The following is a 52198-nucleotide window of genomic DNA, read 5'->3' as shown; positions in this document are numbered from 1 at the left end:
AATCGGCTGCACGTGATTCTTTGAATCATGGCTGATTCTAGCGAGGGGAGCCATGGTTGAGCGCAATGTCGGTCAGATGAGCTTGGCGGATGGCCTGGTTCGGGCACCGCGAAGCAGCATCCTGGATGAGGTGGAGGCTGTTGTGGATTGGGCGCCGCTGCGCTCGCTGCTTGGCAAGCGGGGCGGCGATGGTGCCGGCAACAGCAGCTATCCGGCGGAAGTCTTGCTTCGCTGCTTGCTCGCCGGGATCTGGCACAATCTGTCTGATCCCGCGCTGGAAGCGGCCATTGCAGACCGGTTGTCGTTCCGCCGCTTTGTTGGTCTGAGCCTGCACGATCAGACCCCGGATCACACGACATTGTGGCGGTTTCGGCAGGAACTCGCCAAGGACGGTCTGATCGAGAAGATCTTCACTGAGATCAATCGGCAGTTGGAGGCCAAGAAGCTGATCCTCAAGCAGGGAACGCTGGTCGACGCCTCGTTAATCGCGGCACGAGCCACTCCGCCCCGCAAGGCACGCAAGGATGGCGAGGATACGCCACCCAAACCATCTGCGGATCGCGATGCTCGCTGGGGCCGGAAAGGCAAAAAGAGCGTGTTCGGCTATAAAATCCACACGGGCGTGGATGCAGGTCACACCCTCATTCGTCGCGTCCATGTGACGGACGCCTCAATCACCGATACCGAGCCAGCGGATCGTCTGTTCTGCGGCGATGAGGCCGCGGTCTATGGCGATCAGGCCTACTACACGCATGCCCGGCACGCGCGTCTTAAAGAAGCTGGCATCAAGGACCGCCTGATGCATCGGCCCAACAAGCATCATCCCGAACTGCCGCCGCGGCAGAAGCTGCGCAACAAACTAATCGCCAAGGTGCGCGCCGCCGTCGAGCGTCCGTACGCCGTGTTCAAGGAGCATTATGGTCTCCGGCGGATGCGCTTCTTCAACTTCGAGCGCAATCAGGTGCACATCGTGCTGGCCTGCTGCGCCTACAACCTACGGCGTGCGGCCGGCGCATTGGCCGCACAACGCCAGGAGTCCGTCTCCGCATGAAAAAACAGAGGACAACAGGGGATGAAATGAGCAAAATGCCGCTCACTGTAGCGGGCTGACATCAAAAAAGCCCGCGACGCACCTCAAGCGCCCGCTCGCCCCTCTGTGCAAAGCCCTCACAAGGGGAGAAGGAAAGAGGAGACCACCATGGACTTTCAATACTCCGCGCGTTCGCTGGAGCTCCAGGCGCGCGTCCGCCAGTTCATGCGGACGCATGTCGAGCCGGTCGAGGAGCTCTATTACGAGCAGGTGAAGCCTGAAGCGGTGCGTTACAAGACACCGCAGGTTCTTCAGGACCTCAAGCGGCTAGCGCGGGAGCAAGGGGTCTGGAACCTGTTCCTGTCAGGCGAGCACGGCCCGGGTTTAACCAACCTTGAATACGCCCCGGTAAAGGAGATCATGGGCCGCATCCTCTGGGCGCCCGAGGTGTTCAATTGCTCGGCGCCCGATGTCGGCAATATGGAGGTGCTCGCCAACTACGGCACGCCAGCGCAGCAGGAGCGCTGGCTGAAGCCGCTATTGGACGGACGCATCCGCTCCGGCTTCTCGATGACCGAGCCGCAGGTTGCCTCCAGCGATGCCACCAACATCCAGTGCGAGATCAAACGCGACGGCAGCGACTACGTCATCAATGGGCGGAAGTGGTTCACGTCAGGTGCGATGAACGAAGATTGCGAGATTTTGATCGTGATGGGCAAGACCGCGCCCGACGATCCCGACCGCCATCGCCAGCAATCCATGATCCTGGTGCCGAAGAATACGCCGGGCGTGCGCATCGTCCGCGACATGCTCACCTACGGCTATGACGACGCGCCGGTCGGCCATCCCGAGATCGTCTATGAGAACGCCCGCGTGCCCGCGGAAAACATTTTGCTCGGCGAAGGCCGTGGCTTCGAGATCGCGCAAGGCAGGCTCGGCCCCGGCCGTATCCATCACTGCATGCGGCTGATCGGCTGCGCCCAGCGCGCGCTGGAATTGATGTGCCAGCGTTCGGTGTCGCGTGTGGCGTTCGGCAAGCCGCTCGCCGAGCAGGGTTCGGTGAAGGAAGACATCGCGCACTCCTTCTGCGAGATCGCGCAGGCGCGCCTTCTCACGCTGCAAGCCGCCGACAAGATGGACCGCGAAGGCAACAAGGCCGCGCGCGACCTGATCGCGGCGGCCAAGATCGTGGTGCCCAGCATGGCCGCTCGCGTCATCGACCGCGCCATCCAGATCCACGGCGCCGCCGGCGTCTCGCAGGACACGTTCCTGGCGCGTGCCTATGTCTACGCCCGCTTTATCCGCATCGGCGATGGTCCCGATCAGGTGCACCTCGCCGCGGTCGGCAAGGAGCTGATCAAGCGTGGCGGGGTGATGGCGGGGTAGGGGTGTTGCCGCGGCGGCCCGTCAGCGGGGACGCACTAGTCTCAAGCTCGGGCTTTCGGCGGTGAGGCTGACCTGGTTCCGTCCGTTCTGCTTGGATACGTACAGCGCCGTGTCGGCCGCTGCGAGGACGACCGCAGGGCTGCTGGCTGTGTCGCATCGTGATCCCGCAACGCCGATGCTGATGGTCACCCGGCCGTGGCTATTTCCCTGGTGTGGGACGGCCATATTACACACGGCAAGGCGCAGCGTCTCGGCGACCATTCCGGCATTCTGAGCGTCTGTCTCCGGAAGGAGCACAGCGAACTCCTCGCCGCCATAACGTGCAACGAGGTCGCCAGGCCGTTTCAGATTTGATTTGAGCGCGTTCGCGACGCGCTGGATACATTCATCGCCGGCCGTATGGCCGTAGGTGTCGTTGAACGCCTTGAACTTGTCGATGTCGATGAAGAGCAGGGACAGCTCCGCTTGCGCGCGGTGGCAGCGCTTGAACTCGCGTTCGTGCATCTCGTCGAAACGTCGTCGGTTGGCGATTCCGGTCAACGTATCCGTTTCGGACAGGTCCTTGAGCCGGGCGTTTGCGGCGACGAGTTGCTCTTCCGCTGCCTTGCGTTTGGCGATGTCGCGGACGACGACGAGGACTTCCGGCGACGAACTGTCGGTCCCCTCAATGAAGCTGAATTGCGATTCGACCCACACGTAGTCCCCGGATTTCGAGCGCATGAGATACTCGCACATGGCGGTCCGTTCCGTCGGGCCCAGTCGGTCGACGGTGTGCTTGACGAGCTCCCGATGGGCGGGATGGAGAATCTCGTAACCCTCCTGTTGAAGAGCTTCAGCGGGCGTCCAGCCGAGCATTTTCTCGATCGACGGAGACATGTAGAGACGTTTTCCGCTGAGGTCGAGCCGGGCAACCACATCCTCGACGTTCTCGGCGAGCAGCCGGTATCCGCGCTCACGTTCGCGCAATAGTCGGGCCATCGTCGAACGTTCGCGGAATTGATGCATCAACAGAGCCGCCAGCCCGACGAGGATCGCCGAAATAACCGCGCCCAGCAGAAAGTCGAAATTCCGGCTCGCCCGCCATTCGGCCAGGATGCTGTCTTCAGCAACGGCAACGCTGATGACGACCGGAAACTCGGCGACGATCTCGAAGGTGAACTGCTTCAGTCGACCGTCAAACGGCGAGATGATCGAATAAAGACCAGTGGAGGCTTCCTTGAGCCGGCTGACGAACAGCGAGCTGCCGCCCATATTCTTGCCCACTTGGTCATCCTGACGATGAACGAGCACCTTGCCATTCTTCATCATCAAGGTGACCGTGCGCCCTTGGTCGGCTTCGAAGCCCTGATAGAACGACCGGAAGTAGGCCAGATCGATGGCGGCGAACACCACGCCCCCGAACGAACCGTCGGCGTTCGGCAGACGCTGCGTCATCAGCAACGTCGGCCGCCCGGTCACGCGCGATATCACAGGCTCACTGATGCGGGGGCCTGCTTCCTCGGGATGGGTCTGATGAAACCTGAAATACTCACGATCCGCATTGTTCACCGCCGGAACGGTTTCAAACGACGAATACATCCAGTCACCATTTTCCGAGAGGACGCCGATCTCGCGCACCTGCGGAATGTTCTTGGCGTACTGCGCCAACAGGTCATTGATTTCGGCTGAGGCTCGGGCGGACTTGTCAGAGTGCTCGATGTACTGGCTTGCGCCGAACAGCGCGAGCGCGACCGCACCAAAGCTCTTGGATGCGTGCTGTGCCAGCGAATGCGTCAGAGCCTGCGTTTGCTGACCGGCCTGGGTCAGCGCCGCTGCTTTCTCCTCCGCCGATTTCCACACCACAAGCGCCCAGAAGCTGCTGAGCGTAAAGCCAAGCAGCACGGCGATGATGGTTAAGGGAGACTTGATGAGCCAGCGCACGCGGATCGTTCCTTTCGCAGGAACATCATCTGCACAACGGCTGAAACCCAGGTTTCCGTCAGGCCGGCGACAGCGCCTTTCTGGGACGATCGTTAATTTGGCAAAAATCTCTCCGCCTCCTCATCGACCCTGCCATCCAGCGATGGCAACACGGTGCAAGCGTAGAGGGAATTACCGCAATCGCTCTCCGATTTCGACTTGATCGACCGATGGCAGCGTGGCGCCCGTCGATGGCCGCGCGGCCTCGTCGAAGAACTTCGCCGGAGCAAGCCGCGTCCGGTCGATGGACAGGTCGAAAATATCGAACCGGTTGTAGTAGCCGACGACGTCGTGGAATTGCTTCGGCTCGACGCATTTGTTGAGATCAATGTCCGCGTAAGCGATGCCTTCTTCGTCCTGAAGCAGGTCGCCCAGGACTTCACCGGTCGGATCGACGAAGAAGCTCGCCGCGCGCGGCGTCTGGTCGATCACCTCGGCGACAGTGGGATCCCGCGCGATCAGGAACGCGCGCATCGGCGCATCCATGTATCCGGCGGTCACGATCCCGAACGCCTTGGCCTCGAACGAATGCGCGCTGGCGCGGATGCGGTTGGCGGCGACGTTGTTGAAATTGCCGCCGTTGCTTGGCCTGCGCGTCGGCCACATCGGCGGCCAGCTCGAGATATGCACCTGCTCGCCCTGGGCCATCAGTGAAAAACGAGCCAGCGGATTGGTATTCTCGCCGCAGATCAGGCATCCGATCCGGCCGAGCCGCACGTCCGCCACCTTGAGGCCAGCGCCGTCGCCCGACGCCCAGACCAGCTTTTCGTAGAACGTCGGCACCAGCTTGCGATGATGGACCAGGATCTCGCCGTCGTCGCCGATCAGGAGGTTCGAATTCCACAAGCCCCCCGCACTGACCGGAGAGCGCTCGCTGATGCCGATCGAGACCGTGACCCCCAATGCCCGCGCTTCGGCACGCAGCCGCGTGACCTCCGGACCGTCGATCAGCACCGATTGCTCGACCATGCGCACGAACAAATCATGGTTGTCGATCGGCGCCCATAGCGCAGCCCAGACCGGGAAGGCCGGGATATAGGTCTCCGGAAAGGCGATCAGCTCCGCGCCCGCCCTGGCGGCCTCGCGGAGTATCGAAATGGCCTTCTCCGTGGTCGCAGTGCGGTCAAGAAAGACGGGCGCGGCGTGGACGGCGGCAGCCTTGAAACGGGGGAGCATGGGATCTTCCTGGCGTCCTGGTCGACCGGTCCGGTAGCATTGTCCGTTCCGTCCTGCGCATAGGGATTATCGCAAGCCCGGTTGCAGAGGACCGAACGCTCCGACTGGAACAGGACTTGCAAATCCCTGCCGTAAATTCACGAGATGCTGGAGCCCACAATGTTCGACACGCTCAACTGGGATGATTTGCGGGTCTTCCTGCACGCCGCCCGCGCCGGCAATCTCAGCCAGACCGCCAAACGGATGCGGCTCGACCATTCCACGGTGAGCCGGCGCATCGCCCAGATGGAAGCGTCGCTCGGCGTTGCCGTGTTCGAGCGCCACCGCACCGGCCTGAGGCTGAACGATATCGGCGAGCGGCTGCTGCGCCATGCCGAGAAGGTCGAAAGCGCCATCATTGCCATTCATGAAGAAGCCAGCATCGGCGACACCGAAGGGCTTGCCGGGACGGTCCGGCTTGCGACGATGGAGGGGATCGCCTCGCTCTATCTGGCGCAACGCTTCAGCAATTTGCGCAAGACCATGCCGCAACTGACGGTGGAGCTCGTGACCTCGGCGCAGACGGTCTATGTCCACAAGCGCGAGGCGGACCTGTTCGTGTCCTTCTTCCAGCCTCCGGGGCCGGGCCTGATATCGGAACGGATCGGCAAGTTCGGGCTGGGGCTGTATGCCAGCCGCTCTTATCTCGACGGCCACGGCACGCCTGAAAGCTTGCGTGACCTCCAGCAGCACTGGTTCGTGTCCTATATCGAGGACCTGATCCAGGTGGATTCGGTGCGCTGGCTTGCTGATGTCATCGAGGAGCCCCGCATCGCCTTCCACTCCAACAGCATGATCGCGCAGATGAACGCTGCCGCCGGCGGTCTCGGCATCGTCTTGTTGCCGAGCTTCGCCATCGCCGAGCGGCCGGATCTCATTCCTGTGCTGCCCGGTCTTGCCTCGACCAGCCGCGAGGTCTGGCTCAATGTGCACAGCGATCTCCAGTTCGCTCCCCGCATTCGCGCCGTCCGCGCCTTTCTCCGCAACACGCTGAAGAACGACCCGGACATGCAGGTCGGGCTATCAGCCATGCCGCAGATGCGCACGGCAGATTGCAAAAATCCGTAGTTCCCTTTGCCGCGGGCACACCGGAAGCTGCCTGCAACGGCCAGCGGCAACATCGAGACCACAATGGATGCAAGGACTGACGCGGCGACCGAGGCGAGGGCGCAAGCCGGAGCGCTGGTGAGGCAAAGACTTCGGGTCTCGCTCGGCCTGAGTGCTGCGATGATGATCATCTACTTCACGTTCATGGCGTTGTTTGCGTTCGACAAGCCGCTGTTGGGCCAGATGCTGGCGCCGGGATTGTCGCTCTGCATCGTTCTCGGCCCGCTCGTCATCGTCAGCTCGTTCCTGCTGTGCCTTGTCTACGTGCTGTGGGCAAACCGGGTGTTCGACCCGGCCTTGCGCGATCTTGATCGATAGGGGAACGACATGGGCAGCAATGCGATCTCGATCGGCTTCTTCTTCGCCTTCATGGCGCTCACTCTGCTGATCACCTACTGGGCCGCGCGACGCACGCGCACCACGGAACATTTTTTTGCCGCCGGCGGCGAGGTGACGCCGTGGCAGAACGGCTGGGCGCTGGCGGGCGACTTCCTCAGTGCCGGCGCGCTGCTTGGCATCGCGGGCATCGTCACGTCGAACGGTTTCGACGGCATGATCTACTCGATCGGATGGTTGGTCGGCTGGCCGATCATCCTGTTTCTGATCGTCGAGCCGCTGCGCAATGTCGGCCGCTTTACCTTCGCCGACGTGGTGGCCTACCGCTTGCGCCAGAAACCGGTGCGGGTTGCGGCTGCGGTCGGAACGCTGGCGGTGATCCTGTTCTATCTGATCGCGCAGATGGTCGCGACGGGATCGCTGATCAAGCTGCTGTTCGGCCTGTCCTATGCATGGTCGGTGGTGCTCGTGGGCAGCGTCATGCTGGTCTATGTGCTGTTCGGCGGAATGCTCGCCACCACCTGGGTGCAGGTCGTCAAGGCCGCGCTGCTGATGGCGGGCGGCGTGGTGCTGGCCTTTCTCGTGCTCACTCATTTCGACATGAACCCGCTCAAACTGTTTGCCGCGGCGTCGGAGAAATACGGAGCAAGGGTGCTTCAGCCCGGCTCGCGGGTGGTCTCGGGACAATGGGACGCCATTTCGCTCGGCCTCGGCCTGATGTTCGGGACGGCGGCCATGCCGCATGTGTTGATGCGGGCCTACACGGTGCGGGACGCCAAGGCGGCGCGCCTGTCGATCCTTTATGCGACGGGCCTGATCGGCTTCTTCCATCTCATGGTGTTCATCATCGGCTTCGGCGCGATGGTGCTGGTTGGCCCCGAAGCGGTGACCAAGGCGGGCGGTGGCGGCAATATGGCGGCACCGCTGCTCGCGCTCGCCGTCGGCGGCAACGCCTTCTTCGGCTTCATTTGTGCGGTGGCATTTGCGACCATGCTCGCGGTTGTCGCTGGGCTCACCCTGTCCGGCGTTGCTACCTTGTGCCACGACATCTGGACCAACGTGGTCCGTAATGGCACTGCCTCGGAGGCCGAACAGCTCAAGGTCGCACGGATCGCAACCGTGGTGATCTCCGTGTTCGCCGTCGCCCTCGGTGTCGCCTTCGAAGGTCAGAACGTCGCCTTCATGGCGGGGTTGGCTTTCTCGGTGGCTTGCGCGGCCAACTTCCCGTCGCTCGTTCTCGCCATCACCTGGCGCCGCTTCACGACCTCAGCGGCAGTGGCCAGCATTTTGGTGGGAACGATGAGTTCGCTGCTGCTGATCGTGCTGTCGCCGACCATTCAGGTCGACGTCCTCGGCAAGGCGCTGACGCAGGTCGAAGGCGCCTGGTGGTTCGTGTCCCTGCGCAATCCGGCGATCATCTGCATGCCGCTGTCGTTCCTTGTCGCGATCGTGGTCTCGCTGATGACGACCGAGACAAATGTGGATGCGACCTTCGCGGAGATGCAGGAGCGCATCCTGTTTGGACGCGCGCAGCCGGTTACGGTGCAGGAGTAGGTCGGCGGGCCAAGCTCAGGGTTTACGGCCGATCCCCGCTCGCTTAGGCTCGTTGAGATGTCTCAACGAACAGACCTGCTCACTGCGGTTGCCCGCATGGCGACTGAGCTCGCACCGGACAGGATCGTGCGGTTCGCAATCGATGGCGTTGACGGTGCGGGCAAGACGTCCTTCGCAAACGAACTTGCCGACATCCTGGGTGGTCTCGGCCGTCCCGTGATCAGAGCATCCGTCGATGGCTTCCACAATTCAAGGGCGGTTCGCTATGCACGGGGCAGGCAATCGCCAATCGGCTTCTACGAGGATTCCTACAACTACACTTTGCTGAAGCAATATCTCCTGGATCCGCTCAGTCCGGGCGGCAGCGGCCGATACTGCGCCGCGGCTTTCGATCACGTCACCGACAAGGCTGTCCCATTTGTCGAGCGGACCGCGCCCCCGAATTCAATCCTGCTGCTGGACGGCATCTTTCTGCATCGTCCTGAATTGCGCGCCTATTGGAACGCATCCATTTTCCTGCGCGTCGATTTTTCTAGGTCTGCGGCACGCAGTGCCAGCAGGGACGGTACGTCCCCCGACCCGTCGGCCGAGTCCAATCGCCGTTACGTCGAGGGTCAGCGGATCTATCTGAGCGAGTGTGCGCCGGAGAAACATGCCACAATGGTCATCGACAACAATGATCTCGCGGCACCTGTTGTCGTGGCACAGGCTTTAGGTGATCTAAAATGATATTTCGCGTCTTGATCATCGGTGGCACGGGGCAGGTTGGAGATGCGGTGGTGCGCGCACTCGCGGCAGAGCCTTCTTGCGCCGAAATCGTGATGGTCAATCGCAGGGAGGCGTCTCTCAACGCCAATGCCCGCGTGCGACAGGTGATCCTGGATACGGCATCTCCTCAGTTTACGGCGGAAGTGACCAGGCTTGCGCAGGGCATGATCGCGCAAGGTGATCCCGTCTACGGGGCATCCTGTGTCGGCGTCGGCAAAGGCAGCACGAAGTGGAGCGAGGAGGAGCTGACGGCCCTCGAGATTGGCGTCGTCGGTGGCTTTGCCCGCGGGTGCCATGCCGGCGGTATCACGCGATTTTCTCTGCTCTCGGCAGTGGGGAGCACCGCGAAGAGCAGGATCCGTTATGTGCGGATCATGGGCCTGAAGGAAGAGGAGGTCCAAAAGACCGGCTTCCAGCGCCTCGCGATTTTTCGTCCGGGAATTATTGGCGGCAATGTTCACACCCCCGGTTATGTCGCCTGGCTAGGGCATCTCATTCCGGGATCGTTTGGCACGATCGAGCAGGACGATATCGGGCGCGCCTTTGTCGCCGAGTTCATCGACAGCTCGGCCCCGAACGGAGTGGTCTATCTCGAAAACGGAGCGATGAGGCAGAGGTCCCGCGCTTTGAATGGTCCGCCAACTTAGCGCTCTTAGGGCAGGTTCCGCTTCGCTCGGCCCATCCAATGAGCTTCGCCTTTTGACCGCATTGATGGCTTGCCATTTAAAGACCAATTGGTCTATATATCAGGAATGGACCAGCCCGCCCCAGCGCAGCCGCCCCGTGGCCGCCCCCGAAGTTTCGACACCGAAGCTGCCGTCGAACGCGCGATGAATGTGTTCTGGTCGCGCGGCTATCACGCCACGGCGCTCCCGGATCTTCTTCGTGCGACGAAGCTCTCGCGCGGCAGCCTTTACGCCGCGTTCGGTGACAAGCACTCGCTCTTCCTGCTTGCGCTTGATCGCTACATTGCCGATGCAATGACGCGGATGGATATCGAATTCGACTCGCACAGAGACCCTGTCGACGGCCTGCGGGCCTACCTTGCCGGCTACGTTGACCGCAACAGCGGTGCCAATGGTCGGCGCGGATGCCTGCTGGTCGCCACAGCCATGGAACTGGCTGGCCGTGACGCCGATGTTGATCGTCGCATCGGGAGCTTTTTCAAAGCCATGGAGGCTCGGGTGGCTGGTGCACTTTCCCGTGCGAAGGCAGCGGGCAAGTTGGCCGATGGTGTCGAGCCTTCGAGCGCCGCCCGAGTTCTCGTCTGTTTCGTCGAGGGCCTGCGGGTGGTCGGTAAAACCGCACCGACACGGATCATTTCGCAAGCCACCGTTGACGCTTTTCTCGACCGCTTCATCAGGTAGACAAATCATGGACGTGTCCGCTGTTCGCACGCCTATATCTAGACCGAACGGTCTTGAAAAGAACGATGCCATGTCCGCCATTCAGATCGTCTGCGCGGTGGTCGTTCCCTTGCTCTGGGGTTATCAGTTCGTGGCCATCAAAGTGGGCGTTACGGAGTTTCCGCCTCTCTTCTTCCTCGCACTGCGCTTCCTCGCCATCGCGCTGCTGCTTGTTCCCTTTGTCAAAAGGCCCACGCGTCAACAGTTCGGCCCGATCGCTGCCATTTCGCTTTTCCTGGGCGGGTTGAATTTCGGGCTGTTCTATGTCGGCTTCGGCCTCGGCTCGGGAAGCATGTCGGCCGTCGCAATTCAACTCGCCACGCCCTTCACCGTCCTGTTAGGTTGGCCGCTGCTCGGCGAGCGGCCGTCTCTCACCACGTCCGCCGGGGTGGTGCTTGCATTCGTCGGCGTGGTGGTGTTGGCAGCGGGGCCTGGCCTGTCGGCCAACGCGCTTCCGCTGCTGCTTGTAGTCGGAGCAGCCTTCGCATTCGCGGTGTCCAACGTCCTGACGAAACGCTACGGCCCTTTCGATCCCCTGATGTTGATGGGGTGGTCGTCGCTGCTCACGGTGCCGCAGGTCATGGTGATGTCGTTGCTCCTTGAACATGGACAATTGGCGAGCCTTGTCACGGCGGACGGACATGGCTGGCTCGCACTCGCCTACACCATCTTCATCGGAGGAATTGTCGGGTTCGGCCTCTGGTTCTGGCTGATCGCCCGCTGCTCGATGGGCCGCGTCGCTCCCTTCGGCCTGCTGCTTCCGGTGTTCGCCTTGATGTCGAGCGTGTTGGTCCTTGGCGACCGCATGACCCCGAAGTTGATTGCCGGTGGGCTGCTCGCGATCTCCGGCGTCGCCCTGACGCAGGTCAGACCGAACGCGCGATACACCCCTCGCGCCTAAAGCGCTATGCGATTAGGATGAATCGTCAGTGCGCTTTAGATCATTGTTTGAGCATGATCTTTTCGGAAAACCGCTGCGCACTTTTCTGGATCATGCTCTAGGCGACCGAGAGTTCGAGGCGCACCATCGCCATGATGAGATCATGCCGGCAACTTTAGCGCCTCGCATTTCGCCCCTGAACGGAGACGACCCCACTCCGGTCGCCAGTTGCTCTGCAATCTTCGGAACGAAGCGATGGCAAGTCCTACGCTTTGGCCTGAAACAGTATTGTTTCAGATCATTGTAGTACAATAGTAACGTCTACTGATTGAGAGTGGCGCTGCCTACACTTTTGCAAGTTCACGCAAGGTGAAGGAGAACAGGCCGCTTCCGCTCGAGGAGAGGACTTTTGCCGACGTCAGAAGAGGCCGTCCCGCCCAAGAGTATGCCTGGAAGCAGTTACGGCATGAATCAGCGTTGGATTATCGTGGCCGCGATCCTCCTGACGGCCTTGCTTGTTCAAATACCATCCGTTCTTAACCCCGATTTGAGCTGCCTGCTTTCTGAAGCAGAGGAAATTCTGGATGGCCGAAAGCTGGGGGTCGACCTCTTCGAACTGAATCCGCCGCTATCGATCTACCTATACATGCCGGCAGCACTGCTTGCGCGATTAACCGGCATTGCGCCTGAGATCATCGTGATCATCTTGGTGATGATCGAGATCATCGGCTCGCTTTTCATGATCGATCGCGCCGCTGCGGCGGCAAAGTTGGGAGCTGGAGAGCGATGTCTTTCAACATGTGTGCTGGCTTTTCTGTTCGCAGTCCTTCCGAGCGCCGTATTCGGGCAACGCGAACACATAGCCGTAATTGCACTGACTCCCTTTGTAGCCATCACTGCGATTCGCTGGCGCAGCCTTTCCCCCGGAGCGGTTGCGATCCTGGCAGGACTGAGTGCCGGGCTGGCTATAAGCATCAAGCCCCAGCTCGCGCTCGTGGTGGGCCTCCCGATCATCCTTGCCGCCATCCACCAACGTTCTCTCAGGCCATTGTTCACCCCTGAAGCGTGTGCAGCCGCCGCTATCGTCATCGGCTACGGGGCGCTGGTCGTTATCATCTTTCCCGGTTGGCTATTTACCTATGCCCCGATGGTCGCTGCCACCTATCTACCAATGAGGAAGAATTTAGCTGGTCTGCTTCCTTTTCCGATCGTTGTGATAATAGCTTCTATAGCGTTTCTGCGCCAAGTGTCTCCGCAAGGCCTCAAAATGGGAGACGACGCAACCCCGTGGCTGGCAGCAGCCATTGGCGGAGCCGCGAGTTTCGTTCTTCAAGGCAAGGGCTGGACATACACACTGTACGCGCTTTGCATGTTTGCGATTGCTGCGCCGTTGCTACATGTTCGCACAAAGACGTTGCCGGTGTCGGTCAGGATCGGCGGCTTTGTTGGCGTTGTGCTCATCGGGTTCTGTTTGTCCTTGTCGCTCCGTGAGTTTCCGTCGCTGGAGCAGCGTATCCAGGCACTTGCAAAGCATCCGCGGTTGCTCGCGATTACCGATCATGTCGCTCTGGGGCATCCGCTCGTCCGTCAAATCGATGGGACTTGGGTGGGAAGTTCTTGCGCCCAAGCTCTAACGGCCGGCGCAATTCTGGCCCAGAACAGCTCGCAGCCAACCCAGGAAGAGCGGGCAAAGCTGGACGGCATCATCAATTTCGAGCGGCGGCAGTTGTTAGCGGACCTGCGAAACGGTCGACCAGACGTGATTCTCGTCGATACCTTGCTGCAGAGTTCAGTCCCGTTCGATTGGTTGGCTTGGGCCAGTTCAGATCCCGAACTCCAAATGGAGTTGCGTCGTTATCGTGAAGTTGAGGATGTTGGCCGCGTTCGAATATTTGCCGACCCATCAAGATCGGAGCGATAGTCGTTTTCCCAAGGGAGGAGCGAGCGCCCTGTGTTCCTCCAGCGCGGAATCATGCAAACCGGTCACGCATCTCGCTCGGATTTACGCCGAACTGTCGGGTCATCGCCCGTCTCAGCCGGGACTCGGAGCCTAGCCCCGTGCGACCTGCAATCTGTCCAAGACTGAGATCCGTCGTGTGAAGAAGCGACCGTGCGAGATCGCAGCGGATCTTCTCGACCGCCTTCGCAGGAGACAGGCCCGTGGCTGCCTCGAACCGGCGATGAAAAGTTCGCGGTGACTGGCCGGCGGCCTGGGCCATCTGCTCCACGGTCCATGGCAAGCAAGGATCGCCTGCAATCCTGCAACTCAAGACGTCGAAGGGGGCCGCGCTCGCCGCCTGTAGCGCGAGAGGCTCACTATACTGCTTCTGACCGCCAGCCCGCCGCATATAGACGACGAGGCGGCGGGCGACGCGCGCGGAAAGTGCTGCACCGTTGTCTTGTTGTACCAGGCTGAGCATGAGGTCGATACCGGCTGTTACGCCGGCGGTCGTCCAAGATTGGTTCGGGATCAACCGTCACATTTGGAAATTCTCGGGCCAGCCTCTCGGACGAGCGCCAGTGCGTGACTGCCCGGCGACCGTCCAGAATGCCTGCCTGTGCCAGAAGGAAGGCGCCCGTACAAACAGAGCAAACCCGTGCGGCGCGTTGGCTCAGATCATTCAGTAGAATGCTCGCCAACGGATTCTCGCGGAGGTTATGAACACCAGGCCCCCCGGGAACCACGAGCGTGTCTACCGCGCCCTCCTTTGGAATTTCGCCGGCCAATATGCAGAAGCCGGATGCGTTCTCGATCAAACCAGCTTGAAGCGCAACGATCCGGACATCGTAGGGTGGGTCTGCACCTTCTTCATTCGCGGTGCTCAAAACCTGGGCCGGCCCGGCGATGTCGATGATCTGAACGCCGTCAAAGGCCAAAATCAAAACCGTTCTGCGTGGCAGTTTTTGTTGTCTGTTTGACATATACACGCTGCCGATCATGAACGAGAGTTGGCAACATGATGTTTGCGAGGAAACGGTCCTGTCAAGTTCCTGAGCGGAGATGAAGATGAAGCTAACTCGGCGTGACGCACTCGGATTGGCAATCACCACTTCGGTGCTGATACGCGGCAGCAATTCCGTCCAGGCTGCTGACGGCGCCGCTGCGGGCATATCATCGAGGCAACCCATGCATTGTAACATTGTGACCGTGCCGGACATGGTGCAGCTCGACATCACCGGCCCATTCGAAGTGCTTGCCCGCACGCCGGGTTGGACAGTCGATCTCGTCGCTGCGACGATGGATCCTGTGCGAACCGACCGCGGACTTCGTTTGGTCCCGAACGTCACCCGCGAGACCGCCAAGAAGAGCGACATCATCGTTATCCCCGGAGGCACGGGAATCGACACTGCGATGCTCGATCTCCAGTGGGTCGCTTACGTGAAGCAGGAAGCGAAACGTTCCCAATACATCTTCGGTATTTGCACCGGCTCTTTGCTGCTCGGCGCAGCCGGTCTTTTGCAAGGGCGCCGGGCCGGCGGCCACTGGCAGGCCCGCGACCTGCTCACGAACTTCGGCGCGATCGTCTCCAATGATCGGATGACGCAGGACGGCAATATCTATACGTCCGGTGGAGTGACCTCGGGGATCGATGTGGCGCTCCGCGTGGTCGGAGATCTCGCCGGCGAGGAGACGGCTCGCAAGATCCAGCTCGCCATGGAGTACGATCCGGCGCCTCCCTTCAAGGGCGGCACCCCCTATACCTCACCACCCGAAATCGTGGCGGCGGTCCTGGCCGACTCGACCAAACGGCGTGCGACACGCGAGACCCAGGTGGCGGAAGCCGCCGCGACCATGCGCCAGTCAAACTGACGCCTGCGCCGTATCGGCTGACCAGCGCGAGAGCGCTCACTGCCGTTGCGCTGAAAATGCGACTTCTGGGCTTGGCACTTCAGGGCGAGAGAGAGTTAGGAACGGCGTGCCATTGCCATGATGACATCATGCCGGTGTTTTGCCCGACGAGTCAAACGGACTTCGTAAAATCAGCAGTCGTCGCACCGGCAGTCCGTAGGATCGGTAGAGCTCTTGCGAAACCCATCACGCCCTGACGGGCCGACGCAGTTGTGTGAGACGTTTGATGGGCTTCGCTTCGCTCTGCCCATACTACGAACTGCGCGATCTTTTTGATTTTGGAGCTGGACGATCCCTTCGCGGGACTCGTCGGGATTGCAAGCTCGATACTTCGGGGTGCACTTTTACCGTTGTACTCGTGAGATTATGGTCGAGCTATTCAGCCGTGACTCTCGTCGTCATGCTGCTGACGTAATCCCTGTCTTAGACGGCGAGAACTAAAACACTGTGCGGGGACCGCTCTGGTTCCCACGACGGTTCCGTAGCCAGAGGTTGGCTCGAGTCCGCAAAAAGATTGGCGCAAGTTCCTGAACGCTTTCGCGTTCGCTTGACCATGTTTTGCGGCATCAGGAACCGGGCGATCGAAAAAATCAAAGGAGATCTGATGGTGTTCCGCTCGAGCGCCGCGATTTGCGGCGCCGTGGTTGCGCTTGCCGTTTCTGTTCCCGCTGCTCGGAGTGAAACGGGTGGAGTTCACTCAAGCGCTATCGTCATTGCCGCTTCTGGGGATGCGATCGTTGGCGCGGCATCCATGTACAATCCGTTCAAGCCCGGCAGCGAGGAGGGCGGCCCGAACACAGCCTCCGGCGAGCGTTATGATCCCTCGGTGTGGACGGCTGCCATCAAGACGAGTTTGCGTCAGAGATTTGGCGGGGTCCAATTTGGCGCGCGGCCGAAATATGCTCTCATCGAGGCCGTAGGCAAGAAGGTCATCGTCAAGATAAATGACGTGGGGCCGCTCAAGCCTGGCCGCATCATTGATCTCAATGAGCGGACGATGCGCCATTTCGATCCGAGCCTGGAGATCGGGGTCATTCCTGACGTAACGGTTAGGCCGCTTTCCGGCGACGATTGGGTCCCCGGACCGGTTGGATGAACATCATACGCGAAAGAGGCACAGCGCGGCCTTATCGGGACAGTGGAAACGTCTCGATGGTCTTCTCGCGGGATCGCAAACGAAGAGGTCGCCTTCAGGGCAGAGGCTTTCGGCTCGGCGAGCTGCACCGCCGCCATGATGAGATCATGCCGGTGTTTTGCCCGACGAGTCAAACGCACTTCGTAAAATCAGCAGGCGTCGCGCCGGCGGTTAAGCCATTGGAAAAGCTGGCGCCGGCTACTGTGCATGGGGTTGTTTTCGCGTTTTTTGTGAAAGCGTGAGCCCGCCTGCTCGGCGGGCTGACGCGCCGTCATCCCGCCTTGGCGACGTGGCTATCCGCCGCACCTGATCGCAGGTTTTGAAAGAACGTCTCCACCTCGCGCGACAGCGTCTCCGCCGTCGCGGTCAGGCTGCTCGCCGCCATCAGCACGGAGGAGGCCGCCGTATCGGTCTCGCCGATGGCGTCGCGCAGCGAGGTGATGTTGGCGACGAGGGTCTCGTTGCCTTGCGCGGCCGATTGCGCGTTGGACGAGATCTCGCGCGTGGCGGCATCCTGCTGGCCGATCGCGCCGGCGATCGCCGAGGTGACGTCGTTGATCTCGCGCACCGCGCCACCGATCTCGCGCACGGCATCGACCGCGTTGCGGGTCGAGGCCTGGATCATGCTGACGTTCTCGCTGATGTCGGCGGTTGCCTTGGCGGTCTGGCCCGCGAGCGCCTTGACCTCGTGCGCGACGACGGCAAAGCCGCGGCCGGCGTCACCGGCGCGCGCAGCCTCGATGGTGGCATTGAGCGCGAGCAGATTGGTCTGTTCGGCAATCGCCTGGATCAGATTGAGGACGCCGTCGATGCGCTGCGTGGCGGCAGCAAGGCTCTCGATCTCGGTGATCGACTTCTCGGTGCGCTGGCCGGTCTGCTCGACCGCACCGGCGCTCTGCCGCACCTGGCGGCCGATCTCTTCGACGGAAGCTGACAGCTCTTCGGCCGCGCTCGCCACTGCCGTGACGTTGTGCGAGGCCTGCTCGGTCGCGTTCGCTGCGGTACCGGCGCGGCTGCTCGCGTCCGCAGTGACGCGCGTGATGGTCTGCGCGGTCTCGCGCATGACCGTGGCATTATCGGTGAGGCCGCGCATGACCGCGCCGATCGCATCGCGAAATTCCTCGACGGATTGCTCGATGTGACGGGCACGCTCCTCGCGCGCGGCGGAGTCCTGCGAGACCTGCGAGGCGAGGTTGCGGTTGCGCCCCATCGCGTTCTGGAACACCTGGATGGCGCGGGCGAGCGCGCCGATCTCGTCAGCGCGGTCAGAGTGCGGCACCACGACATTCTCGGCGCCGTCGGCGACCTGCTTGATGGTCGCGGTGATCGCGGCGAGCGGCCGGGCGATCGAGCGGGCGATGATGATGATGCCGATCACGACGAGCGCCAGTGCCACGCCGCCGAGGCAGGTCAGCACCAGCGACAGGATGCGGTTGGTCTCGGTCTGCTGTGCGATCTGCCTGGCGCGCTCGGCATAGACCTTGGACAGCGCCTCGAGATCCTTGTTCAGCGCCGAGCGTACGGCGCGGTTGGCGTCGTTGTCGCCCCATTCGCGGCCCGCGGCCGGGCCGATCTCGATGCCGCGGCGGACCAGCTCCTTGCGGAAGTCGACGAACTGCTCGATGCGTTTCTTGAAGGTGGCGAATTGCGCGGCATCGTCGTCCCTGACGATGGTCTCCCAGCGCTTCACGACGTCGAGGATCTGCTCGTTGAACTTGAGCAGGCCTTCGCCGTATTTCTTCACCACGGCCGGCTCGGTCGACATGTAGACGCCGCGCGACTCCATCACGACCGCATAGACCAGCGAGTTGACGCGCTCGACGTTCAGCGCGGCCGCATTCGCCGTCTCGATCGCGGCGGTCAGCTCGGCGCTGCGGCGGCTGTTGTAGTCGGACAGCATCGCGATCGCCGCGGTGAGCAGCGCGAACAGCGCGAAGATCGCGTAGAGCTTGGTGGCAAGCGTGAAGCGGCCTGCCAGCCCGGTGGCATTCCCAGATCGATCGGTTGTCATAATGTTCAGGGCCCGAATGGCCTGGAGCGGCCGGTGCGCGCGGTCGTCTAAAATTGTTGCAAAACTATGCAGAATGAAGATGGACGCAGCGTTAACGTGCAAGTCTGGGGTGCAGGCCCAGGGTCGGGGAAAATATGAGCCGTCTCAGTAATTTGGCGTGATCCTATCGGTTTCCGGCAGACCGACCCCGGGGATCGCCCGGAATGCCCCAAACATCGGCGTGCACGACAGCCGCCGAGCGCGTATTCCCTAACGTGAGCGCCGCCTTCAAAATCGATCTGGAGTCGGTCACTGGCCGACGAACCTGCGGAGCTGCCTTTGGTCTACCGCCACACCATCGACGCCACGACCTACACGTTCCCCGATCTGCGCGACCTCCTCGCCAAGGCGACGCCGCCGCGCTCCGGCGACCGGCTGGCCGGCCTTGCCGCCGGCAACGCCGAGCAGATGATCGCGGCGCGGATGGCGCTCGCCGACGTCCCGCTCGGGCAGTTCTTGCAGGAAGCCGTCATCCCCTATGAGGCCGACGAGGTTACCCGCCTCGTCATCGACAGCCATGATGCAAAGGCCTTTGCACCGGTGGCGTCGCTCACGGTCGGCGCTTTCCGCGACTGGCTGCTGTCGGACGCTGCGAGGCCCGAAATCCTGCGCAAGCTCGCGCCCGGTATCACCCCGGAAATGGCGGCCGCGGTGTCAAAGCTGATGCGCAACCAGGACCTGATCCTGGCGGCGCGGAAGTGCGAGGTCACCACCGCCTTCCGCAACACCATCGGCCTGAAGGGGCGGATGAGCACGCGGCTCCAGCCCAACCATCCCTTCGACGATGCCCGGGGCATCACAGCCTCGATCCTCGACGGCCTCCTGCTTGGCGCCGGCGATGCCTGTATCGGCATCAATCCGGCGAGCGACGACCCGGCCGTGATCGCGCAATTGCTGCGGCTGCTCGACGAGATCATCGCGCGGCTGAAGATTCCGACCCAGGGCTGCGTCCTGACCCATGTCACGACGACGTTGTCGCTGATCGGGCAGGGCGTGCCGGTCGATCTCGTCTTCCAGTCGGTCGCAGGCACCGAGGCCGCCAATCGCAGTTTCGGCATCGACCTCGCCTTGCTGAAAGAGGGGCAGGAGGCCGGGCTGTCGCAGAAGCGCGGCACGGTCGGGCAGAACGTGATGTATTTCGAGACCGGCCAGGGCTCGGCGCTGTCGGCCAACGCCCATCACGGCGTCGACCAGCAGACCTGCGAGGCCCGCGCCTATGCGGTCGCCCGGGCCTTTGCACCGCTTTTGGTCAACAGCGTGGTCGGCTTCATCGGCCCCGAATATCTCTATGATGGCAAGGAGATCATCCGGGCGGGGCTGGAAGATCACTTCTGCGGCAAGCTGCTCGGCCTGCCGCTCGGGATCGACATCTGCTACACCAACCATGCCGAGGCGGACCAGGACGACATGGACAATCTGCTGACGCTGCTGGCCGCCGCCGGCGTCACCTTTATCATGGGGGTGCCGGGCGCCGACGACGTCATGCTGAACTACCAGTCCACCTCCTTCCATGACGCGCTCTATGTCCGCGACGTCTTCGGGGTGGCCCGCGCGCCGGAATTCGACGACTGGCTGGCGCAAACCGGCATTGCGGGCGCGGATTTCCGGCTTGCCGGCGATGCAGGCCTGTTGCCCGATTTTGCCTCCCGGCTGATTGCGTGAGGGCGGAGGCGGAAGAATCTCGCGAAAAACTTCCATCCCCGGCGTGAACCTGGGAAACCATTGGCGAGTCTCACGAATTAGACCGATGCCACAATATTGAGGAAATCCGGTCGCAGCGTTACGTTATGTGTCTGGTGACCTCGTCAGGACCGTTCGTAGAACGTGGTTGGGGGAAAGTTCGATGCGCGCTGAAAGCAACGGAACGAGCCGGCATATCCTCTGCGTCTTCCCGCGTTACACCTCATCCTTCGGCACATTCGAATACTCTTATCCTCTGACAGACGGCGTCCGCGCCTTCATGCCGCCGCAGGGTCTCCTGCTGCTTGCGGCCTATCTGCCCGAGGAATGGCAGGTCAAGTTCGTCGACGAGAATCTCCGTCCCACGACAAAGGAAGAGTTCGAATGGGCTGAGGCCGTCTTCGTCAGCGGCATGCACATCCAGCGCCAGCACATGAACGACATTTGCCGCCGCGCCCATGAACTCGATCTGCCGGTGGCGCTCGGCGGGCCCTCGGTCAGCGCGTGTCCCGATTACTATCCGTCCTTCGACTATCTTCATGTCGGCGAGCTCGGCGACGCCACCAATGAACTGATCGAGATCCTCTCGCGCGACACCTCGCGCCCGGAACAGCAGGTGGTGCTGACCACCAAGGATCGCATTCCGATGACGGAGTTTCCGATCCCGGCCTATGAGCTTGCCGACGTGAAGAAATACTTCCTCGGCAGCATCCAATATTCCAGCGGCTGCCCCTATCAGTGCGAGTTCTGCGACATCCCCGGCCTCTATGGCCGCAACCCGCGCCTCAAGTCGCCGGAGCAGATCATCGCCGAGCTCGATCGCCTGCGCGAATGCGGCATGACCGACACGGTCTATTTCGTCGACGACAATTTCATCGGCAACCGCAAGGCGGCGCTGGACCTGCTGCCGCATCTGATCGAATGGCAAAAGAAGACCGGCTACGTCGTGCGGCTCGCCTGTGAGGCGACGCTCAACATCGCCAAGCGGCCCGAGATCCTCGAGAAGATGCGCGAGGCCTTTTTCATCACCATCTTCTGCGGCATCGAGACGCCGGACCCCGACGCGCTGAAGGCGATGCATAAGGACCATAATATGATGGTTCCGATCCTGGAGGGCGTGCGCACCATCAACTCCTACGGCATGGAAGTGGTGTCCGGCATCATCATGGGGCTCGACACCGACAAGGCGAATACCGCGGAGGCGCTGCTCGCGTTCGTCGACGAATCCCAGATTCCGCTGCTGACCATCAATCTGCTTCAGGCGCTGCCGAAGACCCCGCTATGGGATCGACTGGAGCGCGAAGGGCGTCTGATTCAAGATGACGAAGGTCGCGATTCCAACGTCAATTTCCTGCTCCCGTATGACGACGTCGTCGCGTCCTGGAAGCACGCCATGAGCGTCGCGTACGAGCCAGAGAAGGTCTACGCTCGCTTCCAGTATCAATGCGACAACGTTTATCCCCATCGCCTCAAGATGCCGGTGCCGGACGAGATGAAGACCTGGCCCAATATCCGGCGCGGCCTGATCATGATGCGCAACATCTTCTGGAAGGTCGGGGTGCTCGGCGATTACAGGCGCGTGTTCTGGAAGTTCGCACTTGGAAGGATCAAGCGCGGCGACATCGAAGGGCTGATCGGCTGTACCATGATCGCGCACCACCTGATCAAGTTTTCGCAAGCGGCTACGACGGGCAAACAGAACGCCTCGAATTATTCGATCCGGCTGCGCGAGGCTGCCGTTCCGGCCGAATGACCGACAAGACCGTCCCGCGCCGCCCGACCCTCGATCTGCGGTCGTTCACGCCTGCGCGCGTCGCGCTCGGGCGCAGCGGCGCGAGCCTGCCGACAAAACCGCTGCTCGATTTCACGCTGGACCACGCCCGCGCCCGCGATGCCGTGCATGCCGCCTTCGATGCGCCGCTTCTGGTTGCCGGGATCAGTGCGCTTGACCTCGTCGTTTCCGAGGTGAGGAGCCGGGTGGCGGATCGCAGGGATTATCTGCGACGGCCGGACCTCGGGCGGCAGCTCGATGCCGGCTCCGCCGAGGCCCTGGCGCTAGGCGCCACAAAACCGTGCCAGCTCGCGATCGTCATCGGCGACGGATTGTCGGCGGCGGCGGTCCATGTCCACGCGGTCGCGCTGGTAAAGAGCCTGTTGCCTCTGCTCGCGGCGGACAATGGTGTCGCGATCGACCATGTCGTCGTCGCCTCAGGCGCGCGGGTCGCGCTCGGCGACGAGATCGGCGCCATTCTCGGCGCGTGCATGGTGGTGATGCTGATCGGCGAGCGGCCGGGCCTGTCCGCGCCCGACAGCCTCGGTGCCTATCTGACCTTTGCGCCGAAGCCGGGCCTGACCGATGCCGAGCGCAACTGCGTCTCGAACATCCATCACGCAGGGTTGAGCTATGACGAGGCGGCCTTCAAGGTCGCCTGGCTCGTCCGCGAGGGACTGGCGCGGGAAGTCACTGGCGTGGCGCTCAAGGACGAGAGCGGCGATCCCCCGGCTCGAATCGGGACGATCCCGCCGGAATGACCGATATCAAGGGCCGAAATCGCCGCATGTTGATCCAATTTGTGCGCTTGCGCGCGCTTGCGAGATGGCGTTTGGACCTGCTAAACCCATCGCGGCGATTTCCCGCGCTTTTTCAAAGGGCAAGCCTCCCATCTGTATGGCGTTTTCAAGCCGATATGCGGGGCGCATAAGCTCACTGACCGAACCGATTTAGGAACTGGACAAGGCATGCTCGAAAAGCACAGCGAGAGTGAGGTTCATGTCGACAAGGTCGAGCAGGGGCCTACGTCTTCCATTGCCTTCGGGCTTGAACGCATCGGGCTGATCGCCGTCCGGGCGCCGATCGTTTCCTGCATCGTCCTGCTCGTGCTGATCGTCGGCGCCGTGTTCGGCATCCATCGGATCAAGATCGACGATTCACTGTCGCAGCTATTCCGCTCCAATTCCCGTGAATTCCACCAGTACGAAGAGGTGACGAAGAAGTTCCCGGCGGAGGAATTCGACGTTCTCGTCGTGGTCGAGGGCAAGACCCTGCTGGCGCGGAATAACCTCGAGAAGCTGCGCGACTTCGTCACCGATTTGCAACTGGTCGAGGGCACGCGCGGGCTGGTGTCGCTGTTCTCCGCCCGCCAGGCGCCGGCGCCGGGCAAGCTGCCGGCGGCGCTATTCCCGGGCGAGCTGCCCGAGGGCGCGGCCTATGACAAGTTCATCGAGACCGTCAAAGCCAACGAGATCATCCGCGGCAAGCTGTTGTCGGAGGACGGCACGCTCGCGCTGATCGTGCTCTCGCTCGATCCGGAGGTGGTTGCCTCCAGCAAGCTCACCAAGACCGTCGGCGACATCCGCGCGCTGATGAAGGAGGATCTCGGCCAGACGGGTCTCAGCGTGGAGCTCTCCGGCGTGCCGGTGATGCAGCTCGAAATCCGCAACGCGGTCGAGCGCGACGGCCTCACCTACAACATCCTCGGCATCCTCGCCGGCTGTGTCATCGCCATCATCTTCTTCCGAAAAATTTCCTTCATGATCGTGGCGGCGTTCCCGCCGATGATCGCGATCCTGCTGGCGCTCGGTGCGCTCGGCTGGGCCAATTTCAATCTCAACATGTTCCTGAACGTGATGACTCCGCTCATCATGGTCATCAGCTTCTCGGACTCGATGCAGCTTACCTTCGCCGCACGTGACCGGCTGATCGCAGGGCAGGACAAGTTCACCGCGTTCAAGAACGCGGTGCTGGTGGTGGGACCGGCCTGCGTGCTGACGCACGGCACTGCCGGCATTTCCTTCATCGCGCTCCAGTTCTCCGACTCAGACTTGATCCGCAAGTTCGGCGAGGCGGGTCTGGCCGCCACCATCATCGCGCTGGTCGCGGTGCTGTCGCTGGTGCCGGTGTTCGGTGTGCTGTTGGTGCGCAACGAGAAAGTCTTTGCGAGCAAGTTCCAGAGCGCGGATGCCGGCGTGCAGGCGCTGCGCAATTTCTGCTACTGGATCGCGGTGCGCATGGTGGGTCGCCCCGGCCTGTTCAGCCTGATCGCGGTCGTATTCGTCGCCAGCCTCGGCGTCGTCTACGCCAATCTTCAGCCGCGCTACCGCCTTGCAGACCAGGTGCCGGACAAGCGCCAGGCCGTGGCCGCAAGCAACCGGCTCGACGCCAAATTGACCGGCGCCAATCCGGTCAACGTCCTGATCCAGTTCCCCAAGGGTGAATCGCTCTACTCGCCGGAGACCCTGCAAACCATCGCGGACGTTCACGCGATCGTAGAGAAGGCGGCCGGCGTTGGTAACGTCTGGTCTGTCGAAACCCTGCGCCGGTGGCTTGCGGAAAAGGCCGGCAGCGGCGACGTCGCGACGCTCAAGGAATATGTCAGCCTGATCCCTGAGCATCTCGTGCGGCGCTTCATCGATGCCGACCAGGATGCCGTCCTGGTCGCAGGCCGCGTACCGGATATCGATTCCAGCCAGCTTCTGCCCGTCGTGGACAAGCTCGATGCCGAGCTCGACGTCGTCCGCAAGAAGCATCCCGGCTACGAGGTGGCGGTCACCGGTCTTGCCGCGATTGCCGCACGCAACTCGGCCGGCATGATCGAGAAGCTCAACCGCGGGCTCACCGTCGAATTCGCGCTGGTCGCGATCTTCATCGGGCTGGCCTTCCGCTCCTGGGTTGTGATGTTCGCATGCATCCTGCCGGGCATCTTCCCGGTGGTGATGTCGGGAACGGTGCTGTGGGCGATGGGCGAGGGGCTGCAATTCGCCAGCGTCGTGGCGCTGACCGTTTCGTTCGGCCTCGGCTTAAGCGCCACCATCCACTTCCTCAACCGCCTCAGGCTGGAGAGCAAGCCGGGCGTTGGTTCAGCGCTCGCGGTGGAGCGCGCGACCGTGCTGGTCGGCCCGGCACTGATCCTGACCACGTTGGTGCTGGCCTGCGGCCTCGTCGTCACCGTATTCTCCGATCTGCCGTCGCTCAGGCTGTTCGGTTGGCTCAGCGCTTTCTCGATGGTGGCGGCGCTGGTCGCCGACCTCTTCATCCTGCGGCCGACGGCGATGTGGCTGATCAATCTGCACGCCAGGCTTCAGGGGCCGGACAAGCCCGCGATCTGAGCGGGGCGGCAGACGCTGCTTCTCTCAGGCTCACAGCACGGTGAGTTGCGAACGGCCCGATGTCCCACAGCACGATTCTGCGAATGTGGTCCATGTCAGCAAAAAGCCCCCGGCTCGCGAAAACCGGGGGCGTGTTCCTTATCTAGCGGGAAGGGCGATCAGCCCTTCGTCATCGTGATGTTGACGCCGCGGATCTCGCCCTTGGAGGAGATCTGCACCGTCTGCTTGGTGCCGTTGGTGCGCAGCGTCAGGTTGGCGGCAAAACCGTTGGCCTCGACGAACACGTCGATCTGGCCACCGCCGGCGGTGCCCTGGAGATTGCCGAAGATGTTGCGGCTGGCCTCGCTCCAATTGCCGGAGATGCGGTCGCCCTGGCTCGTCACGTCGCTGGTGAGGTCGAACTTGTAGCTGTCGGACGCGCAGTGCAGGGCCTGCTTCAGGTTGAGGCCGGTGCCGCCCACCTTGTAGTCCGCCTTGCAGCGGATGTGCTCGGTGGAGCCGTCGGACAGCGACACCGTGCCGGTGCCGCTCCACGCGCCGTCGAAGCCGGCAAACGGTCCGGACGACTGAGCGTGGCTCGCCGAAACCGAGAAGAGCAGCGCAGCCCCAATGCCGGCCGCCTTGATCGCTTGTCCAGATCGCCCAAAGAATTTCATCATAAATATCCCGTTTTGGAACGACGCCCGCTCATGACAGAACGTCTCGCCACATCGAAAGTTTAGTGTTCCGAGCCTGTGTCAGGTTCAAAGCCCAACCGTCCACGATGTCAGGCTCGCAAAGCGCTCTCGCCATGTTCCGCCCCTGGATTCGCTCTGTTTCTGCATATTTCTCGCGGAAAAGGCGGATCGACAGATGCAGCTCTGCAACAGGTGTCCAGCAAAACGCGGCCTGCCCGAATTATGACGTCGTATCAATCCCTTACATCTGGCAATGAAGACCGAGGGAAGACCTGATCTGGTCGGCGTGGCACCAATTTGGCCGCATTTGCCAGTGCTTGTGCCTTCTCCGGTGCCGCTGTTTCCGCGGCAACTTGCCATCAGAACAATCCGTTCCCGTCGTCCGCCCTGTGCTGTCCGGGATCGGTGCGATTCTGCCGTCAGAATGAAGGAATACAATGCGTAAGCTTCTCGTCGCTCTCACCCTGCTGTCGGCCACCCTTTCTACGGCTGCGTTCGCCCAGCAAGGGCGTGGCACGGACGCCGAGCAGAAGGCCTGCACACGCGATGTGCAGAAGTTCTGCCGTCCGGTGATCGATCAGGGCGATTTCGCGATCCTGGCCTGCCTGAAGGAAAATCGGCCGAAGATCTCGCAGCCCTGCGACCAGGTCCTGAAGAACCACAACCAGTAAGCTCGGCCGCTGGCCTACAATGGCGGATACCGGGTCGTCTTTTCGGGCCCGGATCCGGTAGGGCAGCCATCGAGAGACAGGATTGGTTTTGAGGCCGTATTCCCCTATATGGGGGCCGCGGCGGCCCCGCCGGCGTGAGCCCGTGCGGGCGAAAAAGCCTTCCTGTCCAAGCGATTGTTGACCAGCCCTCGATGACCTCTGCGAGCGAATTACGATCCGGCAAGGGTGACCGCGACGAGAATTTTCCCGTCGCGTCCTGGATCATTCATCCACGTCATCGCGCGCTGATTCTGGCCTATTACAACTTCGTCCGCACCGCCGACGATATCGCCGACCACGCGACGCTGCCGCCCGATCAGAAGCTCGCTTATCTCGATTTGTTCGAGACGGAACTGCTTGGCAAGGGCGACACCCAGGCCGAAGCCGTCGCCTTGCGGCGCGCGCTCGCCGAACGCGGCATGGCGCCGCGTCATGCGCTCGACGTGCTCGTCGCGTTCCGGATGGACGTGACCAAGCTGCGTTACGAGACCTGGGACGAGGTGATCCACTATTGCCGCTATTCGGCGATGCCGGTCGGCCGCTTCATGCTCGACGTCCATGGCGAGAATACCTCGACCTGGGCCGCATCGGACGCGCTCTGCGCGGGACTCCAGATCAACAACCACCTCCAGGATTGCGGCAAGGATTTTCGCGAGCTCAATCGCGTCTATCTGCCGCGTGATGCGCTGGCCGCGAGCGGCGCCTCCGTCGAGCAGCTCGGGCTCGCCGCCTCGCCGCCGGCGATGCTGGCCTGCCTCCAGGCGCTCGCCGTGCGCAACGAAGCGCTCCTCGACGAGGGCAAGTCGCTCAGCGCAGAGATCAGGGACGTTCGTCTCGGCGTCGATGTCGCGGTGATCCAGGCCTATGCCAACCGCATCGTGCGCCTGTTGAAGGTGCGCGATCCCCTGCGCGAGCGGGTGCATCTGAACAAGTTTGAGCTGCTCATCTTCAGCCTCGCCGGCATGATCGGCGAAGTCGGCCGCCGCGCGATCGGGCGCAAGGCCATCTCCAGACCAGGGACTGCCCATGACGCTTGAGGCGACCACGCCCGGCGCCAATTATGGCTCGACCGCATCCGGCAGCTCCTTCTATGCCGCGATGCGCATCCTGCCGCGCGACCAGCGCGAGGCGATGTTCCAGATCTACAGCTTCTGCCGGCAGGTCGACGACATCGCCGATTCCGACGGCCCGCGCGACGAACGGCTCGCCGCGCTCCAGGTCTGGCGCAACGACATCGACGCGCTCTATCAGGGCCATCCGCCCGAGCGCCTGAAAGACTACGTCGCCTCCGTGAAGACGTTCGGACTGAAGCGCGAAGATTTCCTGGCCATCGTCGACGGCATGGAGATGGACGTGCCGCAGGACATCCGCGCGCCCGATATGGCGACGCTCGATCTCTATTGCGATCGGGTGGCGAGCGCCGTCGGGCGGCTGTCGGTGCGGGTGTTCGGCCTGCCGGAAGAGGACGGCATTTTGCTCGCCCATCATCTCGGCCGCGCGCTCCAGCTCACCAACATTTTGCGCGACATCGACGAGGACGCCGGTCTCGGCCGGCTCTATCTGCCGCGCGAAGCGCTGCTGCATGCCGGCATCACCTCCAACGATCCGAACCGCGTGATTGTCGAGCGGGCGCTGCCAAGGGTCTGTTTGCCGCTGGCGCAGCGCGCGAAGGTGTATTTCGAGCAGTCGGACGAGATCATGAACCGCAACCGGCGCCGCGCGGTGCGCGCGCCGCGGATCATGTCGAAATACTATCACGCCATTCTTGACCTCCTGATCGCGCGCGGCTTCAACGCGCCGCGCGAACCGGTGCGTGTGTCGAAGGTCACACGCTTCGCGATCCTGTTCCGCTACGCTTTCATCTGATGCAAAACACAGCTCACATCATCGGCGCTGGAATTTCCGGCCTCTCCGCCGCTGTGCGGCTCGCCAATGCCGGCTACAAGGTCGCTGTGCACGAGGCGACGCATCAGGCCGGCGGCCGCTGCCGTTCCTATTTCGACGGCGCCACCAATCTCACCATCGACAACGGCAATCATCTGCTGCTGTCGGGCAACAGCCACGCACGCGCCTATGCGCGCTCGATCGGCACCGACGCGGGCCTCGTCGGCCCCGAAAGTGCGCAGTTTCCCTTTGTCGATATCAAGACCGGACAGCGCTGGCAGATCGATCTCGGCGCTGGCCGGCTCCCGACCTGGGTGCTCGACGAGAGCCGCCGCGTTCCCGACACCGGGCTCACCGACTATCTGAAGCTGGCGCCGCTGATCTGGGCGTCGGAGCAGACGCTGGTCGGCAAATCCATTCCTTGCGAGGGCACGCTCTATCAGCGCCTGGTGCAGCCGCTGCTGCTGGCTGCGCTCAATGTCGATCCACCCGAGGGCTCGGCCGGGCTTGCCGGCGCGATCGTGCGCGAGACGCTGCTTGCGGGCGGACAGGCCTGTCGCCCGTTGATCGCGCGCGACGGCCTCAGTGCCGTGCTGATCGAACCCGCCGTGAAGTTCCTGGCAGAGCGCGGTCATTCCGTTCAGCTCGGCCATGAGCTGCGTTCCTTCGTCAGCAATGACGGCAAGGTCGGCGCGCTGAATTTCGGCGGCGAGGATGTGATCCAGCTCGGTGCCGGCGATGTCATCGTGATGGCGGTACCGCCGCGCTCGGCCGCGAGCCTGCTGCCGGGCCTGAAGACGCCGACCGAATTCCGCGCCATCGTGAATGCGCATTTCCGCATTGAGCCGCCGCCGGGTTCGGCTGCGATCCTCGGCGTGATCGGCGGGACCGTCGAATGGCTGTTCGCGTTCCCGAACCGGCTTTCCGTCACCATCAGCAATGGCGACCGTCTGGTCGACATGCCGCGCGAGGAACTCGCGCAGACGATCTGGAACGACGTCTGCAAAGCGGGCGGTGTGTCCGGCGAGCTGCCGCCGTGGCAGATCGTGCGCGAGCGCCGCGCCACTTTTGCCGCGACGCCGGCGCAGAATGCCCTGCGCCCGGGGCCGGTCACCGCGCTGAAAAACCTGTTCCTTGCCGGCGATTGGACTGCTACGGGATTGCCTGCAACCATCGAGGGATCGGTCCGGTCCGGCGATCGCGCCGCCGATCTGGTCCTGGCCGCCAAGCGATACTGACGAGCGGCCCTGACGGGCATTTGTCCCGGTCAATCGCAATCAACTATCGGAGTAATCGAGCCAGATGGATTCCGTGAACGCGACCGCCCGCGAAGCCTTGGAATCGAGAATATTGGAATCGAGCATTGCGTCGGCCACGCAAGGCGTCATCGGCTTTCAGCAATCCGATGGCCATTGGGTGTTCGAGCTCGAGGCTGACTGCACGATCCCGGCCGAATACATCCTGCTGCGCCACTATCTGGCGGAGCCGGTCGATGCCGTGCTCGAAGCCAAGATCGCAAATTATCTTCGCCGCGTTCAGGGCGCCCATGGCGGCTGGCCGCTGGTGCATGACGGCGCGTTCGACATGAGCGCCAGCGTGAAGGCCTACTTCGCGCTCAAGATGATCGGTGACTCCGTCGACGCGCCGCACATGGTGCGCGCCCGTGAGGCGATCCACGCCCGCGGCGGCGCCATTCACAGCAACGTCTTCACCCGCTTCATGCTCGCCATGTTCGGCGTCACGACCTGGCGCGCGGTGCCGGTGCTGCCGGTCGAGATCGTGCTGCTGCCGTTCTGGTTTCCGTTCCATCTCAACAAGATCTCCTACTGGGCGCGCACCACCATGGTGCCGCTGCTGGTGCTCGCCGCGCTGAAGCCGCGTGCACGGAATCCGAAGGGTGTCGGCATCGACGAGCTCTTCCTTCAGGACCCGCGCTCGATCGGCATGACCGCGAAGGCGCCGCACCAGAGCATGGCCTGGTTCGTGCTGTTCCGCGCGCTCGACAGCATCTTGCGCGTGGTCGAACCGATGTTTCCGAAGAGCCTGCGCCAGCGCGCCATCAATGCCGCGCTGGCCTTCACCGAGGAGCGGCTCAACGGCGAGGACGGCATGGGGGCGATCTACCCGCCGATGGCCAACATCGTCATGATGTACGACGCGCTCGGCAAGGACGAGAATTTCCCGCCGCGCGCGGTTACGCGCAGGGGCATCGACAAGCTGCTCGTCATCGGCGAGGAGGAGGCCTATTGCCAGCCCTGCGTCTCGCCGGTGTGGGACACGACGCTGACCGCGCATGCGCTGCTCGAGGCCGGCGGCGACAAGGCGGTGCCTGCGGCCAAGCAGGGGCTCGACTGGCTGATCCCGAAGCAGGAGCTCGAAGTGAAGGGCGACTGGGCGGTGAAGCGGCCCGATGCGCGTCCGGGCGGCTGGGCGTTCCAGTACAACAATGCCCATTACCCCGATCTCGACGACACCGCCGTGGTGGTGATGTCGATGGATCGCATGCGCCGCGAGCACGGCACCACCGGCTATGACACAGCGATCGACCGTGCCCGGGAGTGGATCGAGGGCATGCAGAGCGACGACGGCGGCTGGGCTTCCTTCGAAGTCAACAATTTCGAATATTATCTGAACAACATCCCGTTTTCCGACCACGGCGCGCTGCTCGACCCGCCGACCGAGGACGTCACCGCGCGCTGCATCTCGATGCTGGCCCAGCTCGGCGAGACCGAGAAGACCAGCAAGCACTTGGCCGACGGGGTCGCCTATTTGCGCAAGACCCAGCACCCGGAGGGATCCTGGTACGGCCGCTGGGGCATGAACTTCATCTACGGAACCTGGTCGGTGCTTTGCGCCCTGAATATGGCTGGAATTCCCCACACCGACCCGATGATGCGCAAGGCAGCCGGCTGGCTGGCCTCGATCCAGAACAAGGACGGCGGCTGGGGTGAGGACGCGGTCAGCTACCGCCTGGACTACAAGGGATGGGAGGCCGCCCCCTCGACCGCCTCGCAAACGGCATGGGCCTTGCTTGCCCTGATGGCAGTCGGCGAGGTTGAACACCCGGCCGTCGCCCGCGGGGTGGAGTACCTGATTGCAACACAGAACGAAAAAGGACTGTGGGACGAGCAGCGCTATACCGCCACAGGCTTTCCCCGCGTATTCTATCTACGGTACCATGGTTATCCGAAGTTCTTCCCGCTGTGGGCGCTGGCGCGGTATCGGAACTTGCGGAACACCAACAGCAGGGTGGTAGGGGTCGGGATGTGACTTTGGGGACGGGGGACTATGTTACCGCGGGTCAGGCCGTTGACCCGCGGCCGATATTGATCGTGACCGGTCTGGTTCAGGAGGCCCGCATTGCGGCCGGGCCCGGAATGGCGGTCATTTGCTCGTCGAGCAGCCCGACCCAGTTACGGGCACTGCTGACGGTGGTTGATCCCCAGACGATTCGCGGCGTCATCTCGTTCGGCGTGGCCGGCGGGCTAGACCCGACGCTGCGCTCCGGCGACGTCGTGGTGGCAACCGAGGTGCTCGCGGGCGATACCCGCTGGGCGGCCGGCCTGTCGCTCGGCCACGACCTCATCGACAAGCTGACCTCCGGCCGCCGCCGCGTCGTGCGCGGCAGTCTCGCCGGCGCCGAGGAAGTGGTCACGGGCAGCTCCTCCAAGGCGGCTCTGCATTCGGAGACCGGCGCGTCTGCCGTCGACATGGAAAGCCACATCGCGGCCGCCTACGCCGCCGAGGCCGGCTTGCCGTTCGCCGCGGTCCGCGTCATCAGCGACCCCGCCCATCGCGCGCTGCCCGCGCTCGCCCGCGCCGCGATCAAGCCCAACGGCCAGATCGACCTCGCCGCCGTGCTGCGCGGCATCGTGCGCAATCCAACAGCGCTGCATGGACTGGTCTCGACCGGCATCGATTTCAACCGCGCCCTGCGCTCACTTCGCGGCTGCCGCGACTTCCTGATCGGCACCGAGCTTGCCGACAGCGAGGCGCTGGTCTCCGAGACGGTCTGAGCGGGATCTCCGATCTGACGAAAGACAAAGGCCCGGTCGCCATAAGCGATCGGGCCTTTGTCTTTTGGTGTGTGTAGTCCGGGAGGCCGAGACCCCGGCAGGATGCTGGTTAAGGAAAGATTGAAACTTCGCAGCTAGAGTTGAGATGACGACGTCTCGACGAAGCATGCCCTTCCTGCAGCCATCCACGCCAGAACATTCATGCCGCATCTTGTCGACATATCGATTCGTGTCCGGACTTTCATCGCTTTTGGATTGGTCCTGCTCGTTACGATCGGGCTCGGCTCCTTTGCGCTCGTTCAAATCGCGGCCGTCGACCGGGCGGCAAACGACCTCGGCGGCAAGGCAATGCCCGCGCTGTTCCAGAGTAGCGAGATGCTCAATGCGGTCGTCAATTTTCGGCGGGAGGAAGCCAATCGTCTTCTCAGCGTGACGCCTGAGGATGGGCGATACCGCGAAGGGCTGATGGACAAATACGCGACGAAGGCCGTCGACATCAGGAAGACCTATCAACCCAATGCCGCCGAGGAAAAAACGGCGATCGCCCAGTTCGATTCGACCTGGCCGGAATTCCAGAAATCCACAGTCTCGGTCGTGGATGCGCTGAAAGCCGGGGACAACGCCGCGGCTCGCAAATACTACGTCGGTGACAATAGAAACCAGTTTGACGCGCTCAACCTGACGCTTGCGAAGATCGTCGAGCTGAACGAGCGGGCGGGGCGCCAATCCTATGATCTGGTCAATGCCGCGACGGATCGGGCGCGCCTCGGCGTCATCGTCGCCCTGGTCGTCGCGACCTGCATCGCGCTTGCCGCCGGCATGGTAACGGTCCTGACCACGGCATCGCCGATCCGGCGGTTGACTGGCGTGATGGCGCAGTTGAGCGGCCACGATCTGCACGTCACGATTCCGGATGCGAACCGACGCGATGAGATCGGCGCGATGGCGCGCGCCGTCGAGATCTTCAAGACCGGTCTCATCGAAGCCGACAGGCTAGCCGCGGTTCAGAAGGCCGACGAAGCGGAAAAGGCCCGCAGGGTCGGCATGATCGATGCCCTGGTGTCCGACTTCGACGCGCGGTCGTCCGACGCGCTGTCGAGTTTTGGAGCGGCGGCATCGCAGCTCGACTCGACGGCCCAGAGCATGTCGGCACTCGCAATGGAGTCGACCCAGCAGACCAACATTGCTGCCACGGCAGCGGCCGCGACGACGACCAACGTCCAAAGCGTGGAATCGGCTGCCGAAGCGATGGCGACCAGCATTGCCGACATCAATAGCCAGGTTGGACACGCCAAGGAGATTGCGGACCGCGCGTCTGACGACATCCGGCGAACCAGCACGACCGTTGTCGGCCTGACCGAGGCCACCCAGAAGATCGGGGAGATCGTCACGCTGATCCAGGCGATCGCCGCCCAGACCAATCTGCTGGCGTTGAACGCCACGATCGAAGCGGCCCGGGCCGGCGAGGTCGGCAAGGGATTTGCCGTCGTGGCAGCGGAAGTGAAGGGGCTGGCCACCCAAACGGCGAAGGCAACGGACGAGATCGCGACACAGATCGCCGCGGTTCAGAAGGTCTCCGGCGAAACGTCGTCGGCCATCCAGGGAATCGGCACGACCATCGAGGAGCTCAACGCGATCTCGACCCGCATTGCCGGCGCCATGGAACAGCAGGGCGCCTCGACCCACGAAATCAGCCGCAACGTCAAGCAGGCGGCTGCCGGTACCCGGGAGATGGCCGACACCATGGTCCACGTGACCCGTGCTGCCGGCGAATCCGGTACGGCGTCCGCCCAGGTGTTGCAGGCGGCATCAGATCTCTCGCTTCGGTCCAAATCCCTGCAGTCGCAAGTCGCAACCTTTTTGACAGCGATCAAGACCGCCTGATTGCGGTTCGGCAGCATCACCGCAATCTTGAATGGGCCATGCCATTCGGCGGCCGTGTCGAAATTACGGAATTGCGGTGACTATTCAAGTTTAAGTGACGTGTCCGGCCGGATCATTTCCTACCAGCGTCGAAATATTTGCACAGCGCCGATGTTTCTCATGCTGATGACAGAAACACTCGGATCCCCGATACCCCCGGCTGCACTGGTTTCCCTGGCGACGTCGGTGCCTCCCCACGTGCTTTTGCAAGAGGACGTGCTGACGGCGGCATGGGATGTCTTCGGCGCCCGCTTTCCCGAATTCGAACGGTTCTCAACCATCTTTTCGAATACCGGAATCGTCAAGCGTCACGGCGTCAAGCCGTTCGACTGGTATCTCGAACGACGAGGCTGGCCGGAACGCACCGAGGCCTTTCTCGAAGGAGCTGAAGCGCTATTTATCGATGTCGCCGAGAAGGCGCTGGCGAGCGCGCAACTTGCCGGCAGCGATGTCGACGCTGTCGTGACCGTCTCTTCCACGGGAATCGCGACACCAAGTCTCGAGGCGCGCGTCGCCCGCCGGATGGGCTTCCGATCCGACGCGATGCGTGTACCGGTGTTTGGTCTTGGCTGTGCGGGCGGGGTTTCGGGTTTATCGATTGCATCGCGCCTCGCCCAAGCGCGGCCTGGCACTAACGTACTGCTGGTCACGATCGAGCTCTGCTCACTCGCACTTCGCCTGGACGAACTTACCAAGGCCAACATCGTTGCCGTCAGCCTGTTCGGCGACGGCGCTGCTGCAATCGTGTTGCGCGCGGGCGATGGCGGCTCGACGCAGATCGAGGCTACCGGCGAACATCTTTGGCCGGATACGCTTGGCATCATGGGATGGAGTGTCGACCCGGAAGGATTCGGCGTCATCTTTCGCCGCACCATACCTGATTTCGTCACGAGGCATCTCAACTCCGCCGTGACGGAAATTCTCTCCAGAATGCGCCTTTCGATGCAAGACATTGACCGGTTCATCTGCCATCCCGGCGGCACGAAGGTTGTCAGTGCATTGGAAAGCGCGCTCGCGCTCGACCAAGGCACGCTTTCCCATGAACGGCAGATTATCGCCGACTTTGGCAACATGTCGTCACCCACTGTGTTGTTCGTGCTCGAGCAGGCCTTCGCGAAGGGGTTGCCGGCGCGGTCGCTGTTGACGGCGCTCGGACCCGGCTTCACCGCGAGCTGTGTCGCGCTACGGCACACTGCGTGACGTTTGCTGAACTCATTCTCGGCGCCATCACGCTGCAGCGCGTCGGCGAACTCGTCATTTCGCGCGCCAACACTCGAAAGCTCCTGGCCAAGGGCGCCGTTGAGGTGGCACCCCGGCATTATCCGTTGATCATCACGGTTCATGCAGCCTGGCTGTTGTCGCTGTGGGTGTTTGGACGCGACCAACCGGTGAATGTCGCTGCCCTGGCCGGCTACCTTATCCTTCAGTGCCTTCGCTTCTGGGTCATCTGGACGCTCGGCTCACGATGGACGACGCGGATTATTGTTCTGCCCGAACAAGCGCTCGTGTCAGCGGGACCCTATCGATTTCTGTCGCATCCCAACTATGCGGTGGTTACCGGCGAGATCGCCGTGCTCCCTTTGGTTCTCAGTCTTCCGCTGCTGGCCGTCCTCTTCAGCATCCTCAACGCTACGGTTCTCGCGATCCGCATCCGGGCAGAAAACCGCGCTCTCGCTGCATCCCGTAAGACATTGCGCGTGGCGCATGGTCACTGAACGGGTTACCGAGCCCAGTGCGGCTACGTGGCTTGGCTTCGTCCTGATGTGCCTTGGCATGTTCATGGCGATCCTCGACATTCAGGTCGTCGCCACTTCGCTACCCACGATCCAGAGTACACTCGCCATATCGCGAGAGGCGATGAGCTGGATTCAAACAGCGTATCTGATCGCCGAGATCATAGCCATTCCACTGACCGGGTGGCTTACGCGCGCGCTGACGCTGCGGTGGCTGTTCGTTACTGCGATCAGCCTCTTTACCCTGGCCTCCATCGGTTGCGCGTTCAGCGGCAGTTTTACGACGCTTGTCGGCTTCCGCGTGCTTCAGGGGTTTGCTGGCGGCGTGCTGATTCCGGCGGTTTTCTCCGCTGTCTTCCTGCTGTTTCCGATCCGTTTGCATCCCGCGACCACCATGGCCGGCATCATGGCCGTGCTGGCGCCCACGGTCGGGCCGGTGGTCGGTGGCTGGATCACCGACACGTGGTCCTGGCATTGGCTGTTTCTGATCAATGTCGCCCCCGGTGCGATCGCCGCACTCGCCACGCCAATGCTGCTTCCGCGCGAACGACCGCGGTTTTCCGATCTGACCACACTCGACGTGCCTTCCCTCGCACTTCTTGCGGTTTCGCTTGCATGCCTGGAGATCGGCCTGAAGGAAGGCCCGCAACACGGGTGGCTTTCGCCATTCTGCTTTATCCCGATTGTCTTGAGTGCTGCCGCGGCAATTGTCTTCACCATCCGAACACTCAGGGCCGCGCATCCGGTGGTCGATCTGTCGACATTTGGATCTCGCTCGTTTGCGATCGGTTGCGCATTGAGCTTCTTCCTCGGAATTGGATTGTTCGGCTCGGTCTATCTCATGCCGGTCTTCCTCGCCTATGTTCGACATCATGACGCATTTGAAATCGGCACGATCATGCTCGTCACCGGCGTTTCGCAGCTTGCCACCGCGCCGATTGCGGGCCTGCTGGAAAGCAGGTTCGATCCCCGTTGGTTGTCGGCGGCGGGGTTTGGTCTGTTCGCGATCGGACTGGGTTGCAGTGCATTCGAGAGCCGTGTCGCCGACTTCCACGAAATGTTCTGGCCGCAAGTCTTGCGCGGCGTTGCGATCATGTTCTGCCTGCTGCCTCCGACACGGCTGGCGTTGGGCTCGCTGGCCGCATCGCGGGTACCCGACGCAAGTGGTCTGTTCAATCTGATGCGAAACGTCGGGGGCGCGATCGGTATCGCGCTGATCGATACGATCCTTTATGGGCGCACCGGCGCGCACGCCGACGCTCTGCGCGAGCGTCTGATTGCGGGCGATGTGACTGCGGCTCAGGCGATCGGGCTTGACCTGACGTTGTTTACCCATCGCCCTGCGGGGGTCTCCGATGCCACGATTGAAGCCTATCTGCGTCCCATGGTCGAAAAGGCCGCATTCGCACTCAGTGCCAACGAAGCCTGGGCGCTCCTCGCTTGCGCGGCGCTGCTCGGACTATTGCTGATTCCGTTCGCGGCCGGTTCCTCGGAAGGCACTGATGCAGGGACGGACGAGCTTTGAACAACGCTACTGCCCATGCCTGATCAGCACGTCTCGGCAAGCCGGATGTAGCCTGGTGCGATTTTCCTTCAGGCAGGCCAGAATAGTAAAGTCGCCTTGATCCATCCACTTGCGGCAGAGTCGCTCAACGTCGTGGGTGCAGGCCTTCTCATCCTGGTCGCTACCAGCGTGCTGAGCGACGCTTTCGGTCGATAGGCTCGCGAGCAATGCGAGGGCCAGGAGAATTTTATTCATTGCGTTTCCTTCCTCTCTTGCAGTCGTCTTGTTCAACGGTCGTAGAGTGCCGCAATGCAGCTTCATTCCATGACCATCGCATGGTCGTTGCTCGCCTCGGACGCAGCACGCCGCAGCAGCAGCACCAGGGGGGTGGCGCCCAGTGAGAGGAGCATCATCAGTTTGAAATCGTCGATGTAGCTGATGATGGAAGCCTGATTCTGGATGACCTGATCGAGGGCAGCCCGTCCTGAGGCGGTCCACGGACTCCACGCGTGTGCCATGACGCTGTTCCTGAAGCCGGGATTAACCGCCGTGACATGGCTTCCGATGATGGCATGGTTGATTTGGCTATTCCTCGTCAGAAGATAGGAAACGACGGAGATTCCCACGCTGGAGCCGACGTTTCGCGAGAGGTTGTACAGACCGGTTGCGTCGGGCCGCTGCTCCGGGGCAAGCGTGGCAAAGGTCACGGTGGTCAGCGGGACAAAAAGAAATCCAAGACCCGCGCCCTGGATGAATCCAGTCACTGCGATCGTCCATTGCGAGACGTCGGGGGTCCAACCGGTCATGTCATACAGGGCCCATGCCGTCAGCAGCAGGCCAATCATAAGGAGTATCCTGGTGTCGATCCGCCCGATCAACCTGCCGACCACGAACATGCAGACCATGGTCCCAATACCGCGCGGGCCCATGACGAGCCCGGCCGTGACGACGGGGTATCCCATCAGCGTTTGCAGATAGGGCGTCATCAGCGCCAGCGACGACAGATAGGTTATGCCGACGATGAAAATGAACAGCATTCCCACCGTGAAGTTGCGATCGAGGAACAGCTTCGGATTGACGAACGAGTCGTCGGCCGTGAAGGTGTGAACAAGGAAGACGTAGAACGCCGATACCGCGACGACGGCCTCGATCAGGATCTCGAAGGAGGAAAACCAGTCGAGCTGCGCGCCCCGATCCAGAAAGACCTGCATCGCGGCGATAGCGATACTCAGGCTGCCAAATCCGACCCAATCGAGCCTGGCGGCTGCGCTGGTTTTGGTTTCCCGCAGGAAGAACGATATGCCAGCAAAGGCGAGAGCACCAAGCGGCACATTGATATAAAAAACCCAGCGCCAGGTGTAATGATCCGTCAGCCAGCCGCCGATGACCGGACCGAGCACCGGCCCGACCATCACGGACACGCCGAATAACGCCATCGCCGATCCCCGTTCTTCGGGGGTGTAGATGTCGAGCAGGATCGACTGAGACACTGGCACCAGCGCCGCACCGAAAAAGCCTTGCAGCAGGCGGAACGCCACGATCTGGACCAACGACTGCGCGATGCCGCACAGCACCGACGCGATGACGAAGCCGGTGACCGCCGCCATCAGAATCCGCCGGCGCCCGAACTTGTTGACGAGAAAGCCTGATGGCGGGGTCATGATCGCGGCGGCCACAATGTAGGATGTGAGTACCCAATTGATCTGATCCGCGCTGGCCGAAACGCTCCCCTGTATGTAGGGAAGCGCGACGTTGGCGATTGTGGTATCCAACGCCTGCATGATCACGGCGAGGATCACGCAGGCCGTGATGGCGGGCCGATTGATCGGCCGAGCCTCGACGGTCGCGGAATCAGTCATTTTCGTTTTCCGAGGACGAGGAGCTGAACAGGCCCGTGATGAAGCTGGGCAGTCCGCGCTCGTGTCCGGTATCGACGTTCAATTCCACGCTCATACCGACGCGCAATGACGGCATGTCGGGCGCATTGTTGACCCGGATGCGCATCGGAATGCGCTGGACAACCTTGACCCAATTGCCGCTGGTATTTTCGGCCGGAAGCAATGAAAAGCTCGATGCCGACGCCGGGCTTATGCTTTCGACCGTGCCAACCCATCGCTTGCCAGGATAGCTATCGACGTCGACCGTCACCTTCTGTCCGGGCTTGACATAAGTCAGTTCCGTTTCCTTCGGGCTGGCTTGAATCCAGACATGATCGGTCGACACAATGTTGAATGCTGTTGCTGCGGCGGCGAGATATTGGCCAGGCTGCAACGACGGCACGTTGGTCACGATTCCGGCGAAGGGTGCTTTGACAACGGTATGGGACAGCTGGCGCGCAGCCTCGTTCCGTGCAGCCAGCGCATCCTTGTAGCGTGGATGATCCTCAATCGGCGCATCCGGATTATTGTTCAGGTTTGCGGCGATTCCGGCAAGCTGCGCTTCCAGCGAGGCGAGCTTTTGCTGCGATGCTTGCAGCGTATTGCGGGCCGCGTCAAACGTCGCCCGCGGTGTGAAGTCGTTGGTGATCAACTGTTGCTGGCGCTTGAAGTTGACATTGTTGAAATCGACGTCTGTTTTGGCCTGTTCGACCTGGCTCTGCATGTTGCGGTAGCTGGTCTGCAGCGCGACAAGATCATTCCGGGTGTTTCCGATCTGGGCTTCAGCCCGATCCAGCGCCAGCCGAAATGGCAGGTCGTCCAGCTTGAACAGCACATCGCCCTTCGCGACCTTCTGGTTGTCGTGGACGAGTACGTTGGTGACAATCCCGGAAACGTCGGTAGACAATCCGACCATGTCGGCCTGGACGTAGGCGTTGTCGGTCGACATGACAGCGCCCCCCGTCACATAGAGATAGCCGCCGACGATCAGCGCCACCGGCAACAAGGCAAACATCAGAACCCGCTTTCGGGATTTTTTCGGCGCTCCCGGAGCGGCCGACGCAGGCCGGTGGTGCGGTTCGCCGGGCGACTTGCGATCGTCCGATCGCTCTTTCGCTGCCGGCTCGGCGGCTGCGTCTGTGTCTTGAGCGTCCCTCGCCTCGGGCGGATGGCGCGTCAAACGATAGACCTTGTCCTCAGCGCCCTGTGAATCACCATGGGAGATGGCCTTTTCGCTGTCGGCACCGTGCCGTTTGGGATTTACTTCGCCGGTACTGCCCATGACTTGCTCGCTTCTGCTTTTCCTCCGAAGTCGCACGCTTCGGTGAGGTTGAGTTTCAAAACTTTGAGGGTCTCCAGCAGGCGCAAACCTTCCGACTCGGATAGACCGGTCAGCGCCTCGCGGCGGGTGATCTCGCCGAGCTTGCGTGCCTGCATCAGCTTTGGCCGGGCAGCCGGCGCAAGCCGGAGGATCCGGACCCGCCGGTCCGACGAATCCGGATGTCGCTCGATCAGCCCGCAAGCCTCTAGCTTGTCCAAAATCCGCGAAAGCGTGATCGGCTCGATGTCGAGGAGTTCTGCCAATCCGCTTTGGTTGATGCCTTCGTTCTGAGCCAGATAGGCCAGCGCCTGCCATTGCGATCGCGTCAGCCCGGATTCGCGGGAAATCTGCTCAAACCTCTTCCTGAGCAGCCGCGCGACTTCGTGCAGCAGAAAACCAAGGGTGGGGGATTCGACTTCCAAGGCTCTCAAATTCCTACGTAAGCTTATGATAAGCTTGCTTATTAATCTGATAAGCTTGCTTATGAAAAATGCAAGCGCACCCCCTCTGGAAACACGCCATCGTGAAGGGGGCAGGTCAGCGTCTGAAGGAATCGGAACAGGCGCGAAGTGCTTGCTCGGCGCGTGATCCGAGGACGAGGGAACGGAGCGCTGTGATCGGCGCTCCTCTCGACGCTTCAGCGCAGGAGAAGGCTTCGCGTTGGAGGCGCAATCGTTACGGACGGCAATGGACAGGCTCGATTTTTGCCAACGCTCTTCTCTGAAAAATTCGGTCCAGTCCCGCAAGGAGGAGAGGGGCGCAGTCCGCGCATTGACTCCACGCCTCCCCGCTGCCGCTTGAGCTGGACAAACGAAAAGGCCCGATCGCGATGGCGACCGGGCCTTCTCTTTTGATGTTCGTAGCTCGAAATCCGAGGCCTATAGCGCGGAAAGACTGTCCCGGATTTCGCTTGCGCTCATCCGGGCTACAGATCTTCGTGCTTACGCGGCGGTCGAGGCCTTCCGCGCGGCCTTCTCCTGAGCGGCGGCGGCCTCGTCCTTGCGAATCTCCGACAGGCGCTTCTGCACTTCCGCCGAGAAGATGTACTGCGCCGGGCGCTGCTTCGACATGTCGATCTCCGGCGCCATCGGACCCGTGGTCCTGATGCCGCGTAGCGACACCCACATCGCCTTGATCGGGTTGTTGAGCGCTGCGGTTGCCGCCGTCGGCTCGTAACCGCAATGGGCCATACAGTCCGCGCACTTCTCGTACTTGCCGGTGCCGTAGGTCTCCCAGTCCGTGGTGTCCATCAGCTCCTTGAAGGTTTTTGCGTAGCCTTCACCGAGCAGGTAGCAGGGCTTCTGCCAACCAAAAATGTTGCGTGCGGGCATGCCCCACGGCGTGCACTCGTATTCCTGGTTGCCGGCGAGGAAGTCAAGGAACAGGCCGGAATGCATGAAGTTCCACTTCTTGCCCTTGCCCATCGCAAAGACGTCGCGGAACAGCTTCTTGGTCTTGGTGCGGTTGAGGAAGTGCGCCTGGTCCGGTGCGCGCTCATAGGCGTAGCCCGGCGACATCGAGACGCCGACACCAAGCTCGACCGTGAGGTCGAGGAATTTTGCGATCTCCTCGGCCGGATGGCCGTCGAAGATGGTGGCGTTGACGTTGACGGTGAAACCGCGCGCCTTCGCCGCCTTGATCGCGGACACGGCGCGGTCGAACACGCCCTTCTGCGACACCGCCTTGTCGTGATGGTCCTTCAGGCCGTCGAGATGCACGGAGAAGAACAGATAGGGCGACGGCTCGAACAGATCGAGCTTCTTCTCGAGCAGCAGCGCGTTGGTGCAGAGCGAGACGAACTTCTTGCGGGCCACGAGGCCGCGCACGATCTCGCCGATCTCCTTGTGGATCAGCGGCTCGCCGCCGGGAATCGCCACCATCGGCGCGCCGCACTCGTCAGCCGCGTCCCAGCACTCCTGTGCGGTCATGCGGCGGTTGAGGATCGCATCCGGATAGTCGATCTTGCCGCAGCCGACGCAGGCGAGGTTGCAGCGGAACAGCGGCTCCAGCATCAGCACGAGCGGATAGCGTTTGCGGCCAAGCATTTTCTGCTTGAGCAAATAGCCGCCGATACGCATTTCCTTGAAGAAGGGGATAGCCATTACACGTTTTCTTTCTGGGCTTGGAATTCGGGTAGGTCAGCTCGCAGCCAGTTGGGCCGGAAGCCTGAATTCGATGTTTTCCTCGCGGCCCGGGAGCACCGACACCGTCACCGGTCCGATCCGCCGCAGCGCTTCGATCACGTCATCCACCAACACCTCGGGCGCCGAGGCGCCGGCCGTGAGGCCGACGGTTCTGGCACCTTTCAACCACTCCGGATTGAGCTCGCGGCCATCGGCGATCAAATAACTCGCGACGCCGGCCTCAGTGCCGATTTCGCGGAGCCTGTTCGAGTTCGAGCTATTGGCAGCGCCCACCACCAAGATCACGTCGACCAGCTTACTCAAGTCCCTTACCGCAGATTGGCGGTTCTGTGTCGCATAGCAGATATCCCGGATGTCGGGGCCTTGAATATCTGTAAATCTGGCCTGAAGGGCCCCGATAATGTCCCTGGTGTCGTCGACCGACAGCGTGGTCTGGGTGATATAGGCCACAGGCGTATCTACCGGCAGCGTCAGGGCCTTAACCTCGTCGACGCTCTGGACCAGCAGCACGGGGCCGGGAACCTGGCCCATCGTGCCCTCGACCTCAGGATGGCCGGCATGGCCGATCAGGATCAGGGTACGGCCCTTGGTGATGTAGCGCTTCCCCTGATTGTGAACTTTCGTGACCAGGGGGCAGGTGGCGTTCAGCACCGGAAGGTCGCGCGCGGCGGCCTCTTCCTCGACGCTGCGCGCGACGCCATGGGCGCTGAAAACGGTCACTGCCTTCGGCGGAACCTCAGACAGCTCCTCGACGAAGATCGCGCCTTTGTTCTTCAGGCTCTCGACGACGTATTTGTTGTGCACGATCTCATGGCGCACGTAGACGGGCGGGCCGTACTTCTGGAGGGCCCGTTCTACGATCTCGATCGCGCGCACCACGCCCGCGCAAAAGCCGCGCGGCTGCGCTAGATAAACTTCCATTGGACGCCCATCACGCAAGTTGCACCAATCCGCTCAATTGTCCCTGGCGGCACCCCGATACTGGCCAATGTTGCAATATCCGCACCATTGGCTTCGCGACCGCGGTAACCGCTCACCCCATCTGGGCCCTGGCGCATGCAGGCACAGCACTTTGTGTCAAAAAATCGGCAGCAAGGAAAGGTGGAATGAACCTTGGGTTCCCTGTAGGGCTAATCTTACGGTATCATAATATGGTATTTCGTGTGCGCAAAATGGCGACATTTGTGCTCACCCCTTCGTCACTTTCCCGCCTCAAGTCACCGGCTATACCGATCGCCCCGCAAGATTTTGCCATGGTCTCCCGGCGTTTACTTCGAACCTTGTTCCCGCGAGACGCACTCAAAACAGCAATAGGTTTCGCTCCGGAACTCCGATAAACAGCGGGCGTTTCCGGCAAGCTGTTAACACTAGAAAGAAAATACGTGCTGCAAAGCGTCGTCGTTGCCATCGTCAGGGCCTGCACCCGGTTTGCCCCCCTCGTCGTCGTTCTCGGGCTCCTGTTGGCGGTCGGGGCGGGCTATTACACGTCCCAGCACTTCGCCATCAACACCGACATCAATTCGCTGATTGCCCAGAATCTGGACTGGCGCCAGCGCGACCAGCAGTTCGACCGCGCCTTCGATCGCGATGCGACGATTCTCGCCGTCGTCGAGGCCAAGACGCCGGAGATGGCGACTGCGGCTGCGGACGCGCTCTATGCCAAGCTGAAGGACAACAAGACCGACTTCCAGTCGATGCAGCAGCTCGGCACCGGCGAGTTCTTCGAGAAGAATGGCCTGCTGTTCCTGCCGACCGAGGAAGTCGGCAAGATCACCAGCCAGTTCGAATCCGCGGCCCCCCTGATCGAGATCATGGCTGGCGATCCCTCGATCCGCGGCCTGACCGGCGCGCTGGAGACAGGACTTGCCGGCGTCAAGCGCGGGCAAGTGAAGCTCGACAACACCGAGCGGCCGTTCAACCAGATCGCCGAGACGGTCGAGACCGTGCTCAACAAGGGCAATGCGAGCTTCTCCTGGCGCGAGCTCGTCAGCGACCAGCCGCTGTCGGATTCCGACAAGCGGGCCTTCATCGAGTTCAAGCCGGTCCTCGACTACAACGCGCTGGAGCCCGGCAAGGACGCCACCGACGCGATTCGCAAGGCCGCCGCCGATCTGGATTTCCCGACCAAATACCAGGCGCGGGTACGGCTGACCGGTCCGGTCCCGATTGCCAACGAGGAATACGCCACCGTCCAGGAAGGCGCCGTCGTCAACGGCATCGGCACGGTGGTCGTCGTGCTCTTGATCCTGTGGCTTGCGCTGCACTCCTCGAAGATCATCTTCGCGGTGTTCATCAATCTCTTCGTCGGTCTCGCGCTGACAACCGCCGCCGGCCTGATGATGGTCGGCTCGTTCAACCTGCTGTCGATCGCGTTCGCCGTGCTGTTCGTGGGACTGGGCGTCGATTTCGGTATCCAGTACAGCGTCCGCTACCGCTCGGAGCGCTACAAGCACGACAATCTCTCCGGCGCGCTGGTGCTTGCCGCGAAGCGCTCCGCGGTGCCGCTGTCGCTGGCGGCGATGGCGACCGCCGCCGGCTTCCTCTGTTTCCTGCCGACCGACTACAAGGGCATCTCCGAGCTCGGCCAGATCGCGGGCGTCGGCATGCTGGTGGCGTTCATCTCCAGCATCACCATCCTGCCCGCGATGCTGAAGCTGCTGAATCCGCCCGGCGAGATGGAGCCGGTCGGCTATGCCTTCCTGGCGCCGCTCGATTACTTCCTGGAGAAGCACCGTGTGTTGGTTGTGGGCGGCACGTTGCTGCTGGCGATCGCCGGCCTGCCGCTGCTCTACTTCCTGAAGTTCGACTTCAACCCGATGAACCTGCGCAACCCGAAGGCGGAATCGATCGCGACCTTCCTCGACCTGCGCAAGGATCCCAACACCGGCGCCAATGCCATCAACGTGATGACCACGTCGGAAGAGCAGGCGAAACAGGTCGAGGCCAGGCTGGAGAAGGTGCCGGAAGTGCTGCGGGTGATGTCGCTCGACAGCTTCGTGCCGGAGGATCAGCAGCCGAAGCTGAAGCTGCTCGCACAGGGCGCCAAAGTGCTGAACCCCGCGCTCAATCCGGACCAGATCGACGCGGCGCCGTCCGACCAGGAGAACGTCCAGTCGCTGCAATCCTCGGTCGACAATCTGCGCCGGACCGCCGGTGACGCCAAGGGCCCGGGCGCAGTCGCCTCGCGCCGGCTCGCGGACGCACTGGAGAAGCTCGCCAAGGCCGACGAGGCGACCCGCAACAAGGCACAGGACGTGTTCGTCACGCCGATGAAGATCGTGTTCGACCAGCTCAGGAATGCGATGCAGGCCGAGCCGGTCAGCCTGAAGTCGCTGCCGCCCGATCTCGTCAACACCTGGAAGAGCAAGGACGGCATCACCCGCGTCGAGGCGCTGCCGAAGGGCGATCCCAACGATAACGACACGCTGCGCAAGTTTGCGGCAGCGGTGCTCGCTGCCGAGCCGACCGCGATCGGCGGCCCGGTCTCGATCCTGAAATCCGGCGACACCGTGGTGAACGCGTTCATCCACGCCGGTATCTATGCGTTGCTGGTGATCGGCCTGTTGCTCTGGGTCACGTTGCGGCGGATCACCGACGTGCTGATGACTTTGGTGCCGCTTCTGGTTGCCGGCGCAGTAACGCTCGAGATCTGCGTGCTGATCGGCCTGCCGCTCAACTTCGCCAACATCGTCGCGTTCCCGCTGCTGCTCGGCGTCGGCGTTGCCTTCAAGATCTACTATGTCGTGGCCTGGCGCTCGGGCAGGACAAACCTGCTTCAAACCAGCCTGACGCGCGCGATCTTTTTCAGCGCACTGACGACGGCGACCGCGTTCGGCAGCCTTTGGCTGTCGAGCCATCCGGGCACATCCAGCATGGGCAAGCTGCTGGCGCTCTCGCTGGTGACGACACTCGCCGCTGTGCTGCTGTTTCAGCCGGCCCTAATGGGCAAACCCCGCAATCTCAGGGAGTAGGCAGATGTCGCCGACGGGGTCGGCGGCGCCCTTCTGACCGGGCTTGGCCGCGGCGGCGCTCTTCGGAGCTCCCGTCGTCGGCGCAGGTGCCGCGGCACCCGGCGTTGCTGCGGCCTTGGGCGCCGCGCCGGTGGTTTTTGGCGCACCTTTGGCCATGGCATTGGCGGGGCTCAACGGGATCGGCGGCCCGACTCGGGTCCAGGTCTCTCCGCCGCACAGGAAGCCCAGCACGCAGCCCTTGATCTCAAGCTGGTCCGTGCCCACCGGGGTGATGGTGGACGAGTAAAGCTGGCCATCCTTGGCGTTGTAGACTTGGCCTTCCCACTGCTCGGCGCCGGCCGTCTTCTTCATGTCGATCAGGATCGCCATGCCGAGCGTCGGCCTGTTCTTTTTTGAAACATCCGGATTGTACTCGTCGCGACCGCCGGGGCCTTTCTCCCAGGAGACAGCGCCCCACATGTTGCCATTGCATTGGCCGACGCGGACGTTGGCGACGCCGTCGGCGACCCGCCAGTCGCCGGTGGGATCGGCGGCGAGCGCGGGAGTCAGGCAGGTGTAACCGCCAGCCAGTATTATTCCGGTGAAAATGGTCAAACGCATGAGTGTTCCTTGGCAGTGCAACATGGTTTAAAGCTGTGCTTGCGAAGATGGTCCGAAAAAGGGCAAAAGGCCGCACAGACCCTTTTCCGATTACTGACCGTTTTCAGTTGACGAAGCGGCCCTCAACCGAAGTATGTAGCGGATGAACAGTCCAAATCCAGACATGTCTCAGCTATTCGCGGACCGTCAGGCCCAGCGCAGCGCCCTGCATAATCGGTACCTGAACGAGCAGTTCGTCCGGGTTCTCAAGACCATCGGCTATGATGTCGGCTTCCAGAAGGGGCAGGGGCAGTACCTCTACGATCGCGATGATGCGCGCTATCTCGACCTTTTGTCCGGTTTTGGCGTGTTTGCGATCGGGCGCAATCATCCGGTGATGCGCGAGGCGCTGAAAAGCGTGCTCGATGCCGATCTGCCCAATCTGGTCCAGTTCGACGTCTCGGTCCTCGCCGGCGTGCTCGCCGAGCGGCTTCTGAAATATGTTCCCTATCTCGACAAGGTGTTCTTCGCCAATTCCGGCGCCGAATGCGTCGAGGCGGCGATCAAGTTCGCGCGCGGCGCCACCGGCCGCCCGGGCATCGTCTATTGCGCCCACGGCTACCATGGCCTGACCTATGGCGCGCTGTCGCTGACGGGTGATTCGAACTTCCGCACCGGCTTCGAGCCTCTGCTGCCCGGCTGTACCTCGGTCCCGTTCAACGATCTCGCCGCGCTCGAAAAAGCGCTGGCCTCGCGCGAGGTCGCGGCCTTCGTCGTCGAACCGATCCAGGGCAAGGGCGTCAACATGCCCTCCGACGAGTTCCTGCCGGGTGCGGCCGCGCTCTGCAAGAAATACGGCACGCTGTTCGTCGCCGACGAGATCCAGACCGGCATGGGCCGCACCGGCCGCTTCCTCGCGGTCGAGCACTGGAACGTCGAGCCCGACATGGTGCTGCTGTCGAAGTCGCTGTCGGGCGGCCATGTGCCGGTCGGTGCCGTGCTGACGCGCAAGAGCATCTTCGACAAGATCTTCAACCAGATGGACCGCGCAGTGGTGCACGGTTCGACCTTCTCCAAGAACGATCTGGCGATGGCCGCGGGCATTGCCACGCTCGATGTCATGGAGTCCGAGAAGCTGATCGAGTCCGCCGCCAAGCGCGGCGCCGAGCTTCGCCTTGCGCTGACGCGCATGGTGCCCGGCTACGAGCTGCTGAAGGAAGTGCGTGGCAAGGGCCTTATGATCGGCATCGAGTTCGGTCCGCCAAAATCGCTGCGGCTCCGGGCCTCCTGGAACGTGCTGGAAGCTGCCAACAAGGGTCTGTTTTGCCAGCTCATCACCGTGCCGCTGTTCAAGGACCACAAGATCCTCACGCAAGTCGCCGGCCACGGCAGCCACACCATCAAGCTGCTGCCGCCGCTCACCATCACCGAAGAAGACTGCAACTGGATCGAGCGCGCCTTCGACGACGTCATCGCCGGCAGCCACAAGGTCCCCGGTGCGATCTGGTCGCTCGGCAAGACGCTGGTGGACAACGCGGTGAGAAGGTCGGCGTAGGCGGATCGCCGTCAGCTGTCGTCCTGGCGAAAGCCAGGACCCATATCGCGTGATCTCTCAATAGAATTCAGGGCCAGTACCACGCGATAACTTCGCTTCGTGGTAATGGGTCCTGGCTTTCGCCAGGACGACCATGTGGGAGCATTGCGTTTCATCAAGGTCGCGCGTCGATGTCGCGCCGCTACCCCTCCACATTCGCCTTCATCGCCGCCTCGAACTTGTCGACGAATTCGGTGAGCTCGTCGTTGCCGATATCGCTGACGGCCCAGAAGTTCAGGCCGCGCTCGCCCCAGCGGCGGCAGTTGAAGCCCTGCATGGTCTGGGTCTTGGGCGGACGATGCTCGGTGCTCGAGGTCTGCGACACGAACAGGTTGACCACGTGCTGCCGACGCTTGTAGACGACCGCGCCGATGGCGCGTGCGTCGATATAGTCGAGCCGGCCGCCGACGAGGGTAAAGCCTTGCGCGGTGAGATCGATCACCGGTGGCGCAACGTCGAGCTTGCCGTTGAACCACGGTTTGACCGTATGCTGATCGGTCGAGACCACGTCGATGAGGTGGCCGGCCTGGAGCGAGCGCAGATGCGCGGAGACGACCTCCGAGAGAATGCGTTGTTGGTCATCCTGGCGCAGCACGACGGCAACGACTCCGGAGGCGGCGAGTGCCGAGACCGCCGAGCCCATCGCAAAGCCGCGCAGCACGGAGCGGCGGCTGGGCTGGCGCTGCGGTTGCGGCAGCGACGCCTCGATACGGGCGCGCAAGCCGGCCGGCGCGGTATAGCGCAGCTTGGTATCGGCAAGCACGCGCTGCATCTCGCGTTGCGCGGCAAGCTCGGCCGCGCAGGCCGGGCAGCTTGCGATATGGGCCTCGACCTCGCGCGCATGGCCGGCATCGAGCTCGTTGTCGAGCAGCGCGTGAAGCAGGATCTTTGCTTCGTCGCAGGTCATTTCGAGTGCTCCTCTTCCGCCGTCCAGGCCGCGCGCAGCATGGCGCGGGCGCGTGCGAGGCGGGACATCACGGTACCGACGGGGGCGCCGACGGCTTCGGCAATTTCACGATAGGACAGGTTGTTGATCTCCCGCAGCACGAAAGTTTCCTTGAACGGCTCGGCGAGCGCGTCGATCAACTTGCGAATGGCGCCGGCGTCGCGGCTGCGCAGCACCTCGGTTTCCGGGCTCGCCTCGGTCTCCTGCCACATCGGCGTCTGGTCGGCCGCGCCGGGTGTGTCCTCGATTCCGGCGTGTGAATGCGCGCGCCTTGCGTATTCGGCGTTGCAAACGTTGCGCAGGATCGCGAACAGCCACGGCTTCATCGCCGGACCGCGATAGCTGTCAAAATGCTTCAACGCACGCAGATAGCATTCCTGCACCGCGTCCTCGGCATCGGAGGCGTCGCGCAGCAAATAGCGTGCGAGCGTGTAGACGTCGTCGAGATAGGGCAACGCCGCCTCACGGAAGCGCTGCGCCTTCTGAAAATCGTCGCTGACGGGCATCGCCTCTCGCTTTGCCTCTTGCTGCGTTTGGTACGTCGTCTCGTGCTTCGTCTCGTTCTTGGCTTCGTCTTTGGGCCTGACCAAAGGCACGCGAGCCCGGCCGGCGTGGGACCACCGGCCGGGCAAGACAGAGATGCCTTGGTTGGAGATGTTACTCAACCTTGATCATCCCGGTCATGTGCGGGTGCAGTGAACAAAAATACTTGTAGTCGCCCGCATTGGTGAAGGTGAACGTGAATTTGTCGTCCGTATCCAGGGTCTTGGACCTGAACTTGCCGGCTGACACCACGGTATGGGGAATGTCGTCCCGGTTGGTCCAGGTCACCGTCGTGCCGAGCTTGATCTTGAGTTCCGGCGGCTGGAAGACGAAATTGTCGATGTGTACCTCCAGGTTGTCGTCGGCACGGGCGTTTGTGACGGGCAGCAGGATGGCCGCGGCCAAAGAAAGACCGAGGTCGATACTGAAGTCGCGGCGATTGAGTGTCTTCATTGTCAGCTTCCGTTCAGCCCTGAAGCGGCGTGTCGATGATGGCGAGCCGCTGCTCGTTCTGCTTGAAGTTGACGCTGGCGACCCCGAGCATCGAGCGGAGTTTTGCGTCCTCGACCTTCATCGGTCCCGGCGAGGGGGCGGTCCCCGGCGCCGGTTGCGGGAAAGCGGTCGAGCGTGCGGTGTGGAAGGTGACGTTGCCTTCGACCTTCTGCATCACCTGGTGGATGTGGCCGTTCAGCACGGTGACCGAGCCAAAGCCCTTGACGGATTCGAGCGCGCGGCCGCCGTCCTCGGTGCCCCAGCCCCATTCCGGATAGACGGTCCAGAGCGGGATATGGGCGAACAGCACGACTGGAGTGGATTTCGACTTGCCGCGGAGATCGTCCTCGAGCCAGGCAAGCTGCTCGGCGCCGAGATTGCCGAGACCGCCGCCCTTGAGGTCGACGACGTTGACGAGGCCGATGAAATGCACGCCGCCGGCGTCGAAGGAGTACCAGCCCTGGCCCTTGGTGCCGCGACCGTAGCGCTCGCGATAGAACTTCACCTCTTCGTCGAGGAAATCATGCTCGCCAGGCACGTAGTGCACGTCGAGCTTGCTCTGCGAGATGATGCGATCGGCATTGTCGAACTCGGCGGCCTTGGACAGATGGGTGATGTCGCCGGTGTGGATCATGAACGACGGCTTGACCGGCATTGCGTTGATCTTGTTGATGGCTTCCTCCAGCGTGCCCAGCGCATTGGGATTGGCCGGCTTGTCGAAACCGACATGGCTGTCGCTGATCTGGAGGAAGGTCATGCCGGGCGTGGCCGCGGTCGCGGCTTGCGCGGAATCGATGATGCCGAGCGAGCGCGGCACGCCGC

At 62.3% G+C, this 52198-nt stretch carries 46 protein-coding genes (1 of these 46 cut by a window edge); 29 read left to right on the top strand and 17 right to left on the bottom strand.

The features are described 5' to 3' along the window. The first annotated feature begins 52 nt into the window (after nucleotides 1-52). Entirely contained in the window at nucleotides 53-1051 is a 999-nt protein-coding gene (locus UP06_RS26255) for an IS5 family transposase (protein ID WP_044999899.1), read from the top strand. A gap of 147 nt (nucleotides 1052-1198) precedes the next feature. Continuing rightward, nucleotides 1199-2416: an acyl-CoA dehydrogenase family protein gene (locus UP06_RS26250; protein WP_045006553.1), complete on the top strand. Its 1218-nt coding sequence runs from the start codon at nucleotides 1199-1201 to the stop codon at nucleotides 2414-2416. 21 nt (nucleotides 2417-2437) lie between these two features. Here UP06_RS26250 and UP06_RS26245 read toward each other — a convergent pair whose 3' ends face one another. Both UP06_RS26245 and UP06_RS26240 read right to left on the bottom strand, forming a co-directional pair. Then, complete coding sequence (locus UP06_RS26245; protein WP_045006552.1) at nucleotides 2438-4336, bottom strand: diguanylate cyclase; 1899 nt, start codon at nucleotides 4334-4336, stop codon at nucleotides 2438-2440. Between the two features lie 171 nt (nucleotides 4337-4507). Next, the gene (locus tag UP06_RS26240; protein ID WP_045006551.1) at nucleotides 4508-5551 is read right to left on the bottom strand and encodes a carbon-nitrogen hydrolase family protein; all 1044 of its coding nucleotides are present in this window, start codon (nucleotides 5549-5551) and stop codon (nucleotides 4508-4510) included. 159 nt (nucleotides 5552-5710) lie between these two features. Between UP06_RS26240 and UP06_RS26235 the strand changes: the two genes are divergently transcribed. The 8 genes from UP06_RS26235 to UP06_RS26200 all read left to right on the top strand — a co-directional run bounded on the left by UP06_RS26235 (nucleotide 5711) and on the right by UP06_RS26200 (nucleotide 13562). Then, nucleotides 5711-6658, top strand: coding sequence for a LysR family transcriptional regulator (locus UP06_RS26235; protein ID WP_050032043.1), 948 nt, complete (start codon nucleotides 5711-5713; stop codon nucleotides 6656-6658). Nucleotides 6659-6721: 63 nt separating this feature from the next. Continuing rightward, nucleotides 6722-7015: a DUF485 domain-containing protein gene (locus UP06_RS26230; protein WP_045006582.1), complete on the top strand. Its 294-nt coding sequence runs from the start codon at nucleotides 6722-6724 to the stop codon at nucleotides 7013-7015. 9 nt (nucleotides 7016-7024) lie between these two features. Continuing rightward, nucleotides 7025-8587: a solute symporter family protein gene (locus tag UP06_RS26225; RefSeq protein WP_045006549.1), complete on the top strand. Its 1563-nt coding sequence runs from the start codon at nucleotides 7025-7027 to the stop codon at nucleotides 8585-8587. A gap of 57 nt (nucleotides 8588-8644) precedes the next feature. Further along, entirely contained in the window at nucleotides 8645-9316 is a 672-nt protein-coding gene (locus UP06_RS26220; RefSeq protein WP_045006548.1) for a nucleoside/nucleotide kinase family protein, read from the top strand. Between the two features lie 11 nt (nucleotides 9317-9327). Continuing rightward, the gene (locus UP06_RS26215) at nucleotides 9328-10002 is read left to right on the top strand and encodes a Rossmann-fold NAD(P)-binding domain-containing protein (protein WP_245305543.1); all 675 of its coding nucleotides are present in this window, start codon (nucleotides 9328-9330) and stop codon (nucleotides 10000-10002) included. Between the two features lie 183 nt (nucleotides 10003-10185). After that, entirely contained in the window at nucleotides 10186-10722 is a 537-nt protein-coding gene (locus UP06_RS26210) for a TetR/AcrR family transcriptional regulator (RefSeq protein ID WP_245305542.1), read from the top strand. Nucleotides 10723-10792: 70 nt separating this feature from the next. Further along, nucleotides 10793-11662 carry a DMT family transporter gene (locus tag UP06_RS26205; protein ID WP_045006545.1) on the top strand — a complete coding sequence of 290 codons (870 nt, stop codon included), beginning with the start codon at nucleotides 10793-10795 and terminating at the stop codon, nucleotides 11660-11662. A 445-nt stretch (nucleotides 11663-12107) separates the two neighbouring features. Then, entirely contained in the window at nucleotides 12108-13562 is a 1455-nt protein-coding gene (locus UP06_RS26200; RefSeq protein WP_045006544.1) for a hypothetical protein, read from the top strand. A gap of 49 nt (nucleotides 13563-13611) precedes the next feature. On the opposite strand, the gene UP06_RS42720 is transcribed toward UP06_RS26200, so the two are convergent. Together UP06_RS42720 and UP06_RS40190 are read right to left on the bottom strand one after the other, a co-directional pair. Next, nucleotides 13612-13989, bottom strand: a complete 378-nt coding sequence (locus UP06_RS42720) for a helix-turn-helix domain-containing protein (RefSeq protein ID WP_502691603.1) — start codon at nucleotides 13987-13989, stop codon at nucleotides 13612-13614. Continuing rightward, complete coding sequence (locus tag UP06_RS40190) at nucleotides 13958-14800, bottom strand: AraC family transcriptional regulator (protein WP_197087380.1); 843 nt, start codon at nucleotides 14798-14800, stop codon at nucleotides 13958-13960. The genes UP06_RS42720 and UP06_RS40190 overlap by 32 nt, the downstream gene beginning before the upstream one ends. On the opposite strand from UP06_RS40190, the gene UP06_RS26190 reads away from it, so the two are divergent. The 3 genes from UP06_RS26190 (at nucleotide 14799) to UP06_RS41045 (ending at nucleotide 16868) form a co-directional block, all read left to right on the top strand. Further along, nucleotides 14799-15452, top strand: a complete 654-nt coding sequence (locus UP06_RS26190; protein ID WP_197087378.1) for a DJ-1/PfpI family protein — start codon at nucleotides 14799-14801, stop codon at nucleotides 15450-15452. The two genes, UP06_RS40190 and UP06_RS26190, sit on opposite strands and share 2 nt — an antisense overlap. A gap of 643 nt (nucleotides 15453-16095) precedes the next feature. Then, nucleotides 16096-16587, top strand: coding sequence for a septal ring lytic transglycosylase RlpA family protein (locus UP06_RS26185; protein ID WP_156163237.1), 492 nt, complete (start codon nucleotides 16096-16098; stop codon nucleotides 16585-16587). After that, nucleotides 16584-16868, top strand: coding sequence for a hypothetical protein (locus UP06_RS41045; protein ID WP_156163228.1), 285 nt, complete (start codon nucleotides 16584-16586; stop codon nucleotides 16866-16868). Before UP06_RS26185 ends, UP06_RS41045 begins: the two co-directional genes overlap by 4 nt. 29 nt (nucleotides 16869-16897) lie before the next feature. On the opposite strand, the gene UP06_RS26180 is transcribed toward UP06_RS41045, so the two are convergent. Further along, nucleotides 16898-18637, bottom strand: coding sequence for a methyl-accepting chemotaxis protein (locus tag UP06_RS26180; protein WP_045006541.1), 1740 nt, complete (start codon nucleotides 18635-18637; stop codon nucleotides 16898-16900). Between the two features lie 318 nt (nucleotides 18638-18955). Here UP06_RS26180 and UP06_RS26175 point away from each other — a divergent pair, with 318 nt between their 5' ends. The 4 genes from UP06_RS26175 to UP06_RS26160 all read left to right on the top strand — a co-directional run bounded on the left by UP06_RS26175 (nucleotide 18956) and on the right by UP06_RS26160 (nucleotide 25462). Further along, entirely contained in the window at nucleotides 18956-20338 is a 1383-nt protein-coding gene (locus tag UP06_RS26175; RefSeq protein WP_045006540.1) for an ethanolamine ammonia-lyase subunit EutB, read from the top strand. Between the two features lie 181 nt (nucleotides 20339-20519). Continuing rightward, a complete protein-coding gene (locus UP06_RS26170; protein WP_045006539.1) occupies nucleotides 20520-22109 on the top strand; it encodes a B12-binding domain-containing radical SAM protein in 1590 nt (529 codons plus the stop codon). Continuing rightward, the gene (gene eutC, locus UP06_RS26165) at nucleotides 22106-22888 is read left to right on the top strand and encodes an ethanolamine ammonia-lyase subunit EutC (protein ID WP_045006538.1); all 783 of its coding nucleotides are present in this window, start codon (nucleotides 22106-22108) and stop codon (nucleotides 22886-22888) included. The genes UP06_RS26170 and eutC overlap by 4 nt, the downstream gene beginning before the upstream one ends. Nucleotides 22889-23095: 207 nt before the next feature. Beyond that, nucleotides 23096-25462 carry an efflux RND transporter permease subunit gene (locus UP06_RS26160; RefSeq protein ID WP_045006537.1) on the top strand — a complete coding sequence of 789 codons (2367 nt, stop codon included), beginning with the start codon at nucleotides 23096-23098 and terminating at the stop codon, nucleotides 25460-25462. A gap of 158 nt (nucleotides 25463-25620) precedes the next feature. Here the strand turns inward: UP06_RS26160 and UP06_RS26155 are convergent, their stop codons facing one another. Beyond that, the gene (locus UP06_RS26155) at nucleotides 25621-26118 is read right to left on the bottom strand and encodes a hypothetical protein (protein WP_045006581.1); all 498 of its coding nucleotides are present in this window, start codon (nucleotides 26116-26118) and stop codon (nucleotides 25621-25623) included. A gap of 458 nt (nucleotides 26119-26576) precedes the next feature. Here UP06_RS26155 and UP06_RS26150 point away from each other — a divergent pair, with 458 nt between their 5' ends. From UP06_RS26150 to UP06_RS26105, 10 genes are all read left to right on the top strand, one after another. After that, nucleotides 26577-26810: a hypothetical protein gene (locus tag UP06_RS26150; RefSeq protein WP_045006536.1), complete on the top strand. Its 234-nt coding sequence runs from the start codon at nucleotides 26577-26579 to the stop codon at nucleotides 26808-26810. A 191-nt stretch (nucleotides 26811-27001) separates the two neighbouring features. Next, complete coding sequence (gene hpnC, locus UP06_RS26145) at nucleotides 27002-27886, top strand: squalene synthase HpnC (RefSeq protein ID WP_045006535.1); 885 nt, start codon at nucleotides 27002-27004, stop codon at nucleotides 27884-27886. After that, complete coding sequence (hpnD, locus tag UP06_RS26140) at nucleotides 27876-28715, top strand: presqualene diphosphate synthase HpnD (protein WP_045006534.1); 840 nt, start codon at nucleotides 27876-27878, stop codon at nucleotides 28713-28715. The genes hpnC and hpnD overlap by 11 nt, the downstream gene beginning before the upstream one ends. After that, nucleotides 28715-29971: a hydroxysqualene dehydroxylase HpnE gene (hpnE, locus tag UP06_RS26135; RefSeq protein WP_045006533.1), complete on the top strand. Its 1257-nt coding sequence runs from the start codon at nucleotides 28715-28717 to the stop codon at nucleotides 29969-29971. The genes hpnD and hpnE overlap by 1 nt, the downstream gene beginning before the upstream one ends. Nucleotides 29972-30035: 64 nt before the next feature. Next, a complete protein-coding gene (gene shc, locus UP06_RS26130) occupies nucleotides 30036-32003 on the top strand; it encodes a squalene--hopene cyclase (RefSeq protein ID WP_045006532.1) in 1968 nt (655 codons plus the stop codon). Further along, on the top strand, nucleotides 32000-32749 hold the full coding sequence (locus tag UP06_RS26125; protein ID WP_045006531.1) for a phosphorylase: 750 nt from the start codon (nucleotides 32000-32002) through the stop codon (nucleotides 32747-32749). The genes shc and UP06_RS26125 overlap by 4 nt, the downstream gene beginning before the upstream one ends. Before the next feature lie 201 nt (nucleotides 32750-32950). Beyond that, nucleotides 32951-34633 (top strand): methyl-accepting chemotaxis protein, encoded by a 1683-nt coding sequence (locus UP06_RS26120; RefSeq protein ID WP_045006530.1) that lies wholly within the window; start codon nucleotides 32951-32953, stop codon nucleotides 34631-34633. Between the two features lie 159 nt (nucleotides 34634-34792). Beyond that, nucleotides 34793-35872, top strand: a complete 1080-nt coding sequence (locus UP06_RS26115; protein WP_245305540.1) for a type III polyketide synthase — start codon at nucleotides 34793-34795, stop codon at nucleotides 35870-35872. After that, complete coding sequence (locus UP06_RS26110; protein ID WP_045006529.1) at nucleotides 35869-36387, top strand: isoprenylcysteine carboxyl methyltransferase family protein; 519 nt, start codon at nucleotides 35869-35871, stop codon at nucleotides 36385-36387. Before UP06_RS26115 ends, UP06_RS26110 begins: the two co-directional genes overlap by 4 nt. Nucleotides 36388-36433: 46 nt before the next feature. Beyond that, complete coding sequence (locus UP06_RS26105) at nucleotides 36434-37930, top strand: DHA2 family efflux MFS transporter permease subunit (protein WP_050032036.1); 1497 nt, start codon at nucleotides 36434-36436, stop codon at nucleotides 37928-37930. Nucleotides 37931-37936: 6 nt separating this feature from the next. Here UP06_RS26105 and UP06_RS26100 read toward each other — a convergent pair whose 3' ends face one another. The 6 genes from UP06_RS26100 to ispH all read right to left on the bottom strand — a co-directional run bounded on the left by UP06_RS26100 (nucleotide 37937) and on the right by ispH (nucleotide 44172). Then, nucleotides 37937-38164 (bottom strand): hypothetical protein, encoded by a 228-nt coding sequence (locus UP06_RS26100; protein WP_045006527.1) that lies wholly within the window; start codon nucleotides 38162-38164, stop codon nucleotides 37937-37939. A 62-nt stretch (nucleotides 38165-38226) separates the two neighbouring features. Further along, complete coding sequence (locus tag UP06_RS26095; protein WP_045006526.1) at nucleotides 38227-39768, bottom strand: DHA2 family efflux MFS transporter permease subunit; 1542 nt, start codon at nucleotides 39766-39768, stop codon at nucleotides 38227-38229. Further along, nucleotides 39761-41068, bottom strand: a complete 1308-nt coding sequence (locus tag UP06_RS26090; RefSeq protein WP_082081596.1) for an HlyD family secretion protein — start codon at nucleotides 41066-41068, stop codon at nucleotides 39761-39763. Before UP06_RS26090 ends, UP06_RS26095 begins: the two co-directional genes overlap by 8 nt. Next, nucleotides 41047-41529, bottom strand: a complete 483-nt coding sequence (locus UP06_RS26085) for a MarR family winged helix-turn-helix transcriptional regulator (protein ID WP_045006525.1) — start codon at nucleotides 41527-41529, stop codon at nucleotides 41047-41049. The genes UP06_RS26090 and UP06_RS26085 overlap by 22 nt, the downstream gene beginning before the upstream one ends. A gap of 519 nt (nucleotides 41530-42048) precedes the next feature. After that, nucleotides 42049-43209: an adenosyl-hopene transferase HpnH gene (gene hpnH, locus UP06_RS26080; RefSeq protein ID WP_045006524.1), complete on the bottom strand. Its 1161-nt coding sequence runs from the start codon at nucleotides 43207-43209 to the stop codon at nucleotides 42049-42051. Between the two features lie 36 nt (nucleotides 43210-43245). Continuing rightward, nucleotides 43246-44172 carry a 4-hydroxy-3-methylbut-2-enyl diphosphate reductase gene (gene ispH, locus UP06_RS26075; protein ID WP_045006523.1) on the bottom strand — a complete coding sequence of 309 codons (927 nt, stop codon included), beginning with the start codon at nucleotides 44170-44172 and terminating at the stop codon, nucleotides 43246-43248. A 461-nt stretch (nucleotides 44173-44633) separates the two neighbouring features. Here ispH and hpnN point away from each other — a divergent pair, with 461 nt between their 5' ends. Continuing rightward, the gene (hpnN, locus tag UP06_RS26070; protein ID WP_045006522.1) at nucleotides 44634-47222 is read left to right on the top strand and encodes a hopanoid transporter HpnN; all 2589 of its coding nucleotides are present in this window, start codon (nucleotides 44634-44636) and stop codon (nucleotides 47220-47222) included. Here hpnN and UP06_RS26065 read toward each other — a convergent pair. Next, the gene (locus UP06_RS26065) at nucleotides 47190-47822 is read right to left on the bottom strand and encodes a DUF2147 domain-containing protein (protein ID WP_045006521.1); all 633 of its coding nucleotides are present in this window, start codon (nucleotides 47820-47822) and stop codon (nucleotides 47190-47192) included. The genes hpnN and UP06_RS26065 overlap by 33 nt on opposite strands. A 142-nt stretch (nucleotides 47823-47964) precedes the next feature. Here UP06_RS26065 and hpnO point away from each other — a divergent pair, with 142 nt between their 5' ends. Further along, on the top strand, nucleotides 47965-49356 hold the full coding sequence (gene hpnO, locus UP06_RS26060) for an aminobacteriohopanetriol synthase HpnO (protein WP_045006520.1): 1392 nt from the start codon (nucleotides 47965-47967) through the stop codon (nucleotides 49354-49356). A gap of 181 nt (nucleotides 49357-49537) precedes the next feature. On the opposite strand, the gene UP06_RS26055 is transcribed toward hpnO, so the two are convergent. From UP06_RS26055 to UP06_RS26040, 4 genes are all read right to left on the bottom strand, one after another. Beyond that, the gene (locus tag UP06_RS26055) at nucleotides 49538-50302 is read right to left on the bottom strand and encodes an anti-sigma factor family protein (protein WP_045006519.1); all 765 of its coding nucleotides are present in this window, start codon (nucleotides 50300-50302) and stop codon (nucleotides 49538-49540) included. Continuing rightward, nucleotides 50299-50847 carry a sigma-70 family RNA polymerase sigma factor gene (locus UP06_RS26050; RefSeq protein ID WP_045006518.1) on the bottom strand — a complete coding sequence of 183 codons (549 nt, stop codon included), beginning with the start codon at nucleotides 50845-50847 and terminating at the stop codon, nucleotides 50299-50301. Before UP06_RS26050 ends, UP06_RS26055 begins: the two co-directional genes overlap by 4 nt. Before the next feature lie 151 nt (nucleotides 50848-50998). Further along, the gene (locus UP06_RS26045; protein WP_045006517.1) at nucleotides 50999-51337 is read right to left on the bottom strand and encodes a cupredoxin domain-containing protein; all 339 of its coding nucleotides are present in this window, start codon (nucleotides 51335-51337) and stop codon (nucleotides 50999-51001) included. A gap of 13 nt (nucleotides 51338-51350) precedes the next feature. Beyond that, nucleotides 51351-52198 carry the 3' portion of a metallophosphoesterase family protein gene (locus tag UP06_RS26040; RefSeq protein ID WP_045006516.1) on the bottom strand. 97 nt of this gene lie beyond the right edge of the window, so the window shows 848 of its 945 coding nt (coding positions 98-945); its start codon lies off the right edge, out of view — the gene reads right to left on this strand; the stop codon is at nucleotides 51351-51353.

Origin of the sequence: Bradyrhizobium sp. LTSP857, assembly GCF_000938285.1 — a bacterium.
Classification (GTDB): domain Bacteria; phylum Pseudomonadota; class Alphaproteobacteria; order Rhizobiales; family Xanthobacteraceae; genus Bradyrhizobium.
The sequence above is the reverse complement of the archived record's forward strand: the minus strand, read 5'-3'. Positions and strand labels throughout refer to the sequence as shown.

Bases quoted from the DNA above. Each gene is read 5' to 3' on its own strand.
- UP06_RS26255 (WP_044999899.1), top strand. From the start codon at position 53: ATGGTTGAGCGCAATGTCGGTCAGATGAGCTTGGCGGATGGCCTGGTT.
- UP06_RS26250 (WP_045006553.1), top strand. From the start codon at position 1,199: ATGGACTTTCAATACTCCGCGCGTTCGCTGGAGCTCCAGGCGCGCGTC.
- UP06_RS26240 (WP_045006551.1), bottom strand. From the start codon at position 5,551: ATGCTCCCCCGTTTCAAGGCTGCCGCCGTCCACGCCGCGCCCGTCTTT.
- UP06_RS26235 (WP_050032043.1), top strand. From the start codon at position 5,711: ATGTTCGACACGCTCAACTGGGATGATTTGCGGGTCTTCCTGCACGCC.
- UP06_RS26230 (WP_045006582.1), top strand. From the start codon at position 6,722: ATGGATGCAAGGACTGACGCGGCGACCGAGGCGAGGGCGCAAGCCGGA.
- UP06_RS26225 (WP_045006549.1), top strand. From the start codon at position 7,025: ATGGGCAGCAATGCGATCTCGATCGGCTTCTTCTTCGCCTTCATGGCG.
- UP06_RS26220 (WP_045006548.1), top strand. From the start codon at position 8,645: ATGTCTCAACGAACAGACCTGCTCACTGCGGTTGCCCGCATGGCGACT.
- UP06_RS26210 (WP_245305542.1), top strand. From the start codon at position 10,186: ATGAATGTGTTCTGGTCGCGCGGCTATCACGCCACGGCGCTCCCGGAT.
- UP06_RS26205 (WP_045006545.1), top strand. From the start codon at position 10,793: ATGTCCGCCATTCAGATCGTCTGCGCGGTGGTCGTTCCCTTGCTCTGG.
- UP06_RS26200 (WP_045006544.1), top strand. From the start codon at position 12,108: ATGAATCAGCGTTGGATTATCGTGGCCGCGATCCTCCTGACGGCCTTG.
- UP06_RS42720 (WP_502691603.1), bottom strand. From the start codon at position 13,989: ATGCGGCGGGCTGGCGGTCAGAAGCAGTATAGTGAGCCTCTCGCGCTA.
- UP06_RS26190 (WP_197087378.1), top strand. From the start codon at position 14,799: ATGGTGCAGCTCGACATCACCGGCCCATTCGAAGTGCTTGCCCGCACG.
- UP06_RS40190 (WP_197087380.1), bottom strand. From the start codon at position 14,800: ATGTCCGGCACGGTCACAATGTTACAATGCATGGGTTGCCTCGATGAT.
- UP06_RS26185 (WP_156163237.1), top strand. From the start codon at position 16,096: ATGGTGTTCCGCTCGAGCGCCGCGATTTGCGGCGCCGTGGTTGCGCTT.
- UP06_RS41045 (WP_156163228.1), top strand. From the start codon at position 16,584: ATGAACATCATACGCGAAAGAGGCACAGCGCGGCCTTATCGGGACAGT.
- UP06_RS26180 (WP_045006541.1), bottom strand. From the start codon at position 18,637: ATGACAACCGATCGATCTGGGAATGCCACCGGGCTGGCAGGCCGCTTC.
- UP06_RS26170 (WP_045006539.1), top strand. From the start codon at position 20,520: ATGCGCGCTGAAAGCAACGGAACGAGCCGGCATATCCTCTGCGTCTTC.
- eutC (WP_045006538.1), top strand. From the start codon at position 22,106: ATGACCGACAAGACCGTCCCGCGCCGCCCGACCCTCGATCTGCGGTCG.
- UP06_RS26160 (WP_045006537.1), top strand. From the start codon at position 23,096: ATGCTCGAAAAGCACAGCGAGAGTGAGGTTCATGTCGACAAGGTCGAG.
- UP06_RS26155 (WP_045006581.1), bottom strand. From the start codon at position 26,118: ATGAAATTCTTTGGGCGATCTGGACAAGCGATCAAGGCGGCCGGCATT.
- UP06_RS26150 (WP_045006536.1), top strand. From the start codon at position 26,577: ATGCGTAAGCTTCTCGTCGCTCTCACCCTGCTGTCGGCCACCCTTTCT.
- hpnC (WP_045006535.1), top strand. From the start codon at position 27,002: ATGACCTCTGCGAGCGAATTACGATCCGGCAAGGGTGACCGCGACGAG.
- hpnD (WP_045006534.1), top strand. From the start codon at position 27,876: ATGACGCTTGAGGCGACCACGCCCGGCGCCAATTATGGCTCGACCGCA.
- hpnE (WP_045006533.1), top strand. From the start codon at position 28,715: ATGCAAAACACAGCTCACATCATCGGCGCTGGAATTTCCGGCCTCTCC.
- shc (WP_045006532.1), top strand. From the start codon at position 30,036: ATGGATTCCGTGAACGCGACCGCCCGCGAAGCCTTGGAATCGAGAATA.
- UP06_RS26120 (WP_045006530.1), top strand. From the start codon at position 32,951: ATGCCGCATCTTGTCGACATATCGATTCGTGTCCGGACTTTCATCGCT.
- UP06_RS26115 (WP_245305540.1), top strand. From the start codon at position 34,793: ATGCTGATGACAGAAACACTCGGATCCCCGATACCCCCGGCTGCACTG.
- UP06_RS26105 (WP_050032036.1), top strand. From the start codon at position 36,434: ATGTGCCTTGGCATGTTCATGGCGATCCTCGACATTCAGGTCGTCGCC.
- UP06_RS26100 (WP_045006527.1), bottom strand. From the start codon at position 38,164: ATGAATAAAATTCTCCTGGCCCTCGCATTGCTCGCGAGCCTATCGACC.
- UP06_RS26095 (WP_045006526.1), bottom strand. From the start codon at position 39,768: ATGACTGATTCCGCGACCGTCGAGGCTCGGCCGATCAATCGGCCCGCC.
- UP06_RS26090 (WP_082081596.1), bottom strand. From the start codon at position 41,068: ATGGGCAGTACCGGCGAAGTAAATCCCAAACGGCACGGTGCCGACAGC.
- hpnH (WP_045006524.1), bottom strand. From the start codon at position 43,209: ATGGCTATCCCCTTCTTCAAGGAAATGCGTATCGGCGGCTATTTGCTC.
- ispH (WP_045006523.1), bottom strand. From the start codon at position 44,172: ATGGAAGTTTATCTAGCGCAGCCGCGCGGCTTTTGCGCGGGCGTGGTG.
- UP06_RS26065 (WP_045006521.1), bottom strand. From the start codon at position 47,822: ATGCGTTTGACCATTTTCACCGGAATAATACTGGCTGGCGGTTACACC.
- hpnO (WP_045006520.1), top strand. From the start codon at position 47,965: ATGAACAGTCCAAATCCAGACATGTCTCAGCTATTCGCGGACCGTCAG.
- UP06_RS26055 (WP_045006519.1), bottom strand. From the start codon at position 50,302: ATGACCTGCGACGAAGCAAAGATCCTGCTTCACGCGCTGCTCGACAAC.
- UP06_RS26050 (WP_045006518.1), bottom strand. From the start codon at position 50,847: ATGCCCGTCAGCGACGATTTTCAGAAGGCGCAGCGCTTCCGTGAGGCG.
- UP06_RS26045 (WP_045006517.1), bottom strand. From the start codon at position 51,337: ATGAAGACACTCAATCGCCGCGACTTCAGTATCGACCTCGGTCTTTCT.